Raw genomic sequence first — 49,824 nt, 5'->3', positions numbered from 1 at the left:
CGCCGCCGGCAACAACTTCGAGCTGGCCATCGCCGTTGCGATCGCGACCTATGGTGCGACCTCCGGTCAGGCTCTTGCCGGAGTCATCGGCCCACTCATCGAGGTGCCCGTCCTCGTCGCGCTCGTGTACGTCTCCCTCGCGCTGCGCAAGAGGTTCACCGGAGTCATCGATCCGACCAAGGAGCCGGTACGTGATGCCTGACCCATACGACGTGCTGTTCGTCTGCGTGAGCAACCGCGGCAAATCCGTGATGGCCGAACACCTCACGTCAACGGTCACCGGCCGGATCGCCGCCTCGTCGGCCGGCACCGTCGCGAAGATCGGCGGCCAGGTCAACGAATTGTCCGCCCAGGTGCTCGCCGAGGTCGGCGCCGACGTCACCGGACATCAACCGCGGCAACTCACCGACGAACTGATGCGCGCGGCGGATCTGGTCGTGGTGGTCGGGACCGCCGAGGTCACTCCGCCGGAGGGGGTCGACGTCGAGGTGTGGAACACCGTCGAACCCTCTGCTCGAGGCGTCGACGGCATCGAGCGGATGCGGCTGATCCGCGACGACATCACCGCACGCATCCGCGACCTCGCCGGCCGTCTGGACCGATAGACAGCTCTGGAGCGACGGCGGGGTGCAGCCCCCAAACCCATCACAGATCGACAAACCCACACCCGATCCAGGTCTTGGTCGGTCCATCTGTGGTGGGTTTGCCGCCCGGGTGGTTCAGAACGGCGGTGGGTTGGCAGCGTTCCACGCGTCGACTTCGCGACGGTGGGCGGTGGTGCGGGTGGCTCGCTGCTCGGCGAGGTGACTGCGTGCCGGATGATCAGGCGGGCGTCCGGGTACGAGGTAGCCGAACAGGTCGCGGCCGCAGTGGGTGATGACGTCGACGAGCTCCCCGGGAGACAACTCGAAGTCGGAAAGCGCTGCGGGCAGCGAGGACTCGGCTTCGGGCCTCTCGCCCGAAGTGTCTGTGCCGTCACCCCCGAACTGCATGACTCAAACATACGGGCACCCTCCGACAAGAATGTGCTGCGCTCGTTCAGCAGCAGGCCGTGCGGGCACCGGGTGAATCGGAGGCGCCACCGCAACACGCCGCGCCCTGCTGATCTCCGTCGACTTCGTTCGCTTCCAACAACTTCGGGCTGACGCCGAAGGTTTCGGAGTCGGCGAGCACGGTGTAGACCTCCCATTTCTCGTCGCTCGGGCCGGTCACCCACACCTTGTCCTGGGTCGCGAAGCAACAGGTCGAGTTGATCTCCTCCTGTGTGAACAGGCCCTCGTCGGAGAGTCGGGCGATCTCGGAGTGCACCTTCTCGCTCGACTCGACTTCGACGCCGAGGTGGTTGATGGTGCCGCCGCGGCCCGGATTCTCCAGAAGCACCAGCTTCAACGGAGGTTCGGCGATCGCGAAGTTCGCGTAACCGGGCTTCCGTTTCGCCGGGGCGGTGTCGAACAGCTTGGCGTAGAACTCGACGGCGGCACCGAGATCATCGACATTGAGTGCGAGCTGGATACGGGACATGACGAGCCACCTTTACCTGTGAGATATATGTCTAATCGGGGTCGTCCTTGCAGGATGCCACCTTTTCGACATATGTCAATAGGAGGGGTAGGGTCGGATCATGCCGAAGACCTTGCCGATGGTCGACATCAGTGCCCCCATCTGTTGTGCGCCGGTGTCGGCGGCACCACTCGACGACGCCACTGCTCTCGAGATCGCGTTGCGGCTCAAGGCTCTTGCCGACCCTGCGCGGATCAAGCTCGTCTCGATCCTCCTCGCCGACGACGGCGACGGGATCTGCACGTGCGACCTCGCGACAGCCGTCGGACTCACCGAGGCGACGACGAGCCACCATCTGGGTCAGCTGCGAAAAGCCGGGATGGTCTCGCCCGAGCGTCGCGGGATGAACGTCTATTATCGGTCGAGACCCGAATCGTTGGAAGCCCTCCGCAACGTCCTCAGCGCCACCACCGGCTGCTGCTGACCACGTGACCGGGCGTCACGGTGTCATCCCCCGTTTCGGTCACTCCCCGACGTGCGGCGGGACCGAGGCGGGATCGGCCATGACGTCGGTGCCGCCGAGATCCTTGTTCGCGCGTCGTTCGACGAGGAGTGGCACGAAGTCGCGGACCTCGGTGCCGTCGAAGTGCTGGTATGCCTTCTCGACCGCGGCGGCGACGTCGTTGGGCGAACGGTGCGAGTAGAGGCCGATGAGCCGGTCCTGGACTTCGCTGATCTGACGACGCTCGTCATGGGCATCCATGGACACAATTTAGTCCGAACGCGACAATGTGGACCGTCACGATGAAGAGATTCATCGACCGTTCATCTCGCCGCCATCGACGTTCCACCCCGGTCGGTGGACGGCGGTTCCGCGAGCGGTTAACGATCGAAGAACCTACGATGACCCCATGGTTCGCTCGCGACGATCTGTCGATCCCGTCGCACAGGCGCAGGCCCGGGTGCTGGTTGACGAGCTGGAACGCGTCGCCGACTCACTCGTGGAGAGCCTGCAGGCCGGTCGAGGCGGCGAGAAGGCTCTGCGAACCGCGCGCCGGGAACTGTACGAGGTCCGCGAGCACGTGCGCCGGCTCCAGGCGGCCTACGAACTCACCGCCTAGGCAGGTGCCGTTCCCGCGGTGCGATGAATTTCGGAGCAAGGGCGGGTCTTACCCGGTGAACTGTTCTCATCACCGAGCGAAAGGCACTGTCATGCGAGAGGCATCTTCGTGAGTACGGCACTCCCACCCGTGGCCGACCGCGAGACCTGGGCGACGGCGCTGGCCGACCTGCGCCGCCGCGAGAAGGCGGCGACCCGCGAACTCGACGCCGTCGCCGCGCAGCGTCGCCGACTCCCCATGGTCGAGATGGACGACTATGTCCTGACCGGGCCCGACGGACCGGTTCGGCTGGTCGATGTCTTCGACGGACGCTCACAGCTGATCGTCTACAACCACATGTGGACCGACGGCGCCGAGTTCCAGTGCCCGGGTTGCACCGGCTTCACCACCCAGTTCAGCCGGCTCGACTACCTCGCCGACTACGACGCGCGCTTCGTCATCATCACGCACGGGACGATCGAGGAGGCGCTTGCCTACAAGCAGCGCGTCGGCAATCGGATGGACTGGTATTCCTCGGCGGGTACGACCTTCTCGGCGGATGTCGATGCCGCGCCGGGGGAGGGGTTCGCGGTCAACGTCTTCCTCCGCGACGGCGATACGGTGTACCGCACCTGGCATTCCACCGGACGGGGCACCGAACAACTCGGCTTCACGTTCGGACTCCTCGACGTGCTGCCCTACGGGCGTCAGGAGGAGTGGCAGGACTCTCCGGACGGATGGCCACAGAGCCCGACCTACTCCCGCTGGCGCGGTTCGGAAGAGATCGCCGCGGCGTACGGTCACCCCGACGCTTGAGGCTGCGGCCTCGGTGAAACCGCTGGTCAACGCTCACAGGAATCTCCCAGCGTGCCTACAGTGAGATACCAGGGCGTCCTGGGAGTCTGATCGTGTGAGTGAAGCGGCGAATCAGAACGGCACGCGCGGGGCGAAGGTCCTCGTCCTCGACGACGAGGAGAACATCCGTCAGCTGTTGTCGGTGTCGCTGAAATTCCAGGGGTACGAGGTCGAGACCGCCGCCGACGGTCCGGCGGCTCTCGACAGGTGCCGCGCCGCCAAACCCGACGTCCTCGTCCTCGACGTGATGATGCCGGGCATGGACGGGTTCGGGCTCCTGCGCCGCCTGCGTGCCGACGGGGTGGAGGCACCCGCGCTGTTCCTGTCGGCGCGGGACACGGTGGAGGACAAGATCAACGGCCTGACCATCGGCGGCGACGACTACGTGACCAAACCGTTCAGCCTCGAAGAGGTCGTGGCCCGCCTGCAGGTGCTGTTGCGGCGCAGTGGTTTCGACGATCAGCAGCGCGCGTCGTCGAAGATCACCTTCGCCGACATCGAACTCGACGACGAGACCCACGAGGTGTTCAAGGCGGGCGAGTTGGTTCCGCTCTCGCCGACGGAGTTCACCCTGCTGCGCTACTTCATGGTCAATGCGGGCACGGTGCTGTCCAAACCGCGCATCCTCGACCATGTCTGGAACTACGACTTCGGGGGAGAGGTGAACGTCGTCGAATCCTATGTGTCGTACCTGCGACGCAAACTGGACACCGGCGACAAGCGACTCATCCACACCCTCCGCGGAGTGGGTTACGTGATGCGAGAGCCCCGTGACTGATCGGGCGGTGGCCGGCACCGGTCGCGGGACGCGCAAGCGCGGTCTTCCGCTGCGGATCTCGCTGGTGGCCCTGACCGTGTTGCTCGTCGCCGTCGGGCTGCTCGCCTCCGGGATCGCGGTGACCTCGTCGATGCGTCAGGACCTCATCGCGCGCGCCGACGAGGGACTGACGAACGCGATACGCACGTGGGCCGAACCCCGTGGATTCCTCGGCGACGGACCCGGCCCGCCCGGACCGCGCCGGCCGCCGTCGCCCTATTACGTCGAGTCCATCGTCTACGGTCCCGGTGGGGTCTCGACCGACAATGTCTACAACCAGTTCGACGACGCCCCCGACCTCGACGGACTGGCTCGCGACAACGCCGGACCCGTGACCGTCCCGTCCGTCGACGGAGACGGCCCACAATGGCGGGTTATCAAGCGTAGCAACAGCTTCGGCAGATCCATCGTGGCCACGCCGATGTCCGACATCGACGACACGGTGAGCAGGCTGATCTGGCTGCAGATCGGGATCGGTGTGCTGGTCGTCCTGCTGATCGGGGTGCTGAGCTATGTCCTGGTGCGCACCGGTCTGCGTCCGCTCCGGCGGGTCGAGGAGACCGCGCACGAGATCGCGGAGGGGAACCTGACCCGGCGCGTCCCGCCGGCGCCGGCCAACACCGAGGTCGGCAGCCTGTCGGACTCGCTGAACCGGATGCTCGGGCAGATCCAGCACGCCTTCGCCTCGACCGCCGCATCCGAACAGCAGGCGCGCGCCTCCGAGGAGCGGATGCGACGCTTCGTCGCCGACGCCAGCCACGAATTGCGGACACCGCTCACGTCCATCAAGGGCTTCGCCGAACTCTATTCACAGCACGGCGTTGCCGATGTCCCCGATCTTCCCGATGTCACCGATGCGATGCGACGCATCGACGACGAGGCCGGCCGGATGAACCTGCTGGTGGAGGACCTGCTGATGCTCGCGCGACTCGATGCCGCGCGTCCTGTCGATTCCGCGCCCGTGGACCTGCTCGGCCTGGCCGCCGACGCCGTGCAGAGCGCACGGGCCGCCGCGCCCGATCGTGAGATCCGACTCGACGTCGTCGCGGGCGATCGTCCGCCGGTGGTCCTCGGCGACGGGCCGCGTCTGGTGCAGGTGCTGCGCAACCTCATCGGCAACGCCGTGAACCACACGCCGACCGACGCCTCGATCACGGTCGGGGTGACCGTCGACGACCGTCCGGACACCGGCGAGGCGGTGCTGACCGTCACCGACACCGGCCCGGGACTCACGGCGGAGGATGCCGAGCACGTCTTCGAGCGGTTCTACCGCGGTGACTCCTCGCGGCACCGCGGCGACGGCGGTGGTAGCGGTCTGGGTCTGTCGATCGTCGCCGCCCTGGTGGCCGCGCACGGCGGGCGCGTGGGCGTCGACACGAGTCCTGGTGCGGGAGCGTCGTTCTGGGTGAGGCTGCCGCTCGCCGACGTCGACTAGATCAACCGCCGGAGCTTCGCGAAGTCGGTGACGTCGTCGCGGAACCGGTCGAGTCCGACGAGTGTGTACATCCCGTCGATCTGGCGTGTCACCCACAGCTGATGGATGCGGCGCAGGTCGGATTGCCGTGACTTCCAGCCGATCCCGTCGATCACCGCGAGAACCAGCTGGGTCGGCAACCGCACCTCGGCCATCTCCTCGATCTCGCGAACCGCGTCGGTGAGTTTGGAGCCGGTCGAGTCGAAACCCTTGGCCGCCACCACGATGTCGGCCGACGACGGGTCGCCGACGATCAGGTCGGCGGGCGCGGTCCGCCCGTTGCGTCCCGCGAACCGCGACCGGGTGACGTAGTCGAGTCCGATGTCGCGGGCGATGTCCTCGATCTCGTCCTCGATACGCCGACCCGACGCTCCCGCGCGCGTGGCGGTGGCGCGGGTGCCGGCGCGCGCCACCAGGATGTCGGCGAAGGTGAACGTGCGCGACAACTGGGTGCGCAGCATGCGGACGAGGTCGAACTCGGTGTCGAGCCAGGTCACCAACTCGACCGGCTGCGCCCGTGCCAGCGCGTGCCAGCCGCTGGTGTCGAACCGGTCGCGCAGCGCGTTCTTCAGCTTCTCCTGGGACAGCCCGACCGCGAGGCCGAGGACGGGGACGTCTGTGGGGTTGTCCCTCACCCAGGCCGCGAGACCCGCGATGTCGGTGTCGAGGAGTTCGCCGAGGCGCGCGGTGGCCTGGGTGATCCGCTCTGCCTCCGGCGTCGACGCGGTCGGGTCCACATGAGACGTCAACCGTCCCAACGATGTCAGGTAGTCGTCGAAGTCGCCCGCGGTGCTCATGTGTGTCGCCGTGTCGTCAGGGGGTATCCGCCGGTCAGTCCCGGCCGATGAAGAGGTACTCGCTGACGTCGCGGCGCGTCGCGGCCGCGTGGGTGCCGAAACTGTACTTGTGGTCGATCGCGATGACCTCCACCGACGGCTTGACCTTCCCGAGCAGGTCGACGATCCGATCCTTGCCGGGCAACGCATTCGACGAGTACGACAGCACGATCGCGCCGGCGCCCTCGAAATGCTCGAAGGTGCGCAAGAGGGCGTCCTCGATGGTCCGCTTGTAGGCGAACGGGGTGAAGCGTTTCGGCAGCTTCTTGGTCTTGGTGTTCTCCATGATGCTCATGCCGCGCCAGTAGGCCGACAATCCCTCGAGGAAGTGATAGCGCTTGATGTAGTCGTTGTCGTCGGTCGGGGGCGCGTACGGAGGGTCGAGGTAGACCAGATCCGGCGGTTCGGACCACGGCAGTTCGAGGTCGAAGATGTCGCCTTGGACGCTGCGGCTGCTGCGCGCATTGCTGAACACCGTGGCGTTGTAGTCCCCGGCGGCTCGGAGACGGAAGTGGTCGCGCAAGGACATGGTCAGATCGCGCCGGCCGTCGGCGTACCGCGTCGAGTCGGTGAAGGTGAACACGCCCCGCGGTTGCTTGCGTGCGGCCGAGAGCACCAGGGCGGCGATCGCGAGGTCGCGGCGGTACCCGCGCAGAAGGTCGACGTGCGACCACGCCGAGTCGAGGAAGGCCCGGTCCTCGGGGGTGAAGTACAGGCCGTCGAAGGTCCGTGAGATGTAGTCGCGATCGTCGGCGGCGGGACCGCAGATCGCCTCGATCAGTTCGGGCTCCAGCCGGACACTCGAATTGGCCACCGACGCGCGGGTGATGATGTGCGGGAAGTTGAGGAAGTCGTTGCTGACGACCTCGAAGCCCTGCGCCTTCAGCAGGTAGGACACGACTCCGGAACCGGAGAACGCATCGACCGCGGTGGACCCGCCGATCTCGGCGAAGGTGCGTTCGAGATGGGGCAGCAGACGGTACTTCGACCCCATGTACCGAAGACGCGGGAACCGTTGGGCGCGGGCCAGGACGTCGCTGGATCCGACGACGGATCGGGGGGTTCGTCCCGCCCCGGATGACTCTGGCCCACTCACACCGAAAGGATGTCATGGAACCCCGACACTTTCGCCGACGACACCCGCCGTGGCCGTGGGGGTCATCTGTCTCCGAGGCACACCACTAGACTCGCGCCCATGGCATCGGTCTTCAGCATGATCATCAACGGCGATCTCCCCGGCCGGTTCGTCTGGAAGGACGGCGAGGCGGTCGCGTTCCTCACCATCGAACCGGTCACGCCCGGTCACGTCCTGGTGGTTCCCCGTGCCGAGGTCGATCACTGGGAGCAGATGGACACCGCCGCGTTCGCCCATCTCAGTGCGGTCGCGCAGAACGTGGGACGCGCGGTCAAGGACGCCTTCGACGCTCCCCGGATGGGTCTGCTGATCGCCGGCCTCGAAGTGCCGCACGTGCACGTCCACGTGTTCCCCGGGGTGTCGCTCGAGACCTTCGACCTCGCCAACGCGAACAAGAACCCCCGTCCCGAGGACCTCGACGCCGCGGCCGAGAAGATCCGCGCGAGCCTGCGTTCCCTCGGCTACGGCGAGTACGTCGCCGACTGACCCCACCGTCTGCAAACCCACCACTTTTCGGCAAACCCACACCCCTGCGAGGGGGTGGGTTTGCCGAAAAAGGGTGGGTTTGCGGAGAGCTCACACCGTCCGGTGGATCAGCAGGGGTAACACCGCGGTCGCGCCCGCTTCGCGGAGGGCGGCGGCGGCCAGGGTGATCGGCCAGCCCGAGCTGTTGGCGTCGACCACGAGCATCACGTTGCGGCCCGCGACGTCGGGCGGGTCGCCGAGATGGTCCCGCCAGTAGGCGGCTTCGACGGCGCCGGTCGCGTCGGCGGGTGGGTCACCCATGCGCACGGGGAAACTGCCGCCATCGCGTTTTCCGACCTTCCGCAGGTGTTCGGCCAGGGTCTCGGCGAGTGCGGTGCCGGTCAGGCGTAGTGACACGATGACGTCGGCGCGGATGCCGGTGTCGCGCACCCACGCGGACAGTGTCGCGACCGCGGCGTCGCCCAACTCGGCCACCGCTCGCTCGTTACCGTTGCGGGCGGCGGCGAGCACCTCGACCCATTCCGGGGCGTCGGCGTGGGCCAGGACGCGCCCCGGCGCGGCGAGCAGGTCCGCGGGAATCCGTCCGCGACGGCCGAATTCGCCGCCCGGCCACATCTTGCGCGGATCCAGGGTCTGCGCCTTGCGGCGGAGCGTCGACGTGACGGTGCGGACGGTCTCGTCGTCGACGGTGTCGGTGAGTCCGTCGCTGAGCGCGCCGCGGCAGACCGAGCATCGCCCGCAGTCCGCGGCCTGGGGATCGTCGAGCGATTCGGTCAGGAGCCGCATCAAGCAGGTGCGCCCCGCGATGTAGGCGCGCATGATGTCGGCCTCCCGGCGGCGTACGGCGAGAATGCCGTCGTAGTGCGCGGCGTCGTAGGTCCAGGGCTTGCCGGTGACGACCCAGCCGTCGGGGGTCCGGTCGGTGACGCCGTCCACGGCCAGTTGCTTGAGCATCAATTCGATCCGGGTACGACGGAACCGGGTTGCGGCCTCGAGCTGCACCACCGACTGCGGCTCGTCCGCGGCGTCCAGGGCGCTGAGGAGGTCACGCATCTTGTCCGGGTCGGGGATCGTCGCGGTCGCGAAGTGATCCCAGATCCGGTCGTCGGTCTGCGACGCCAGGAGCATGACGACGGCATCGTCGAGGGCGCGCCCGGCACGACCGACCTGCTGGTAGTAGGAGACCGGCGACGGTGGTGACCCGACATGCACGACGAAACCGAGATCGGGTTTGTCATAACCCATTCCGAGTGCCGACGTCGCGACCAGCGCCTTGACCTCGTTGCGCAGCAGTGCGTCCTCTAGTTCGTGGCGACGGTCGGCGTCGAGCTGGCCGGTGTAGGCGGCCACCGCGACCGCGTCGCCGTGGACGGCTCGGATGGCCTCGACCAGACGGTCGGCGTCGGCGACGGTCAGCACGTACACGATGCCCGAGCCCGGGAGGGCGGGCAGCGACTGCGCCACCCAGCCGTACCGCTGGACCGGCGAGAGTCCGTCGATGACGTTGAGGTGCAGCGACTTCCGTGCGAGCGGCCCGCGGAGGACCAGGGTCGGCTCGCCGGCGGTGCCGGCATCGAGCTGGGCGGCGACGTCGGCGGTGACACGCGCGTTGGCGGTGGCGGTGGTGGCCAGCACCGGCGTGGTCGGGTTGACGGTGCGCAGCACGTCCGCCACGCGGCGGTAGTCCGGACGGAAATCGTGACCCCAGTCGGAGACCGCGTGCGCCTCGTCGATGACGAGCAGACCCAGGTTGCCGGCGAGGGCGTCGAGGACTCGGCGGCCGAAGCCCGGGTTGGCGAGCCGTTCGGGTGACACGAGCAGGACGTCGAGGTCGCCGGCCCGCAGCTGCGCCTCGATCGTCGACCACTCGTCGACGTTCGACGAGTTGAGCGTGGCCGCCGACAACCCGCCGCGGGCGGCTGCCGAGACCTGGTCGCGCATGAGGGACAGCAGCGGCGACACGATGAGGGTCGGTCCACCGCCACCGGCCCGGATGATCGCGGTCGCCGACCAGTAGACCGCCGACTTGCCCCATCCCGTCGCCTGGACCACCAGGACCCGCGCGCCGCGCTCGGCGGGGTCGACGGGGCGGCCGGCCAGCGCGGTCACGGCCCGGAGCTGATCCTCACGCAGCGCGGCGCCCTCACCGGCCAGGCTGGTGATGACGCGGTTGGCGGCGGTCAGCTGATCCGGGGCGAGGGTTGCGGGCATGTGCCCAATGTAGTTGCGGCCTCGGACACGCCCCCGGTGTCCGTCCACACGCCCCGGTCAGGCGTTCACAGGAACCCGGCAGCTCGCACGCAGGGTGACGCGAGGCTGGGAGCCCACTGTGGTCCGCATGATCCCAGAAGCACCGCCGGGCACCACCGCGCAGATGTACACACTCACCGACACCTCCACGCCGAATCCGGTACTCGACATCGTCGTACCCGTTCACAATGAACAGGCCGACATCGCGTCGTCGGTGCGTCGCCTCGCCGATCACCTGCGTCTGCACGTGCCCTACGCCTCGCGCATCACCATCGCCGACAACGCCAGCACCGACGACACCCTCGCCATCGCCGTCGCACTGGCGGGTGAGCTCGACGGCATGCGCGTCGTCCATCTGGAGCAGAAGGGACGCGGTCGCGCGCTGAGCGCGGTGTGGCAGCACAGCGACGCCGAGATCGTCGCCTACTGCGACGTCGACCTGTCGACCGATCTCAACGCCCTCATGCCGCTCATCGCCCCTCTCGTCTCGCGGCATTCCGACATCGCGATCGGCACGCGCCTCAGCCGTTCCGCGCGCGTCGTCCGGGGGCCCAAGCGCGAGTTCATCTCCCGCTCGTACAACCTGATGCTGCGAACAGCGATGGGGGCCAGGTTCTCCGACGCCCAGTGCGGGTTCAAGGCCATGCGGACCGACATCGCGCGCGAGCTGCTGCCGTTCGTCGCCGACACCGGCTGGTTCTTCGACACCGAACTCCTGGTCCTCGCCGAGCAGATCGGTCTGCGTATCGCGGAGGTGCCGGTGGACTGGGTCGACGACCCCGACAGCACCGTCGACATCGTGCCGACGGCGATCGCCGACCTCAAAGGTTGTGCGCGCGTGGGTCTCGCGCTGGCGATGGGTCGGTTGCCGATCGCTGAACTGCGCGAGTCCATCGGCCGGGACCGGGCCGCGGGACCGCAGCTCGACGGAGTGCCGACGGGCTTGGTCGGGCAGCTGGCGCGTTTCTGCGTGGTGGGCGTCGCCTCGACGCTGGCCTACGCGGTACTGTTCCTGGCCCTCCACTCCTTCCTCGGCGCCCAGATCTCGAATGTGGTGGCCCTCGCGATCACCGCCGTCCTCAACACCGCCGCCAACCGGCGGTTCAGCTTCGGCATCCGCGGCCGTGACAACGCATTGCGCCATCAGCTCTTCGGTCTGGGCGTCTTCCTCTTCGGCTGGCTGGTCACCTCGGGTGCACTGCTCGTGCTCCACACCGTCGCTCCCGACGCGACCAAACACATCGAACTCATGATCCTGGTGACCGCGAACCTGGTGGCCACACTCACCCGGTTCATCGGTCTCCGCTGGGTGTTCCGCAAGGCGGTCACTCACCACACGGAGGTCGTCGCATGAGCACCACCCTCGTTCCGCCGTCGAATTCCGTTGCACCCGAGAATCCCTCTGGAGTCACAGGTCCGGCCTCCGAAAACACTCGCTGGGAACGTCTCTCGCTGGCGCTGCTGCTGATCGGCACCACGGTCGGCTACCTGTGGAACCTGTCGATCAACGGGTGGGCCAACTCCTTCTACTCGGCGGCCATTCAAGCCGGCTCGAAGTCGTGGAAGGCCTGGTTGTTCGGTTCCTCGGACATGGCGAACTCCATCACGGTCGACAAACCACCTGCCTCGCTGTGGATTCCGGGTCTCAGCGCGCGGATCTTCGGGGTGAACTCGTGGTCCATCCTGGTGCCCGAGGCGCTGATGGGCGTCGCCTCGGTGGCGCTGCTCTACCTGATCACCCGGAAGTACCTCGGCCACTGGGCCGGCATCCTCGCGGGAGCGATCCTCGCGGTGACACCGGTCGCGGCGATGATGTTCCGCTTCGACAATCCCGAGGCGCTGCTCATCCTGCTGATGATCGCGGCCGTCTGGTCGATGATGAAGGGGCTCGAGGACGGTCGCTGGCGGTGGCTGATCCTGACCGGGGTGTTCGTCGGATTCGGCTTCCTCACCAAACAGCTCCAGGTCATGCTGATCGTGCCGCCGCTGGCGGTCACCTACCTCGCCTTCGGCCCACGCGGGTGGTTGCGCCGGGTCGGGCAGCTGTTCGCCGCGCTGGGCGCGATGATCGTCAGTGCGGGCTGGTGGATTCTGGCGGTAGAGCTGTGGCCCGCGTCGTCGCGCCCGTACATCGGTGGCTCGCAGAACAACTCGATCCTCGAACTGACCCTCGGCTACAACGGGCTCGGCCGGCTCAACGGCAACGAGACCGGTGCCGTCGTCCCCGGTGGTGGCGGAAACGCGATGGAGGGCATGGGCGGTGGCATGGGTGGTCCCGGCGGTGGCGGTGGCGGTGGCGCATGGGGTGAGACCGGCTGGCTGCGGATGTTCGAACCCGCGCAGGGCGGTCAGATCGCCTGGCTCATCCCGACGGGACTGCTTCTCGCCGTCGTGGCGCTCGTGCTCATCGGGAGGGCCCGACGTACCGACCCGCGGCGTGCGTATCTGGTCGTCTGGGCGCTCTGGCTGCTTGTCACGATGGGTGTTTTCAGCTTCATGGCCGGGATATTCCACCAGTACTACACCGCGGCACTGGCTCCCGCGGTCGCCGCGGTCGTCGCCGGTGGCGCCGCGGCGTGCTGGTCGCGCCGGGACCGGTTGTGGGTGCGGATCGCGCTGGGGATTTCAGTTGCGATCGCCGCGATCTGGGGCCATGTCCTGCTGGGCCGCACTCCCGACTTCGTGCCGTGGCTCCGGTTCGCCGTCCTCGTCGTCGGGCTCGCCGCGGCGGTGGCCATGGTCTTCGTCCGGCGTCGGAGCATCGCGGCCGCAGCCCTCGTCGGGGCCGTCATTGCCGGTCTGGCCGGCCCGGTGGCCTACACCGTGGACACCATCGCGACCGAGAAGAGCGGATCCATCATCACCGCCGGACCCCGGGTCGACAGCGAGTTCGGCCCCGGTGGACAGGGAGGCCCGGGTGGACCTGCAGGTCGGGGCATGCCCGCGATGCCTCCGCAGGGCATGGGTGGTCCCGGCGGCCAGGGGATGCCCGGCATGACCCAGCAGGGCGCGGACGGTCGTGGCGGTGGGGGACTGCTGCGCGGGTCGACCCCCTCGGCGGCCGTCGTCGACACACTGAGTGCCGACGCCGGCGACTACACCTGGGTCGCCGCTGCCGTCGGATCGATGTCGGCCTCCGGGTACCAGCTCGAGACCGGCCACTCGGTGATGCCGATCGGCGGGTTCAACGGAAGTGACCCGTCGCCGACGCTGGCGGAATTCCAAGAGCTCGTCGCCGCGAAGGAGATCCACTACTTCGTCGGCGGCTCGGGTCCCGGCATGGGTGGTGGCATGGGAGGGAACTCGACCCAACCGTCGTCGCAGATCAGCACCTGGGTGCAGGAGAACTTCACCGCCGTCACCGTCGACGGCGTGACCATGTACGACCTCACCATGCCCACGAGCTGACCGGCTCGCTCACCGGCGAACGGCAGCAGGCGTCGTGCCCCGACGCCTGCTGCCCGTCGGCGTCCCGCTGTTCGACGTCGACGACCGTTCGGCCGGCCCCGGGGAGCGACCGTTAGAGTCGTGGACGTGCGCGTACTCGTGATCGGCTCGGGCGGCCGCGAACATGCCCTCCTCATCGGTCTCCGGAACGATCCGGCGGTCACCGACCTGCACGTCGCCCCCGGTAACGCCGGCACCTCGTCGATCGCCACGAACCATCCCGTCGACGCCGTCTCCGGCGACGCCGTCGTCGCCCTGGCGCGTGAGATCGACGCCGACCTCGTGGTCATCGGTCCCGAGGTGCCCCTGGTCCTCGGCGTCGCCGACGCACTAAGGGCCGACGGGATCGCCACCTTCGGCCCGAGTGCGCAGGCCGCACAGATCGAGGGGTCCAAGGCGTTCGCCAAAGACGTGATGGCGGCTGCGGGGGTCAAAACCGCCCACGCGGAGATCGTCGACAACCCCGCTCGGCTCGACGCCGCTCTCGATCGTTTCGGACCCACCTGGGTCGTCAAGGACGACGGCCTCGCGGCCGGCAAGGGCGTCGTCGTCACCCAGGACCGCGTCATCGCCCGCGACCACGCCGCCGAGTGCCTCGAGAGCGGGCACCCGGTCCTCCTGGAGAGCTTCCTCGACGGGCCGGAGGTGTCGCTGTTCTGCCTCGTCGACGGCGAGACCGTGGTGCCGTTGCTCCCCGCGCAGGACCACAAGCGGGTCGGCGACAACGACGCCGGACCGAACACCGGCGGCATGGGCGCCTACACGCCGCTGCCCTGGTTGCCCGCCGAGGTGACTGCGCGCATCGTCGACGAGGTCGTGAAACCCGTTGCCGCGGAGATGGTTCGACGCGGTATCCCGTTCTCCGGTCTGCTGTACGCGGGTCTGGCGATCGGGTCGGACGGACCCGCCGTCGTCGAATTCAACTGCCGCTTCGGCGATCCGGAGACCCAGGCCGTGCTGGCTCTGCTCGAATCCCCACTCGGGCAGGCGTTGCACGCGACCGCGACCGGTACCCTCGCCGATCTGCCGCCCCTGCAGTGGCGCGACGGCGCCGCGGTCACCGTGGTGGTCGCGGCGGAGAACTACCCCGGCAAGCCGCGGACCGGGGACATCATCACCGGTGCCGACGCCGACGGGGTGCTGCACGCCGGCACCGCGCTCAACGACGATGGCGCCGTCGTCTCCTCCGGCGGACGGGTTCTCGCCGTGGTGGGCACCGGCGCCGACCTCGCCGAGGCCCGCGAGCAGGCCTACGCGCGCATCGCGAACATCAAGCTCCCCGGTTCCCACTTCCGCAGCGACATCGGCCGCAACGCCCTCGAGGGCCGGATCAGCATCTGAGCGAAACCCGGGTCAGACAGCCAGGTTGCGCCCGAGGAACTCGACCTGCTCGGGCAGGACGCTGCGCCAGTAGCGGTTGGTGTGACCCCCGGCCGCGGTCCCGAAGGCGGCGGGAGGGCGGAGACCGGCGGCCCACTGGCGCGTGTAGGTGTAGAACTGGTCGCTCGAGCCGATGTTGATCAGCAGCGGGATCTTCGCGAACTTCGGCTGGGCGCCGAACAGCGAATTGGCCTGATAGTCGGCGATGCCGTCGAAGGCGCGAGGCGGGAAGTTGCGCGGGTCGGCCCACATCGCGGGCGAGCTGACCGCCACCGCGGCGACGCGCGGCGACCCCAGCATCGCGGCCAGGCGCAGCGCGCCGTAGCCGCCCATCGACCAGCCGAAGAGCCCGATCCGCTCGGTCGACAGATCCAGGTCGGGGTTGCCGGCCAGCATCGGCAGGAATTCGTCGAGGATCATGGCGCCGCCGTCGGTGCCGTCGGTGCGCCGGTGGTAGTAATTGCGCCCGACGTCGGCGGCCGCCAGAGCGAACGGAGCGTTTCCGGCGTCGACGTACTGCTGCATCACCGTCTGCATCTCGAGCTTCGGTCCGAAGATCGATTTCTCGTTGGTGTTCAGCGCGTGCAGGACGACGACGACGGGGAGCCTGCCCGTGACCCCGTTCGGCCGGGCGACGGCCCACCGCGTGTCGCGGCCGCCCATCCGAGCGGACCGGAAGCTGCCCGTGATCAGCGGCGGACCCCCGGTGACCGGCGGCGGCGAGGCCTCGACCGGCAGTTCGTCGTCGGCCCGGCCCTCCAGGTTGCGTGGCTGCACGGACGTCGGCGGGGTCGAGCTCGAGCACGCGGCGACCCCGAGCGCGGCGGCGCCGAGTCCGGCCGCCAGGACAGCACGACGACCGACGACGGCGCGGCGGGTCTCGTCGGGACTGCTGCGGTCGTCGGGATCGCTGGTGGGTGGCGGCACTCGGGTCATCGAGTCAACAGGGTAATGGCCGACCCCCGTCTCGCGGCAACGGATCGGCGCCCGCCGCGCGCCGATGTGAGGAATCTGGCTCATCCGCGGCGCGTACGACGGTCGTTCGCAGGACAGCGATCGCCGCAGATCTCAACCGTGTTGCCAGAATCCGGCATGGACCTCGCGTGCCGCGTCGAGGGCGACCGGACCACGGACGACGATCGGTCGGCTGCCTGCGTCGAAGATCCGGCGGCACGGCATCGCCAGCGTCGGATTCGCGGGGTCGTCGCCGGCCATCTCCCGCAGGTCGTCCTCGCCGAGTGCATAGACGACGGTGCCGATCCCGGCCCAGTAGATCGCTCCCGAGCACATGGCGCACGGTTCGGTGCTGGTGTACAGCGTCAGCTCGGCCCGGGTCGCGAGGTCGAGGTGCCCCACCGCGCGCACGACGTTGGTCTCGGCGTGCCCGGTCGGGTCACCCGCGGTATCGACGGAGTTCATACCTTCGGCCACGACGCCGCCGTCCGGCGCCACCAGAAGAGAGCCGAACGGATGATCGCCACGGGCGCGGGCCTGGGCGGCGAGCTCGATCGCACGCCGGAGATGGATGTCGTCACGGTCGTCGGGGGACATGTCCCCGATGGTCGCACGGTTCGCCACCGGCGACGCGGTCGGAGGACAGGGGCGGAGAAAGCCGCGGGGGTCAGGCCTGCCCGACGAGTTCACAGCTGAAGTCGACGGGCCGCGCGCGTCGGTCGAACTCGACGTGTGCCACCGACTCGCCATCGGTGACGTCGCAGATCGGCGACCGCCCGCCGTCGGAACCGGTCCGCCAGCTGATGTGCCAGCCGCGCCGCGCGGCCATCCCGTGGATCGCCACCCGATGATCGTTGACCGCAAGAGATCTCATCACCGTCGGCATCGTCGTGGCGAAGTCGGCGAAGCTCGGTTCGGGGAGTGCGACGTCGTCGAGGAGGTACACCGCGAGTTCCCCGTCGTCGAGTCGTGCCGTCCAGTACGGACTGATCCCGGTGCTCTCGACCGCGGCCGCGGCCACGATGTCGATCGCCTGCGTCCGGTAGCCGGTGATCTGATCGCGGGACAGGTTGGGCGGCAACGGCACCCGGGGAACGGCGAAGTCGTCGACGCCGAATCGGGCACCGACGTCCCGTAGCGCGGATGCGGGACCGGACGGTTCGCCGCGGGGATGAGCCCAGCCCCACACGATCGCGTCCGTTTCGATCACCGCGATCAGGATGGCCCGCGAACGGAACGGGTCGTGCTGCCCATCCTGGCCGGGAGGGGATGTCGAGGTGAAGACGACGGCCCGCTCCGCCGGGTCGCAGCGCGCCTCGAAGTTCCCCAGCCGCTCGCGGAGGAAACCGGCGAACGCGACCTGTCGCAGACAGGTGTAGAGCGCCGCGTAATCGGCGACAGCGTGGAGGCCGTCGAACTGCATGCGCTCACGGTAACCGCGGGCATGGGCGTCGTACCCCGGTGTCCGATGTCCGACTGACGAGGCCGCCGGGCCGCAGCCGGGAGCGTAGCGAGCGGGCGACATCGGCCCGCAGCCGGGAGCACAGCGAGCGGGCGACATCCAAACGGACGTTCCTGGAGGTCAGCGGACTTATACGGGAATCCTCCTGCGCGTGCGCCGCTTTCGTGAAAGCGATACGACGGTACCGACCCTTTGGCAGCATGAACATCCATGATGACCTCGGCAGCGACACCGAAGGGTGCGCGGCGGCGGTCTCGATTGATCGAGGCTGCCGGTGAGCTGTTGCTCGAAGGCGGCTTCGACGCCGTGCGTCATCGTGCGGTGGCCGAGCGCGCGCAGCTCCCGTTGGCGTCGACGACCTACTACTTCGGCTCGCTCGACGACCTGATGGCCGAGGCCGCCGCCAACCTGTGCGCGCACGACGAGGCCGCAGTCTCCGCGCGCTGCAACGCTCTTCCGCGACGGCACCGGGGGAGCGCGGCGACGGCGGGCGTGCTCGCCGACGTCTTCGTCGGCTCCGACACCACCCTCCAGCAACTGTCCGCGCGATACGAGATGATCGCGCTCGCGGCGCGCCACCCCCTCCTGCGCGACGTCGTCGCCGCGCGGGGACAGTCGCTGGCCCTCCATCACTGCGAGGTGCTGGTCAAATCCCACCGTGTCGCCGACCCCGTGCACATCGCGCAACTGATCGGCATCGAAGACGGTGCCATCGTCGGCGCGCTCAGCCAGACCGCGGTGCGGCCCGTCGACGCCGTGCGCGACGCACTGCTCGACATCGTCGACGTCCTCGCCCCCCGGGAGTGACCCGCCAGGCGAACCTAGTGAATCGGCCGCGTGCTCCGCGTGACGATGACACGATGGAGCGTCAGGTCACCAAACGGGGAAGGGGATCGTGTGTCGGGACGACGGTGGATTCTGGGGATCGGAGCCGCGCTCGGCGCGGCGGTGATGAGCACGACCGCACTTCTGGCCCCGTCGGCGCAGGCGGCGCCGGCCGGCCGGGTCGATGCGTCGGTCCCGCTCTCCTCGGCGGTGTACGGCACCGGCTGCACGTATCCGCTGACGGTGGCGGTCAACTCGTCCGGCTGGGTCGAGTTCTTCGAGGTCAAGGCGGGCCTGCCGCCGCGCTTCGTGGGACGCGACCTGCCCCAGGGCGCGCTCGCCTCGACCACCTGGGTCCCGCACCGCATCGGCGACAAGTACCTGTATGCCGTGCAGAACGGGAAGGTCTCGCAGCCGACGTTCGTCCGCGTGCGGCAGGGCTACGGCTCCAACGGAGCGTGCTTCGCCTTCTGAGGCCGACGGTGGTCCCACCGCAGGTGGACCGCAAGTAGATGGCAGGTGGACCGAACAGGGGTTTCGGTTTGTCTCCGGCGGCAACCTACACTGGGCGGGTGTCGAAGCCCGCCATCGCCAACGTCCTGGCCAGCCGCTATGCCTCCGCCGACCTCGCCGAGCTGTGGTCGGCGACCACCAAGATCGAACTCGAACGGCGACTGTGGATCGCGGTGCTCAAGGCTCAGCGCGACCTCGGCATCGACGTACCGGCGGATGCCATCGCGGATTACGAGCGCGTCGTCGACCAGGTCGACCTCGCGTCGATCGCCGACCGTGAACGCGTCACCCGCCACGACGTGAAGGCCCGGATCGAGGAGTTCAACGCCCTGGCCGGTCACGAGCAGATCCACAAGGGCATGACCAGCCGGGATCTCACCGAGAACGTCGAGCAGCTGCAGATCCTGCGGTCACTCGAGCACGTCCACGCGCACGGGGTCGCGGTGCTGGCCCGCATCGTCGCACTGGCGGCCGACTACTCCTCGACGGTCATGGCCGGGCGCAGTCACAACGTCGCCGCCCAGGCGACCACCCTCGGCAAGCGGTTCGCCTCGGCGGCCGACGAACTCATGATCGCGCTGACCCGGCTGCGTGAGCTCATCGATCGCTATCCACTGCGCGGTATCAAGGGTCCGATGGGCACCTCGCAGGACATGCTCGACCTGCTCGGCGGCGACGCCACCAAACTCGCCGACCTCGAGGACCGCGTCGCCGCCCATCTCGGGTTCGCGCGCTCGTTCACCTCGGTCGGCCAGATCTACCCTCGTTCGCTCGACCACGATGTGGTCTCGGCTCTCGTGCAGATGGCCGCGGCGCCGTCGTCGCTGGCCCACACCATCCGACTGATGGCCGGCCACGAGCTCGTGACCGAGGGCTTCCAGCCCGGCCAGGTCGGCAGCTCGGCGATGCCGCACAAGATGAACACCCGCAGCTGTGAGCGCGTCAACGGGCTCGCCGTCGTGCTCCGGGGTTACGGCTCGATGGCCGCGGAACTGGCCGGCGCGCAATGGAACGAGGGCGACGTCTTCTGCTCGGTGGTGCGCCGCGTGGCCCTGCCCGACGCCTTCTTCGCGATCGACGGACTGATGGAGACCTTCCTGACCGTTCTCGCCGAGTTCGGCGCCTACCCGGCGGTGATCGCCAACGAACTCGACCGGTACCTGCCGTTCCTGGCGACCACGAAGGTCCTGATGGCCGCGGTCCGCGCCGGTGTCGGCCGGGAGACCGCGCACGAGGCGATCAAGGAGAACGCCGTCGCCGTCGCACTGGCCATGCGAGAGGAAGGGCGGGAACCCGACCTGCTCGACCGGCTCGCCGCCGACGATCGTCTTCCGCTCGACCGGGCCCAGCTCGACGAGCTGCTGGCCGACAAGACCGCCTTCGTGGGTGCCGCCGAGCAGCAGGTCGCCGATGTGATCGCGGCCGCGGAGAAGATCATCGGGCAGTACCCGGACGCCGCGGGTTACACGCCGGCGCCGATTCTCTAGTACGTCTGTAGACCCTTCGTGACGCCCCTCCGCAAGCTCCGGGGCTCCTCAGGGATCGGGGTCATTCCGGCGCGGTGGCGTCGCCGTGCCCGAGCTGCCAGTCCGGCAGGGCGGTGTCGCGGACCCGCCGCTTGAGTTCGGGAGCGCCGGGGAAGCCGCCGTCACTCTTGCGTTCCCAGATCTGGGTGCCGTCGACGTCGATGACGAACACGCCACCGGTGCCGGGGACGAGTGTCACCGAGCCGATCTCGGTGCCGAAGGTGTTGAGCAGTTCCGAGGCCATCCACGACGCTCGCAGCAGCCAGTTGCACTGCGTGCAGTAGGTGATGGTGATATGCGGCTCGCTCATCGGTCCAGGATCGCAGACCCCGCGGCCCGGGGCCGGACGGGAGGTCCCTGCCGCCCCGCGTGGACACCTCACCCTCTAGGGTCGAGTCCATGCGTCCTGAACTGCAGTCCTACCGGCATCTGGCGTCGGGGAAGGTCCGCGAGATCTACGAGATCGACGCCGACACCCTGCTGCTGGTGGCGTCCGACCGGATCTCGGCCTACGACCACGTCCTCAGTCCCGCGATCCCCGACAAGGGACGCATATTGACGGCGATGAGCTTCTACTGGTTCGACGAGCTCGGGGTGCCCAACCACCTGGCCGGCGGGCCGACCGACGACCGAATCCCGGCGCGAGTGCTGGGTCGGTCGATGGTGGTCCGCCGACTGCCCATGGTGCAGGTCGAATGCGTCGCCCGCGGCTACCTGACCGGCTCGGGCCTGCTCGACTACCAGGCGACCGGAGCGGTGTGCGGCGTCGAACTGCCGGCAGGTCTGGCGGAGGCGACCAAGCTCCCCGAACCGATCTTCACCCCGGCCACGAAGGCGGAGCAGGGTGAGCACGACGAGAACATCAGTTTCGAGCGGGTCGTCGAGCAGGAGGGGCAGGAGCTGGCGCAGGCGTTGCGGTCGGCCACACTCGACATCTACGCACGCGGCGCGGCGGTCGCCGCCGAGCGCGGAATCATCCTCGCCGACACCAAGTTCGAGTTCGGCCGCGGGGCCGACGGGGAACTCGTCCTGGCCGACGAGGTGCTCACCCCCGACTCGTCGCGGTACTGGGAGGCCGCCACCTACGAGCCGGGCAAGGTGCAGCCGAGCTTCGACAAGCAGATCGTGCGGAATTGGCTCACGAGTGCGGAATCCGGCTGGGACAGAGCGTCCGACGAGGCGCCGCCGGAGCTGCCCGACGACGTCGTCGACCGCACGCGCCAGCGTTACATCGATGCCTACGAGTGGATCTCGCAGAAGTCCTTTGCCGATTGGCCCGACGCGGAGGTGGTCTCGTGACCGAGGAGAAGACCGTGGCCGTCCACGACGCGACCCCGCCGGTCGCCAAGAAGGTGCCGACCGAGCGCACCCACCACGGCGACACCTTCGTCGACGATTACGAATGGTTGCGCGACAAGGACGATCCAGAGGTGATCGCCTACCTCGAGGCGCAGAACGCCTTCACCGAATCGCACACGGCCCAGCTGGCGGACCTGCGCGCGCAGATCTTCGACGAGATCAAGAGTCGTACCAAGGAAACCGACATGTCGGTGCCCAACCGGCGCGGCCGGTACTGGTACTACGGGCGCACCCATGAGGGCAAGCAGTATTCGACGTCCTGCCGCTGTCCGATCCGGTCCGACGACGACTGGACCCCGCCGGAGGTCGGCGACGACCCGCTGCCCGGCGAGGAGATCCTGCTCGACGCCAATGTCGAGGCCGAGGGCCATGACTTCTTCAGCCTCGGGGCGCTGACCGTCAGCGACGACGGGAACTGGCTGGCCTACAGCATCGACGTCGTCGGGGACGAGCGATACACCCTGCGCGTCAAGGACCTTCGCAGTGGCGAGCTGCTCCCCGACGAGGTGCGCGACACGTCGGGGGGTGCGGTCTGGTCGGCGGACGCCCGGCACGTCTTCTACTCGACGGTCGATGCCGCGTGGCGTCCGGACACGGTGTGGCGCCACGACATCGGCGCCGGCTCGGCCGATGTGAAGGTCTTCCACGAGCCCGACGAGCGGTTCTGGGTCGGGATGGGCACCACGCGAAGTGACAAGTACCTGGTCATCGGTGTCGGTTCCAAGATCACCTCGGAGAGCTATCTGCTCGCCGCCGACGACCCGACGGGTGAGTTCCGCAGTGTCGCACCGCGAGTCGACGGAGTCGAGTACAGCGTCGAACATGCGGTCATCGACGGCGAGGACTACCTCGTCATCGTGCACAACGATGTCCGGGACGGGCAGAAGGCGGAGAACTTCGCCATCGACCTCGCACCTGTCGACGATCCGTCGGCACGCCGGGAACTCATCGCGCACGACCCGCAGCGCCGTATCGAGGATCTCGACGCCTTCGCCGACTACCTGGTCCTGTCCTACCGCCGGGATGCACTGCCGCGGCTCGCGATCGCCGATCTCCGCCAGATCGACGGCATCCCGTCCGAGTCGGACTTCGCCGAGGTCACCTTCGATCAGGAGCTCAGTTCGGCGGGCCTCGGGGCCAACCCGGAATGGAGTGCCCCCAAGCTCCGCATCGGGTACGGCAGCTTCATCGAGCCGGCCGAACTGTTCGAGCTCGACGTCGCCTCCGGCGAGCGGACCCTGCTCAAGCGGCAGCCGGTCCTGGGCGGCTACGACCCGGCCGACTACGTGCAGTCCCGCGAGTGGGCCGTCGCCGAGGACGGCACCCGCATCCCGCTGTCGGTGGTGCGCCGCAAGGAGACCGACGCCGCCAAGCCCGCGCCGCTACTGCTGTACGGTTACGGCTCCTACGAGGCGAGCATCGATCCGTACTTCTCGGTGGCGCGACTGTCGATGCTCGACCGCGGCATGGTGTTCGTCCTGGCCCACATCCGCGGCGGTGGCGAGATGGGTCGCCACTGGTACGAGAACGGCAAGGAACTCAGCAAGCGCAACACCTTCACCGACTTCGTCGCGGCGGCCCGTCATCTCGTCGACACAGGTTGGACGACACCGCAGCAGATGGTCGCCGAAGGCGGGTCCGCGGGTGGACTGCTGATGGGTGCGGTCGCGAACCTGGCGCCCGAGTTGTTCAACGGGATTCTGGCGTCGGTGCCGTTCGTCGACGCCCTGAACTCGATCCTCGATCCGTCCCTGCCCCTCACGGTGATCGAGTGGGACGAGTGGGGTGACCCGTTGCACGACCCGAAGGTCTACGAGTACATGAAGACCTACACGCCCTATGAGAACGTCGAGGCGAAGCCGTACCCGCCCATTCTCGCGCAGACGTCGCTGAACGACACCCGGGTGCTGTTCACCGAGGCGGCGAAATGGGTTGCGCGGCTTCAGGAGAAGTCCACATCCGACAACCCGGTCCTGCTCAAGACCGAGATGTCGGCCGGTCACGGCGGCGTCAGTGGGCGCTACAAGCAGTGGGAAGAAGTGGCGTTCGAGCTGGCGTGGATCCTCCAGCAGTCCGGCGCACTCGACCGCGCCGCTGGTTGAGTCTCCCTCCCGCTGGTTGAGTCCCCCTCCCGCTGGTTGAGCTCGTCGAAACCACGAAGCCCCGTTCGACCGAGTCGAACGGGGCTTCGTCGTGTGGTCTCGACAAGCTCAACCAGCAAGGGAGAGCTCGACCAGCAGGGCCGTCAGTGCATCATGATCGGACCGCGGTCCATGTCCTCTTCGGTGAGCGACGAGGCGATCTTCTTGCGCGGCAGGAAGAACGCCGGGATCAGCGTGAGCACGATCAGGACCACCGAGATGGTGAACGTGTTGGAGAACACGTCCGCCGCGGTCTCGAAGAACGACTCCGGCAGCGGATCCGGCACTCCCGGGGGCAACGGCGCGTCGGAGGTGTTGGCCATGATCGCCAATCCTGCCTCCGGCTTGCTTGCGAGACTGCTCGCCAGGATCACCGAGATCACCGCGGTGCCGATCGAGGTCGCCGACTGCTGGATCACGTTGAGCAGCGTCGAGCCGTCGGGGACTTGCGGGTTGCTCAGCGTCGCGAGCGCCGCGGACATGATCGGCATCATCGTCATACCCATGCCGAGGCCCTGGACGAACAACGAGCCGCAGATCAACCAGTAGGAGGTCTCCGCGCCCAGGAACATGAACGTGCTCAGGCCGATCACGATGAGGACGATGCCGCCGAGCACGAACTTGCCCGGACCCATCTTGTCGGTGAGGCGACCGGCGATCGGCATGGTGAGCATGGCACCGATGCCCTGCGGGGCGAGCAGTAGGCCGGCGGTCAGCGTGGACTCGCCGCGCACGCCGATGAAGTACTGCGGGAACAGCAGGGCCGCACCGAAGAACGCGACCATGAACAGCACCATCGTGATGACCGAGATGCTCAGCGTGCGATTGGCGAACAGACGCAGGTCGAGCAACGGGTTCTTCTTGCGCAGGGCGTGGAAGATGAAGGCGACGATCAGGATGGCACCGATGATGGTCGGCACCAGGACCGACGCGGACACAAAGGTCCGGTGCTCGGCGCTCGAGGATATGCCGAAGAGGAAGAGCGCGAGGCCCGGCGACAGCAGGAGCAGGCCGACGACGTCGATCGAGGAGCGCTTGGTCTCGGCATCGTCACGCAGGACGATCCACGAGAAGACCAGTGCGCCGATGCCGATCGGCACGTTGATCAGGAAGATCCAGTGCCAGCTGAGCTGCTCGATGAGGACGCCGCCCAGGATCGGACCCGAGATCGGGCCGAGGAGCATCGGGATACCGAGAACGGCCATGACCGAGCCGACACGCTCGGGTCCGGCGGCCTTGGTCAGCATCATCATGCCGATGGGCATCAGCATGCCGCCGCCCAGTCCCTGGATCACGCGGAACGCGACGAGCATCCCGATGTTCGGCGCCAGCGCGCAGAGCACCGAGCCCAGCGTGAAGAGGACCAGCGAGACGAGGTAGACGCGCTTGGTGCCGAAACGTGAAGCCGCCCAACTCGACAGCGGGATCACCGCGGCCAGCGCCAGGGTGTAACCGGTCGCCGTCCAGGCGGCACCGGCCGCGTCGGTGCCGAACTCCTGCTGGAAGGTGTTCTGCGCGACGGCGACCACGGTGACGTCGAGGATCGACATGATCGCGCCGAGCACGACCACGCCGGCGACCAACAGGACGTGTCGGTCCAGCTTGGTGTCCGGTGGGCCTTCGTGCAGGTGACCACCTGTGGATGAAGTCATTCGGGTGTTCCTATCGGTCGGACGAGATCTGTGCAGGCCGCACCGACTCGCGCTCGAGGTGGCGGGCGGGAGTCTGGTGCGAACCCCGGTATCGGAGGGTGTTCGGGTTCAGAGGGTGGTGCCGAGGGCCGGCGGGTCGACTTCTGAGGTCATGAGGCCCGGTGTCGGGTCTCGGCCGGCAGCCGGAAGTGGTCGACCTCGTCGTCGACGATGGGACGTAGCGCCGTACACAGGTTGTCCCGGAGTTCGGCGGGCAGACGGGCCACGAAGTCCTGGATGGTTCCGTGCTTCATAGCCAGGTGGGTCTCCAGGAAGCGCATTCCCGCGTCGGTGAGGGAGATGCGCTTGACCCGCCGGTCGGACGGATCCTCGCGACGATCGACGAGGCCCCCGCCGACCAGTTTGTCCACTGTCCGGCCGGCGGCCGCGAGTGACAGCTGTACCTGATCGGCGATCGCGTTCACCGACATCGGACCTGCCTGGCATCCGAGTGCCGAGAGGATGCGCAGCTGGGAGAACGTGATGTCGGTGGAGGCCAGACTTTCCAGTGCTTCCGGCCGGCTCAGGCTGGTGAGTCGGTCCAGGAATGCATTGAGCGCCGACGATGCGGCAGACACCGACTCATCGGCACCGCGGAAACCCATGCATTCTTCGGCCACCGGAAGATGCTAACGCAAATGCAACTATTGCAGAAACGCAAACAACGGTGACCTTGTGCATACGCGCCACGGTGCTGTGACCTACGTCTCGAAAGCTCCGCGGCCGGCGACGTCTAACCTGGCGTCCATGGCCAACATCAAGGACATCCCGGTTTCTGCCCTCGACGGTTCCGACGTCTCGCTGAACGACTTCGGCGGACCGCTTCTCGTGGTGAACGTCGCCAGCAAGTGCGGTCTCACGCCCCAGTACGCCGGCCTGGAGGAGCTCGCCAAGACATACGGGGACAAAGGGCTCACCGTCGTCGGAGTGCCGTGCAACCAGTTCATGGGGCAGGAGCCGGGTACCGCCGAGGAGATCGCGACCTTCTGTTCGGCGACCTACGGTGTGACCTTCCCGCTGCTCGAGAAGACCGACGTCAATGGCGACTTTCGCCACCCGCTGTACGCCGAACTCACCCAACACGCCGACGCCGACGGCGAAGCGGGCGACATCCAGTGGAACTTCGAGAAGTTTCTCGTCAACGCCGACGGCGAAGTCGTCAACCGCTTCCGTCCGCGCACCGAGCCGACCGACCCGACGGTCATCGCCGCCATCGAATCCGTGCTCTGAGGCGATTTGGCGCACCCGGTAAGCTGACCGGCGTGAACTGATCGGGACACACACCGATCAGGCGACAACCGACCAGCAGACATTGAGGAGCGGTCCATGGCGCGAGTGGTGGTCGACGTGATGCCCAAAGCCGAGATTCTCGACCCCCAGGGCCAGGCCATCGTCGGCGCCCTGGGTCGGCTCGGGTTCAGCGGAATCGGCGACGTCCGGCAGGGCAAGCGTTTCGAGCTCGAGGTCGACGACACGGTCGACGACACGACCCTCGAGCGCATCGCCGAAGAACTCCTGACCAACACCGTCATCGAGAACTTCAACGTCTCGCGCGTCGCGGAGTAGAGAGCAGCACATGACAGCACGTATCGGGGTCATCACCTTCCCCGGCACCCTCGACGATGTCGACGCCGCCCGCGCGGTCCGGCTCGCGGGCGCCGAGCCGGTCGCACTGTGGCACGGCGACGCCGACCTCAAGGGTGTCGACGCCATCATCGTGCCCGGCGGGTTCTCCTATGGCGACTACCTGCGGGCCGGTGCCATCGCCCGTTTCGCGCCGGTCATGGGATCGGTCGTCGAGGCCGCGGGCAAGGGGATGCCGATCCTCGGCATCTGCAACGGTTTTCAGGTCCTCTGTGAGGCCGGACTGCTCCCGGGCGCACTGACCCGCAACGAGGGCCTGCACTTCATCTGCCGGGACGAGTGGCTGCGTGTCGAGTCGAACACCACGGCGTGGACGACCCGGTTCGAGCAGGGCGCGGAGATCCTGATCCCCCTCAAGTCCGGTGAAGGACGTTACGTGGCGTCGGAGCGCAAGCTCGAGGAACTCGAGGGTGAGGGGCTCGTGGTGTTCCGGTTCCCCGAGCGGAACCCCAACGGTTCGTCGCTCGACATCGCCGGGATCTCCAGCCCCGACGGGCGGATCGTCGGCCTGATGCCGCACCCCGAGCACGCCACGGAGCCGCTCACCGGCCCCAGTGACGACGGCCTCGGACTGTTCTACTCGGCGATCGACTCGGTTCTCGCCTCCGCGTGAGAGCAGGCACGCCGATGAGTGCGTCCGCCAGAATCCCGACCAGTGCGACCGCGCGCGGGCTCGGCGAGTTCGTCGACGCGTCGCCGTCGCCGTTCCACGTCTGTGCGACGGTGGCACGTGAACTCGAAAACGCCGGGTACACGCGACTTTTCGAGGACCAGGAGTGGCCCGGAGGTGACCTCGACGCGCCGTCGGCGCGGCACTACGTGATCCGCGGCGGCTCGATCATCGCCTGGGAGACAGGGCCCTCGGGTGCCTTCCGCATCGTCGGCGGGCACACCGACAGTGCCAACCTGCGGCTCAAGCAGCATCCGGACCGCTCGTCGGCCGGAGTCGCGATGGTCGCGCTCGAACCCTACGGCGGTGCGTGGCTCAACTCCTGGCTCGATCGCGACCTCGGCCTCTCCGGCCGTCTCGCGTACCGGTCGGGAAACTCGGTGGCGCACACGCTGGTCCATGTCACCGAGCCGGTGGTGCGGGTGCCCCAGCTCGCGATCCATCTGTCCGAGGACCGCAAGGGCGTCTCGCTCGATCCGCAACGGCATGTCAACGCCGTGTGGGGGATCGGTGACGAGGTTCCCGATGTCCTGGGCTGGGTGTCGGAGTATGCGGGGATCGATCCGGACGCGGTCCTCGGCTGGGAGCTCATGACCCACGACGTCGCACCGTCGGCGATCATCGGTGCCGACGGAAATCTGCTCAGCGCACCCCGTTTGGACAACCAGGGCACCTGTTACACGGGTTTGCGCGCATTGCTCGACGCCGGGTCGTCGAATCACACGAAGATGCTGGTCCTGTTCGACCACGAGGAGGTCGGCAGCGGTTCCGAACGCGGTGCCGCCTCGGACTTCCTGGGCTCGGTCTGCGAACGAATCGTCTTGGCGCGGGGCGGATCACGCGCGGACTTCCTGCGGGCGATGGCCGCGAGTGTGTGCCTGTCGGGCGACATGGCCCATGCGACTCACCCGAACTATCCCGAACGGCACGAACCCGGCCACCGCATCTCGATCGGCGGCGGCCCGGTGCTCAAGGTGAACCAGAACCTGCGCTACGCGTCGGATGCGGTGGGAGAGGCAGTCTTCGCGCTCGCATGCGACTCCGCGGGCGTCCCGATGCAGCGGTACGTCCATCGGGCGGATCTGCCGTGCGGGTCGACGATCGGACCGATCACGGCATCGCGCACGGGTCTCACGACGATCGACGTCGGCGCGCCACAGCTGGCAATGCACTCCGCACGCGAGCTCATGGGTGCCGACGACGTGCCGATGTATTCGGCTGCGCTGCAAGCGTTCCTGACGCAGGACTGAGGTCCGGCGCCCGCCGTCCCTGAGGAGCGAGCTTGCGAGCTGGTGCCTGCTCCCTGAGGAGCGAGCTTGCGAGCTGGTGCCTGCTCCCTGAGGAGCGAGCTTGCGAGCGCCACGAAGGGTTTCGCAGCCTCGGTCGCCGACCCTTCGTGGCTCGTCGCTTGCGCTCCTCGCACCTCAGGGGGCAGAGGTGGGAGGTTGTCGCTATCGCTTCTCGCACCGCAGATGGTGAGGCGGCACAAAGCTGCGTTTCGTAACCGACAGACTTCAACTCGACTCCCAGACTTCGATCGAAGTCCATCGGTCGAGTTGACGTCTGTCGGTCACGAGCACGAGCGCCGAGCCCTGCTCGTCGCCCCTGTGTCGTTGCTGTGCGTGACTCCGCGGGCCGCTCTGTCCCAACTCCGGAACGGCCGATCTTCCAGTTCTTCCGGACCAGGTGCGAGGAGAGCGCGATCAGTACTCGCGGGCGAAACCGAGGACTTTGTCCACGTAGTCCATCGAGTTGTTGTACCGCAGCACCGCGGTCACCAGCGAGGACGAGTCCCGCAGGTCGAGGTCTTCGTCGCACAGGTAGTTCGCGGTGGTCAGCGCGGCGTCGAAGATGTTCTGCGGGTCGGACTTTCCGTCGCGATTGCCGTCGGCGGCGTACATCTTCCACGTCGACGGCAGGAACTGCATCGGGCCGACCGCGCGGTCGTAGACCGGGTCGCCGTCGAGTTGGCCGCCGTCGGTGTCACCGATGACCTGGTTGCCGGCGAGGGACCCGTCGAGGCGCGGACCGAAGATCGCACTGCGCAGCACGCCGTCGGGGTTCACGTTGCCCTGATCGGCGTGATGGGACTCGACGCGACCGATTCCGGCGATGACCTTCCAGTCGATGCCGCAGCGCGGGTGGGTGCTCGTGACGGCCTTGGCGGCCGAGGAGTACGCGTCGTAGTTGGTCACCGGGACCGCGCCGGTCGTGACGCTCGCCGGGCGGACCGGGGGCGGTGGGGGCGTCGGCGCGATCGGGTGGGCCCGGACGGCAGGCGTCACGGCGGGTGGTGTGGTGGTGGCCTCGGTCGCGGACTGGGACGACTGGGGCGCCGACACAGGCGTCGGGGCCAGTGTCTGACCGGAGAGCTCGGCTCCGGCGGTGGCCGCGCCGGCCAGTACGCCGACCGGCAGGAGGGCGGTGGCCCACAGCGGTGTGCGTGACCTCTTCCGTGGCTTGGAGTGCTTACCCAAAACTGATCGACCTCGCGTGTACATCTCGTGGTTCGTGCTTGCGGAACCGAGCCGACCGTACACGCGGCCGTGAGCAAAGCGTTATCTTGTCGTAACCGAATCAGGTCTGTACGGGACGACGTTTTCGTGTTTTTGCAGGTGAGGCCCGAAGCTCGAGCGCGCCTGTGAAACGGCCCACACGATGGTTGATGGCGGGACGATCGGGGCAGCGGCCGGGGTCAGTTCGGGCGCAGCATCGACAGGGTGCTGCCCTCGCTGACGACGATGTATCCGTCGACCACCCGGACGAGACCGGGGGAGGACAAGCCGCGTTCCCACGCCGCGGTGTTGCCCGGGGTGAGTCCGGTCAGCAGCCCCTGATTGACAAGGATCATGGTGGTGCCGCTGGACCCGACGCACCGCGGATTGGCGAGGATCGGTTGCTGCGGACCGGGCGGGGGCCCGCTGCCGACGTGTGCGCCGTCGGCGAGCGCGTACGTCGTCCGTGAACCGTCGAGGCGGCCGAAGTTGACGAGGGAGCCACAGGCGACGGCATTGGCCTTGGACAGTTCGCCGTCGCGGATCTGCCACAGCGCCCCCGCTTGCGCGGGATCGCGGACCTCGTACTGTCCCTCGGCGGCGAACACCCGGTTCGCGGCGTTCAGGACGGGCAGGGTCGACGGTCCCGGCAGCACGCGCAGGCCGTCGGCCTCCGCGACCGGATCGGCGTCGACCCGCCCGTTGACGGTGGCGTAGGTGACCACCTTCTCCTCGCCGTAGGCCTGGTGGTCGACGGTCACGCCGGTCGGGTAGAGCTTGATCGCGCACTGGTCGCAACCGATGCGGTCCTCCCCGGTCGCCGGGTTGACCAGATGCTGGCTGGCATCGGCGGTCTTGATGACGACGATGTCGCCGGAGACGTCGATGCCGACGACCGGTGCCGCGAAGGTCCGTGCCCAGATGTTGTTGCCGGCCGGGGTGTTCAGCGTGACCTGGTGCCCGACCCGGTTGACGCGCAGGAAGTCGGTGCCGAGACCCTCGACCGCCTTGGTGTCCAGATACTCCGCGGTGCGGGTCGGGACCCCGTCGTCGTCGACGAGGTAGAAACCGTCGTCGAGCGGGGTGCCCAGCTGTACCGCGCAACCGACCTGGCCCGCCTCGTTGACCGCGCAGTCGCCCTGCCCCGCGTTGATGGGGCTGTCCCACAGCAGTTTTCCGGTACGCCGGTCCACCATCACGAACGAGCGTCCCAATCCGGACGGATACGTGATGAGCCAACCCTCGTCGGAGGTGTCGGCGACTTCGATGGTGACCTCACCGACGTAGTCGGGCAGGTCCTCCTGGCCGACGATCGTCCAGGCGGTCCCCGGCTCACGTTCGTATCCGCGCAGCTCGCCGTAGGCGTACTCACCGTCGTCGGTCCGGGCGTCACCGCTCGCGAGCACCACGCCACCGGTCACGACCAGCGCGGCGCACAGGACGAAGACGATGGTCCCGATGCCGAACGGCAGACGCGCGGACAGGGCCCGGACGCGAGGGCGAGAGGACATGGGTAAGAGTCAACCATGACGGCGGTGGCCGCTCCGGAGTCGGGATCCGGACGGCGGAGCAGGAAATCCGCCGGTCGGGTCACGGTTTTCGCCTCGCGAGATGCTGAACTGTTCCCATGGATCTGCTGCGCGAGGTGTTGGTGACCCTGACGATCGTGACCACCGGGCTCAGCGCCGGTGTGCTGGCGGGATTCGGCTACGCCGTGATCCCGGGTCTGACCCGGGCAGGTGCCGACGTCGCGGTCGCGGCCATGCAACGGATGAACAGCGCCATCCTCAACCCGCTCTTCGCGGTGATCTTCGGCGGCGGTCTGCTGTTCGGCGCGCTGACCGTCTGGCTCGGTTGGGGTTCGGGTCTCCGCTGGTGGGCCTTCGCCGCGACGGTCCTCACCGCGCTCGGCATCGTGATCACGATGGTCGTCAACGTCCCCGCCAACGACCGCCTCGACGCCGCGGGCGATGTCCGCGGAGACGAGGCGGAGAGCGTCTGGTCGCGGTTCACCGCCGTCTGGGTGCCGTGGAACGTCGTGCGTTCGCTGCTGACCGCCGCAGCGATGGTGGTGCTGATCGTCGGGTTGTTGGTGGGCTGATGCCGTGTTGCTTCCTGCGCGTGCGGGTGGGTGCTCAGAACAACTGACCGAGGTAGAACTGCCCGCCCTGGTCGTCGGCGCATCGCGCGGAAACGCCGTACGGGGCGGTGCTCGGTTCCTCCAGTATCGTCCCGCCCGCGGCGCGGACGCGCTCGACTGCGGCGACGACGTCGTCGGTCGTCCACATCGGCACGGCGACCGGGCGGTCCGCGCCGCCCGCGAGACCGATCTGCGGTCGGGAGTCGTCGACCTCCCAGCCGTCGTCGACGCGCCCGCCGTGGAACGTCCAGCCGAGCACCGAACCGTAGAACTCGCGGAACCGTCCGCTGTCGGGCGTCAGCACCGTCAGGTAGGTCATGGCTCCGGGTGCGCGCGGGTGCGCCTCCGGCCGGGTGTCCTCCGGGTCGGAGGCGAAGACCGCGAATCGGACGCCCTGATCATCGACGGCGTCGACGACGCGGTGTCCGTCGGGACTGGAACCGAACGTCCCCTGTCCGCCGGCCGCGACGATGCGCTCGTGGGCGGCCTCGAGGTCGTCGACGGCGTACGCGCAGAACATCGTCGGGGCGCCCGGGGTCTCGAAGATGCCGAGGCGATGACCAACGTTGATGACACGCCGTCCCTGTGAGTCGAACTCCCAGCCGAGGACGTCGCCGTAGAAGCGTCGGGCACGGGCGGCGTCGGGCGTGTTCAGGGACATGAAGCCCACGTCGCCCTGGCGGATCACCGCGGGGGTCGTGGTCTTCGACGGCCCGCTCAGCATCCAGCGGTGCCCGAACGGGTCGACGACGACCGCAGTGCGGGTGCCGTGGGCTTCGTACGGCTCGCGGGTCACCGCGGCTCCGGCGCGGGCGGCGCTCGAGACCGCATCGTCGGTGTCGTCGACGGCGACCATCAGGCTGACCGAGACCTGCCCGGGGGCGGGCGCGCGGAGTCCGAGATCGGGGAACTCGGCGGCGAGATAGACCGCGCCGCCGCCCAATTCGAGTTCGGCGTGGCCGATCACGCCGTCGGCCATGACGATCGGTTCGCCGCGCAACCGTGCGCCGAACGCGTCGACGTACCAGTCGATCGCGGCCTGCGGTTCGGCCACGACGAGATACGGGAGGGCGCCGGGGCGTTCCACCACCGGTTCTCCTCGGGAGGGCGCAGCGGACGGGGCGGTCTCCGATGCATCGAGTTGTGTTGCGGTGGCCATGACGACTCCTTCGGGTAGGTTCGCGCCGCGCTCGAGGCGATCACGCAGCGCGGCGGCGAAATCGCGGTCGGGACGAACGGGATCGTCGAAGCCCGGCGTGTGCGCCGCGTTCAGGACGTGCAGCGGATCTCGCGTCGCGTCGAAGCGCGAGCTGTTCCGGGTACTCATGCGTGACCTCCTCTCCCGCTGGGCTGGGGTTGTGTTTCGGGGTAGGCGGCACGGAACGCGCGCTTGGCCCTGGTGAGAAGTGCCTCGGTCGCGCCGACCGTGCGGCCCAGGATCTCCGCGCACTCGCCGACGGGGAGATCGTCGACGTAGCGCAGCGTCAGCACCGAACGGTGGACCGGCGACAGCTGGCCCAGGGTGTGATGGGCGACCATCCGGTCGAGTTCGGTGTCCCACGGATCGTTGCCGCGGTCGGGTGGATTCTCGACGGGCTCCGGGGTGCGCTGGGCGCGTCGCCAGTGATCGGTGAGCTTGTGCCGGGCGATCCCGATCAGCCACCCGGTGGTCGGTTCGGTGTCGCGTCGTCGTCGGACGGAGTCCATCGCGGCCAGGAAGGTCTCCGAGGTGACGTCCTCGGCGGTGCGACGATCCGGGCAGCGGCGCACGACGAAGCCGTACACCTCTGGCAGTGCCTGGTCATAGACTGCCAGCAATCCCTCTGGTCCCCGGGTCGAAGAAACCGGTTGGTCGCTGCTCACACCTTCATCGTCGTGGCTGGACGCGACAATCCGACGGGTGTGGCGGAAATTTCCTCCGCGGGACGGACAGTCAGGGCGACGTGAGGTCCCCGACGGTGAGCTCGACGATCTGGTCGGCCACGGCCCGCGGCTGGTCGAGCGACACGAAGGTCCGTGCGTCGGGAACCTCGACGAACGGCGCGCCGCCTGGGAAGGCAGCGGCCAGCCGGCGTCCGTGCGCCGGGGTGAAGCATCGGTCGTCGCGTCCCCAGACCAGGCGGACCGGAAGGTCGACACCGGACATCCGTGGGGTGATCGTCGCCAGTTCGGCCGGGCTGATGCCTCGGAGGAACGCGATGAAGTCGTCGCGGATGCGCGCATCGGTCTGCAGTGGCTCGAAGACCGAGCCGGTGAGTTCGGGGTCCGGGTCGTTGAGCAGCAGGCCGACCCCGAGTGCGGAATGGCGCAGTGCGCGCAGTCGCATCGCCTCGGCCAGGGGCTTCAGCAGCCAACGGTGCTTCATCAGTGTGAAGTACAGCCGGAACGGCTGGGGTGGGAACAGATCGAACGCATCGCAGTTGGTGAACACCAACCGGCTGACGAATCGCGGGTCGTCGTCGAGCGCGAACTGGGTGATGGCGCCGCCGGAGTCGTTGGCCACGAGTGTCGCGGCGGACAGGCCGAACCGGTCGACGAACTCACGCAGGAGCCGGCCCATCCCGCGCGGCGAGCGGTCCGCCCCGGGCCCGAGCGGAATGCGATGGGAGCCCAGGGGCATGAGGGGGACCAGGCACCTGAACCCGCGTTCGGCGAGCAGGAGCGCGGTCGGTTCCCACAGGCGATGGTCGACGACGGCGCCGTGGACGAAGACGATCGGCGGATGCGCGGACTCCGTGGGCCCGTATGTGGCGTACTCGAGGACGCCGGAGGGCAGTTCGACGCTCGGAAGTGTGGTGGGTGGGGGTGTGGCCGCCTGCGGTGCAGTTGCCATGGTGAGACCCGCTTCTCGTAGACTTGGATGACTTACGAACACTGAGTATGAAAGTTACGTGCAAACTGTATGAAAGTCAATCGTCGTACCCAGGCGGAGCGGACCGCGGCCACCCGCGCGGCGCTGATCGCCGCCGGCCGCAAGCTCTTCGGTGAGCGCGGTTTCGCCGACGTGGGCACGCAGGAGATCGTCGCCGAGGCCGGCGTCACGCGCGGTGCGCTCTATCACCAGTTCGACGACAAGAAGGGGCTCTTCGTCGCCGTCTACGACGATGTGGAGCAGTCGATCGTCGCGCAGATCGCCGCGGACGTCGGCGAACGGGCCGGTGACGATCCGCTCGCCGCGCTCAAGTCGGGCATGCGCCTCTTCCTGCGGCTGTGTACCGAGCCGGAAGTGCACCGCATCACTCTGGTCGAGGCGCCGTCGGTGCTGGGCTGGAGCGAATGGCGTGCTCGCGGTGAAGAATTCGGCTTCGCACTCGTCGAGGGTCTGATCGCGGCGGCGATCGAGACGGGGCAGGCGGTCGAGCAGCCCACCCGCCCGCTCGCCCATGTCGCGATCGGCGCCCTCGACGAGGCGGCGCTCTACGTCGCCGCCGCCGACGATCGCGAGGCCGCCACCGAGCAGGTGGCCGCCGTCCTCGAGCGGATCGTCGACTCCTTCGCGACCTAGTTCTGCGTCAGTTGTCCGCGCGCACCAGCTCGGCGCAGCGCTCGCCGACGAGCATGACGGTGAGGTTCGGGTTCACCGTGGTGTGCTCGGGAAACACCGACGCGTCGGCCACGCGCAGGCCCGCAACGCCTTTCACGCGCAGCTCGGGGTCCAGCGGCGACAGCTCGTCGTCGGGCGGGCCCATCCGCACGGTGCCCACCGGGTGGTAGACGGTGTTGTGCGTCCGGGTGATGTAGTCGGCCAGTTCGGCGTCGCTCGTCGTGCCGGGACCGGGATACAGTTCGCGCGCGATCCACGGCGCCAACGGTTCGGCCGCAGCGATCTCGCGGGCCTTCCGCAGGCCGGCGATCATGATCCGCATGTCGTAGCCCTCGACGTCGGTGAAGTACCGCGGGTCCACGCGCGGCTTGTCACGAAAGTCGCGGGAGCGCAACGCAACCGTGCCCCGTGACCGCGCGTGCGTCACGTTCGGCGTCAGGCAGAAGGTGTTGTCACTGGTCGGGTAGCCCTGACGAAGGGTGTGCATGTCGAAGGGCACACTGCCGTAGTGCATCATCAGGTCCGGCCGGGTCAGACCCTCGTCTATGGTGGTGAAGACGCCCGCCTCCCACCACTGGGTCGACTCGCGTGTCATGGGCTTCGTGGTCTCGAACCCGATGACCCCCTCGGGATGGTCCTGGAGGTGTTCACCGACCCCCGGTGCGTCGACGAGCGCCTCGATCTCGTGCTCGCGCAGGTCGTCGGCGGGCCCGATTCCGGAGAGCATCAGCAACTTCGGAGAATCGATCGCGCCCGTCGAGACGATGACCTCACCCCGGGCCTCGATCCGTGTGGTGCGACCGAAGGCGTTGTCGGTGATGTCCACGCCCACGGCGCGCAGCTCGCCGTCGACCCTCTCGATGACCACGCGCTTGGCCCATGATCCGGTACGGACGGTGAGATTCGGGCGGTCGAGGTGCGGATGCAGGTAGCTCACCGACGACGAGGCGCGCACTCCGTCGGGCCGTCGGTTGATCTGGAAGAAGTTGGCGCCGTTGACGAGCGTGGTGTCGCTGTTGAACTCGACACGGGGGATGCCGACCGACTCGCACGCATCGAGCAGGGCGAGGGCGCACGGGTCCTTCGGCGGCACGCTCATGACGTGGACGGGTCCGCTGCGACCGTGGTGTGCGCCCGGCGCGTCGTTGGTCTCGATCTGCGGATAGAGCCGGTACAGCTCCGCCGAACCCCACCCGGCGCAACCGAAGTCGCGTTCCCAGGAGTCGAGGTCTTCCCGCGGGGCCCAGAAGGCGATGCAGCTGTTGTGCGAACTGCACCCGCCGAGGACCTTGGCACGGGCGTGCCGCATGAAGTCGTTGCCGTTCTCCTGCGGCTCGATGGGATAGTCCCAGTCGTAACCGGATTCGAGGAGATCCATCCATCGGTCGAGTCGCAGGATCGCGTCGTCGCCGACATCGGAGGGGCCCGCCTCCAGCAGGCACACCGAGATCGATGGGTCCTCCGACAGCCGCGACGCGATCACGGCACCCGCCGAGCCGCCGCCGACGACCACGTGGTCGTAGGTCTCGCTCATCGCCGATCCCCTCGGTCGCCCGACCGGTCCGCGAACCAGCCGGTGACACCCGGTCTGAGGTTCTCGTAGACATGTTTGGCCTCGCGGTACTCCGCCAGCCCCGACGGCCCGAGTTCCCGACCGAAACCGGACTGGCCGTACCCGCCCCACTCGGCTTCGGGCAGATACGGTCCGAAGTCGTTGACCCACACCGTTCCGGCGCGGATCCGTCCGGCGATGCGACGGGCGCGCGCCGCATCGGCCGACCAGACCGCCCCGGCCAATCCGTAGACGGTGTCGTTGGCCAGGGTCACCGCCTCGTCCTCGGTGGTGAAGGTCTCCACGGTGACGGTGGGCCCGAACGCCTCGTCGTGCACGCAGGCCATCGACCGGTCGGCGTGATCGATCACGGTGGGCAGATAGAACCACCCGTCGTCGAGGCTGCCCGATCCCGCATCGCCCGTCGCGAATGCGCCGCCGGTACGGATGACGGCACCGTCCGCCCGGGCCTGTTCGACGTAGGCGTGCACCTTGTCGCGGTGTGCCGCCGAGATGAGCGGACCGGTCTCGGTGCCCTCGGAGTAGGGGAGGCCGAGACGGATTCGATCCGCACGGTGGACGAGTTCGTCGACGAAGCGGTCGTGTGCGGATTCCTCGATGATGAGCCGTGCGCCCGCCGAACACACCTGGCCGGAGTGCAGGAATGCGGCGTTGAGCGCGTTGTCGACCGCGGCGGCGAGCAACTCGTCGGTGGCGCAGGCGTCGGCGAACACCACGTTGGGGTTCTTGCCCCCGAGTTCGAGTGCGACCTTCTTCACCGTCGCCGACGCCTCGCGGGCGATGATCCGGCCGGTCACGAGTCCGCCGGTGAACGAGACCAGGTCGACGTCGGGATGCGAGGACAGGGGCGCCCCGGCCACGGCCCCCGCGCCCAGGACGAGGTTGCCCACGCCTGCCGGGAGGCCGACCTGCTCGAGGACCTGCATCAGCAGGATCGAGGTGTGTGGGGTCAGTTCGGCGGGCTTGAGGACGAAGGTGTTTCCCGCCGCGAGTGCCGGCGCGACCTTCCAGGCCGCCTGCAGCAGGGGGTAGTTCCACGGTGTGATCAGCCCGCAGACGCCGACCGGTTCGTAGACGATGCGGGAATCGGAGTCGGGGGAGCCGGTGTCGACCACGCGGCCGGCATCGGTCGCCGCGAGTTTGCCGAAATACCGGAAGCAGTGGGCGATGTCGGCCATGTCGAGGTCGGACTCGTACGGCCGCTTACCCGTGTCGAGGGTCTCGGCCCGGACGAATTCGTCTCTGCGCTCGTCGATCTGATCCGCGACGCGGAGGAGGAGGTCCCCACGCTCGGCGGCGGGTGTTGCGCTCCACTCGCCGGCGTCGAACGCGCGTCGTGCCGCCGCGATCGCGGCCTCGGTGTCGGCCACGCCCGCCTCGGACACCGTGCCGACGACCGAGTTGTCTGCGGGACAGCGGATCTCACGGGTCTCGCCGGAGACGGCCGGTTGCCACCGGCCGTCGATGTAGAGGGTCTCGCTCATCGAGCCGGTGCTCCTTCGGAACTGCTGTCGGGGATGTCCGTGTCGCTGTCGGGCACGGTACCCTCGCCGGCGCCCGGATCGGGCTCGGGGTCGTGGTGATCACCGGCGGCATCCCGCAGGTGCAGGTATCCGAGATGGCGTTCGTACTGGTCGAGTATGTCGCCGATGATCTGGTCGCGGGTGTACCCGGTGAGCGAGTAACCCTGCGACCCCTCGGTGAGGTACACCTCGCAACGGAAGTAGCGATCGTCGGAACGCTGCGACCGGACCGCGTAGGTGGGGGTCGGGGCCGAGACCGGCCACACGCAGTACTCGAAGCGGGGGACCTCGGCGAGCTCGACGACGAGGCGCGGAGACGGCAGACCCTCGTTCTCGGCCGACTCGTCGACGGTCGCGGTGACCCCCTCGCGACCGAACTGTTCGGCGACCTCGGTCATCGCCGGTACGACGTTGGCGCCGATGAACTTTCGGGTGGCGACCGGGCCGGGGAAGCGAAGGGTCCCGATGAGTCGTTGCCGCCAGCTGCCGTGTTCGGTGGGGCCGCGCCCGACGGCGATCACCTTCGGCAAGGTCGTCCGGAAGCTGTCGAGTTTGACCGATTCGCTGCGGACGGCACGCAGCAGGGAGATGCCGATCAGCCCGAGTACGAAGGAGAACGGCAGGCCCATGATCACGGTCGCGGCCTGCAGGGTCAGGATGGACCCGTCACCGCCGCCGGCGAACAGCATCGACAGCGTCAGCAGGCCGATCGCCACCGACCAGAAGACGCGCAACGGGCGCGCGCAGTCGGCCATCGGGTCGTCGAGACGACTGGTGAAATTGCCCATGACGAGCGAGCCGGAGTCGGCGCTGGTCACGTAGAAGAGCAGGCCGGTGATCGTCGCGATGCCGATGAGCAGCGTCGAACCGGGGTATTGCTCGAGCAGCGAATAGAACCCGGCTTCGGGTGTGGAGGCGGTCGTCTCGGCGAAGTCCGCATCGCCGCGCGCCACCTGCAGGGCGCTGTTGCCGAAGATCGAGATCCACACCAGGATGAAGCTGAACGGGACCACCAGGACCCCGAAGATGAACTGGCGCAACGTGCGTCCGCGTGAGATGCGGGCCAGGAAGAGTCCGACGAACGGGGCCCAGGCCACCCACCAGGCCCAGAAGAAGAGGGTCCAGCCGTCGACGAAGGCGCGGGCGTCGTTGCCGGGCGGCGGATTCACCTGATCCCAGGCGAAGGTGTCGAGGGTCCGGTCGGCGAAGGTGGACACGTAGTCGCCTGCGTTCTGGACGAGCCCGTTGAGCAAGAAGTCCGCATCCTTGGCCACCGTGATGTAGACGAGCATGCAGATCGCCAGGATCACGTTGATCTCGGAGAGGCGGCGGATGCCCTTGTCCACGCCGGAGGTCGCCGACGCCGTCGCGATGACCACAGCCAGCACGATGAGGCCGATCTGGGCCGCCTTGCCCTGCTCGATCCCGAAGATCTCGTTGAGCCCGAAGTTGAGCTGGACGACCCCGATTCCCAACGACGTCGCGATGCCGAAGATGGTGCCGAGCACGGCCGCGACGTCGATCGCGTCGCCCCAGCGGCCTTCGACACGTCTGCCGAAGACCGGGTACAGGGCCGCCCGGATCGTCAGCGGGAGGTTGTGCCGGAAGGCGAAGTAGGCGAGCGCGCCACCCATGAGCGCGTACATCGCCCAACCGGTGACCCCGTAGTGGAACACCGTCCACGTGACGGCCTCCCGCGCCGCCGAGTTGGTCTCGGCGAGTCCGGTCGGCGGGTTGAGGTAGTGGGTCACGGGTTCGGCGACGGAGAAGAACATCAGATCGATGCCGATCCCCGCGGCGAACAGCATCGAGGTCCAGGTGAACAGGCTGTACTCCGGGCGCGACTCCTCCGGCCCCAGCCGGTAGCGCCCGTACTTGCTGAGGCCGAGGAACACCACGAGTCCGACGATGGCGGTGGCGAGGACGAAATACCACCAACCGAACCACCGGGTGATGAAGTCGCGCACGTCGTTGATCGTCGACTCGGCCGCCGCCGGTGCCGCCAGCGCCCAGACGGCGAAGGCCACCACGATGACGCCCGAGGCGATGAAGACCGTCAGATTGACCCGGTGTGACCGGGGCCGGGCGTCGTGGGTCATGGGCTACGACGCTAATCCGATCACCGGTGAAGCGCGCGGTGTGCGCGAAACGCCCGGCGGGCACACCGATGAGTTCGGGTCCGGCGAGCGGTCTGTATCACCATGGCCACCGCAACCAGCAGTTCGGTACTCCTCTCCAGCGACGACCCGGGACGCCTTGCCCGGTGGTATTCGACCGCCTTCCAGGCGCAGATCGAATCGACCGGGGCCGGGGGACCCGGATACGACTATGTGGAACTCGACGGCTTCTTCCTCCTGTTCGACAAACGCGCCGACGTGTCGGGGCCGGCCACCGACGGCCCTCGCCGGATCCTCAATGTCGACGTCGACGACCCCCAGGCGACGGCGGCGCGTCTGGACGACCTGGGTGCCGAATGGATCAGTCCTCTCGAGAACCGGGGCGGCAGCTTCCTGGGGACCGTCGCCGACCCCGACGGCAACTGGGTCCAGATCATCCGGCTGTCCGACGAGGAAGAGATCGGGATGGGTCCACCGGCGTCGACGTGCAGCGGCTTCGCGGTCCGCGACCTCGGCTCCACCGAGCGGTTCTACCGCGACGTCCTCGGGATGCGGGTGCTGCGGTACCCGATGGGCATCCTGGGAATCCGGATCCGGCGGCAGGTGACCGTCCTGGCGTATCCGAAGGACGATCACGTCCCCGCGGATTTCACCGTCCTCAACATCGCCGTGTCCGATCTCGAGGCCACGGTGGACCAACTGGTCGGCAAGGGCGTCGAGATGCTGCGGTACGAGGGTTTCGCCCACGATGAGCGGGGGATCGTCCGCGGCGGGGACAACGGGCCCGACATCGCGTGGTTCGCCGATCCGTCGGGCAACATCCTGTCCGTGCTGCAGGTGTGAGCTCGAGGTGGGCGGCATCGGGGGCACTCGGCGGCGCCGTTCGCTCTCGGCGTAGCGGCGGGGGAACACAGCCCCGGCCAGCGCAGTTGTACTGTGCACATCCCCGCCGCATCGGTGGATCCACGCACTCTGCGCAGGCGTTAACTGCAGGTGCACCCGAGACGACCTCTAGAGTGGAAGCAGGCTGGTCGTCGTCTATCCGTACCGGTTGTCCTCAGGGGCCTCCGAAGCGGTCTCCGCGGCGGCCGGGGCGCTAGCAATGTGAGGGAGAACAATGTTCGAACGGTTCACCGACCGCGCGCGTCGGGTTGTGGTTCTGGCCCAAGAAGAAGCGCGCATGCTCAACCACAACTACATCGGTACCGAGCACATCCTCCTCGGCCTCATCCACGAGGGCGAGGGCGTGGCCGCCAAGGCGCTCGAGTCGCTCGGGATCTCCCTGGAAGGGGTCCGCAGCCAGGTCGAGGAGATCATCGGCCAGGGGCAGCAGGCGCCGTCGGGGCACATCCCGTTCACCCCGCGTGCCAAGAAGGTGCTGGAGCTCTCGCTGCGCGAGGCCCTGCAGCTCGGCCACAACTACATCGGTACCGAGCACATCCTGCTCGGCCTGATCCGCGAGGGCGAGGGCGTCGCCGCCCAGGTGCTGGTGAAGCTCGGCGCCGACCTCAACCGGGTCCGGCAGCAGGTCATCCAGCTCCTCAGCGGATACCAGGGCAAGGAGCCACAGGAGGCCGGCACCGGCGGACGCAGCAGCGAGTCCGGCACGCCGTCCACCTCGCTGGTCCTCGACCAGTTCGGTCGCAACCTGACCGCCGCCGCCTCGGAGGGCAAGCTCGACCCGGTCATCGGCCGGGAGAAGGAAATCGAGCGTGTCATGCAGGTGCTCAGCCGCCGCACCAAGAACAACCCGGTGCTGATCGGTGAGCCGGGCGTCGGCAAGACCGCCGTCGTCGAGGGTCTGGCGCAGGCGATCGTCAACGGCAAGGTCCCCGAGACCCTCAAGGACAAGCAGCTCTACACCCTCGACCTCGGTTCGCTGGTCGCGGGCAGCCGCTACCGCGGTGACTTCGAGGAACGCCTCAAGAAGGTGCTCAAGGAGATCAACACCCGCGGCGACATCATCCTGTTCATCGACGAGCTGCACACGCTCGTCGGCGCGGGTGCCGCCGAGGGCGCGATCGACGCCGCCAGCATCCTCAAGCCGAAGCTGGCGCGTGGCGAGCTGCAGACCATCGGTGCGACGACCCTCGACGAGTACCGCAAGTACATCGAGAAGGACGCCGCCCTCGAGCGCCGGTTCCAGCCCGTCCAGGTGGGCGAGCCGTCCGTCGAGCACACCATCGAGATCCTCAAGGGTCTGCGCGACCGGTACGAGTCGCACCACCGCGTCTCCATCACCGACGGTGCGCTGGTCGCCGCCGCGACGCTGGCCGACCGCTACATCAACGACCGGTTCCTGCCGGACAAGGCGATCGACCTCATCGACGAGGCCGGTGCGCGCATGCGCATCCGCCGGATGACCGCGCCGCCAGACCTGCGCGAGTTCGACGACCGCATCGCCGACGCGCGCAAGGAGAAGGAAAGCGCGATCGACGCGCAGGACTTCGAGAAGGCCGCCAGCCTCCGCGACAAGGAGAAGCAGCTGGTCGCCGAACGCGCCGAGCGCGAGAAGCAGTGGCGCAGCGGTGACATGGACGTGGTGGCCGAGGTCGACGACGAGCAGATCGCCGAGGTCCTCGGAAACTGGACCGGTATCCCGGTGTTCAAGCTCACCGAGGAGGAGACCACCCGTCTGCTCCGCATGGAGGACGAGCTGCACAAGCGGATCATCGGCCAGGAGGACGCCGTCAGGGCGGTGTCCAAGGCCATCCGTCGCACGCGCGCCGGTCTGAAGGATCCGAAGCGTCCGTCGGGCTCGTTCATCTTCGCCGGCCCGTCCGGTGTCGGTAAGACCGAGCTCTCCAAGGCGCTCGCGAACTTCCTGTTCGGCGAGGACGACGCGCTCATCCAGATCGACATGGGCGAGTTCCACGACCGCTTCACCGCTTCGCGGCTGTTCGGTGCCCCTCCCGGGTACGTCGGCTACGAAGAGGGCGGTCAGCTCACCGAGAAGGTGCGCCGCAAGCCGTTCTCGGTGGTGCTCTTCGACGAGATCGAAAAGGCCCACTCGGAGATCTACAACACGCTGTTGCAGGTCCTCGAGGACGGTCGCCTGACCGACGGTCAGGGTCGCACGGTCGACTTCAAGAACACCGTGCTGATCTTCACGTCCAACCTCGGTACCTCGGACATCTCCAAGGCCGTTGGCATGGGCTTCTCGTCGAGCGACGGCACCAAGTCGAACTACGACCGGATGAAGCAGAAGGTCAACGACGAGCTCAAGAAGCACTTCCGCCCCGAGTTCCTCAACCGTATCGACGACATCGTCGTGTTCCACCAGCTCACGCGTGAGGAGATCATCCAGATGGTCGATCTCATGCTGACGCGCGTGGAAGGTGCGCTGAAGAACAAGGACATGGCCCTCGAGGTCACCGACCGCGCGAAGTCGCTGCTGGCCAAGCGCGGGTTCGATCCGGTGCTGGGTGCGCGCCCGCTGCGTCGCACCATCCAGCGCGAGATCGAGGACCAGCTGTCGGAGAAGATCCTGTTCGGCGACATCGCTCCCGGACAGATCGTCCTCGTCGACGTGGAGAACTGGGACGGTGAAGGCGAAGGCGACGACGCCCGATTCGTCTTCACCGGTTCGGAGAAGCCGCGCATGGTTCCCGACGCACCGGTCGAGCTCACCAAGGCCGGCGAGTCCGACGCGAGCTGACATCGTGCCCGTCTGAGCAGATCTGACACAACGGCGGCGTCACCCGAGGAGGGTGGCGCCGCCGTTGTGTTGTGTCTGAAACGGATACCTTTGACACAGCCGACGCGGAGTGTCCCAGCGCCCGATAGCATCACCTCTGTGACGAGCGATACATCAGACGTCGGGCGCAAGTCCCGACAAGACCAGCCCACCATCACCGTCGAGCGCGACGGGGAGATCGCGATCTTCCGGCTCAACCGGCCCGACCGGCTCAACGCGTTCACCGTGCAGATGAGGGAGGAGCTCTGCGCCGCGTTCGACGAGACCGATGCCGACGACACTGTGCGTGCGGTGGTGCTGACGGGTAACGGCCGCGCGTTCTGTGCCGGCGCCGATCTCGAGGCGGGTGGTGCGACGTTCGATGCCTCGTCGGTGGTGGAGTCCGATGCGGGCCGGGAGCCCGAGATTCCCGCGGACGAGGGCGGCAAACTCACCCTGCGCATGTTCGCCTCGCTCAAACCGATCGTCGTGGCCGTCAACGGCCCGTCGGCCGGCGTCGGGGTGACGATGACCCTGCCCGCCGACGTCCGGATCGCCTCGGAGGACGCGAAGTTCGGGTTCGTCTTCGCCGCTCGCGGTCTCGTTCCCGAAGCCGCGTCGAGTTGGTTCCTGCCCCGGCTGGTCGGGTTGCCGACGGCGTTGCAGTGGACGATCGGTGCCAAGATGGTGCAGGCCGACGAGGCTCTCGACCGCGGGCTGATCCAGCAGATCGTCCCCAAGGACCAGGTGCTCGAGACCGCCATCGCCGTCGCGCGCGAGATGACCGCGAACAGTGCGCCCGTCTCGGCGGCACTGACCCGGCAACTGCTCTGGCGGATGGCCGGCGCACCCAGCCCGCTCGACGCTCATCGTGCCGACTCGAAGGCGATCTTCTACCGGGGGCAGTCCGGGGACGTCTATGAAGGCGTCATGTCCTTCCTGGAGAAGCGGCCGGCGACCTACCCCAACACGGTCTCGGCGGATCTGCCCGAGATCTTCTGATCCGCGCGCCTGCTCCCTGCTCAGTCGAGGGTCCCGGCCTGGCGTCCGATCTCGAGCACCACGAAGATCATGACCAGCTGGATGGCGCAGCACCACGCGCCGGCAGGCCAGGCGGGGATTCGCCGTCGGATTCGGCGAACGACGAGCGTCACCGACACCACGAGCAAACCCACCGCCGACACGATGGCCGTGCCGACGGCCACCTCGGTCCAGACCGGATTTCCGCACGCTTCGTGGGCGCAGGCGTCGGTGACGAAGGCGGTCAGGGTCGCGGTCAGGAACGTGATCAGGGCCAGGATTCCCTGGATCAGCCACAGCAGGATCGACACCGACAGGTCACCCGACCGCAGGGGCGGCTGCGGTACGTGGGCGTCGGGCGTCTCGTCGAGGGGCACTCGAAGACGATAGCTCCGGAGACTCTTCGCTCAACGTGCCCTACGGTGAAAAATGCCTGCAAACAGCCCGTGTGAACTGGGTGAACATCCGAACACGCCGGACATAAACGGTGGCAGTGCACCCGGAGCGCGGTTATCGTGGCGACAGAGCATGCCAGACCAACGAGAGGAGGTGACGCAGATGTCGATGGGTGACAAGGCTTTCGCCGGCGAGTGGCGGACCGCCCCATCCGACCGTCCGTGCGGACTGGAATCCGACGGCAGGCCGGGACCGATCACATCACGCGTCACCAGTTCCTGAGGTCATGAACCTCGGTGGTCGGCGCACTCACTCGCCCACGCATCGAGGAGCTGTCATGACCATCTTCGTCACCAATGCCGGACTACAGATCCTGGCGCGCGTCACCTGGCGCCGCGCCGCGGTCCTGTTGACCACCGAGGTCGCGCGGAACGTCGAGGGCACCCCGCTGGTTCGCGTCGTCCATTCCCCGACGCTGTCCCTGCCCATCCACAAGGTGGTGGCGATCAGACGAGACGCCTACCGCCCGTTTGCGGGTAAGACGATGGACTCCTACGCGTCGAATGCGACCATCCTGCGTCGCGATCAATGGATCTGCGCCTACTGCGACGGCCCGGCCGACACCGTCGACCACATCGTCCCGGTGTCCCAGGGTGGCCCGAGCACGTTCGGCAATCAGGTCGCGGCGTGCAAGTCCTGCAACGGGTTCAAGGCCAACCGGACGCCGCGCAAGGCGGGGATGGCCCTGCGGCACGCGCCGTTCGTCTACGACCCCTGGGCGGCGGACCAGAAAGAGGTGTGGGAGATGTTCATCCTGCATCCGAAGACCGATTGAGGCTCGACTCCGATCCGTTGCCGACCGTGTGATCACGTCGGCAACGGATCGGCGCCGCGCTCCTTGAGCAGCATGGTCATCAGGCCGATCTCGTCGCCCTGATCGCCGATCATCATGAGTGCCAGATCCTTCGTGGCGGAACCGGTTCGCGCGTCGTTGTACGCCGTCTGGGCCATCGACATCCCGCCACGATGGTGCCGGATCATCAACTGCAGGAACAAGATCTCGGCATCGGTGGGTGGCAGGGCGCTCAGGCGGCCGACCTCGTCGATGCTCGCCATCCCCGGCATCGGCGGGTGGGAGCCGAGTCCGTCGCCGTGCTGGGTGTCCCCGTGACGGGCGTCCCCACCGGCCATCCAGGACATCGGCTCCGCCGCGGTGATCGGGTGGTCGAACCACTGCAGCCAGCCTCGCATCGTCGCGCTCTCGGCGGTCTGCGTGTGGACGATCCGGTCGGCGACACCGCGGATCTGCGGCGCGACCCCGGGTACCGCGCCGATCGTCCTCGACATGAGGATGGCCTGGTCGTGGTGCGCCGACATGTCCTGTGCGAATCCGATGTCGGACACACTCATCGCGGACGAGTCGTGGTCGCGGCCCGCCCACACGGCCCCCACGACGACGCCCATCGTGAGCAGGAGTGCCGCGGTCGCGGCGACCACGACGGCGCGCACCAGCGGAACGTCGGGGCGAGAGAAGCTCATCCGATCGTGCTGTTCTGGTCCGGGGGTGGGGTGTACACGGCGGGACTCAGCCGCAACACCTGGAAACCGCCGTCGGAACAGGTGACGCGCAGCTCGTTTCCCCGGAACTCGGGCGGGGACATGCACCAGTCGGTCGACATGTCGCCGCCGACGACCATTCCGCTACGGGGACCGACCATCTCGTTCAGCCTGACCTTGCCGTTCGCGATCGACATTCCGAGACTGAGGAATTCGACGGCGGGCACGCCGAGTAGCGAGCCGACGACATGTGGTGAGTTGGGTGTCTGCAGCAGGGTGGTGCCCGTGCGGGCCGGCGGGTTGTAGTAGCCGATCTCGCGGATACGGTCGAGGTCGCGGATGTCGAAGACCCGGATGCCCGACGACTCCCATCCGCAGGCCAGCGCGGTGGGATCGTTCGGCCGGTCGACCGCGCAGTAGTGCGGGTTGCTGCTGAACAGCGAACCGCCGGTCGACGACCGCAGATTGGTGTCGAGGTGCTCGGGGAGGTTGATCTCGAGCTTGATCTGCGCGGTGTACCGGGGTGCGTTCACCTTCGTCACGTCGAAGATCTTGACCCCGCCGGAACCGGCCTCGTCCGCGGTGACGATGTGGGGCCGACCGCGGTAGGTGATCGGGATCGAGTGCTGGTTGAGCTGGCCGTCGGGCCACAGGTACGCGGCGAGGTGGGGGACCTGGGGATGCGGGCGTCTGCGCTGGACGTCGCTGATGTCGAGCACGGTCACCCCCGCCATGTTCGACAGGAACATCCGATTCCCGTCCGGGGAGATGCCGAAGCCGTGTCCGAGGAACGAGTGGAGACCCTGCCAGATCACGCGGGGCGACCGGGGATCGGAGATGTCGATGGCGCTGAGGTGCCCGGGGAACACCCCGGAGGCCCAGTAGGTGCGGCCGTCGGGCGAGAAACCGCCCTCGTGGGAGGTGAACGGCAGCGGCGTCGACGTGCCCGGGCCCCTGTTGAGGAGTCTGGGCCGGGTGCAGTCGGAGATGTCGTAGACGGCGAAGAACCCGCCGCCCCACAGCAGCGGCACCGATGTCGCGGCGAGGAGCTTGCGCTCCTTGTTGACCTTCAGGGTCTCCCAGGTGCCACCGCGCATGGCCGGATCCGTCAGCGACCCGACGACACGCGGCGAGCTCGGGTCCGAGGCGTCGATGACCTGAACGCCCGGCGGGTTCACCCAATTGTTCCCGGGAAACAGGCTGCCGGTGTAGCTGCAGTGCTCGAAGTTCGCCGAGACGATGCCGCCGCCGGCGCCGCGGACACCGCCGAGCCGCGTGACGTTGCAGCGGTAGCCGCGCATGCTGCGGCCGGAGAGGCGATCCTCCGCGCTGACGTCACCCTGCAGACCTGGCTCGGGGAGTGAGCCGGGGCCGCATGCGGCCTGGGGAACCGAGACCTCGGAGATGTCGGGAAAGAGGTGGTTGGCCGCGTCCGCGGGCGCGGCCACGAGCAGAGTGGAGACGAGCGTGGCGCCGGCGGCGAGGCAGGTGACGGCGCGGACTCGTCGCCGCCACCGTCGTCCCGCATGGTCCGCACGTCGCACGTCGATTCGAGCTGGCATCATCGCATCCCCCGATCGTGATCTGAGTCACGCTAGCGGGCGGGATTCGAGGGCACGGCGAAATCGTCGAATCCACCCCACGGCAGTGGCCGGCCCGGGGTCGCCGGGCCGGCCGCTGCAAGAGGGGAGTCGCGATCAGACGGCGTCGCCGCCGTC

49 protein-coding genes are annotated in these 49,824 nt (G+C 68.1%); 26 read left to right on the top strand and 23 right to left on the bottom strand.

Translation table 11 applies throughout. From position 1 onward, the window contains the following. Together AMD30_RS19740 and AMD30_RS19735 are read left to right on the top strand one after the other, a co-directional pair. Positions 1–202 (top strand): arsenic resistance protein (locus AMD30_RS19740; protein WP_442902729.1); only part of this gene is annotated, 202 nt, incomplete at its 5' end. Beyond that, a complete protein-coding gene (locus AMD30_RS19735) occupies positions 195–605 on the top strand; it encodes an arsenate-mycothiol transferase ArsC (RefSeq protein WP_055476802.1) in 411 nt (136 codons plus the stop codon). The genes AMD30_RS19740 and AMD30_RS19735, both read left to right, overlap by 8 nt. Positions 606–719: 114 nt before the next feature. Here the strand turns inward: AMD30_RS19735 and AMD30_RS19730 are convergent, their stop codons facing one another. Together AMD30_RS19730 and AMD30_RS19725 are read right to left on the bottom strand one after the other, a co-directional pair. Beyond that, positions 720–992, bottom strand: coding sequence for a hypothetical protein (locus AMD30_RS19730; RefSeq protein WP_055476801.1), 273 nt, complete (start codon positions 990–992; stop codon positions 720–722). A gap of 46 nt (positions 993–1,038) precedes the next feature. Next, positions 1,039–1,521, bottom strand: a complete 483-nt coding sequence (locus AMD30_RS19725; protein WP_055476800.1) for an ArsI/CadI family heavy metal resistance metalloenzyme — start codon at positions 1,519–1,521, stop codon at positions 1,039–1,041. A gap of 100 nt (positions 1,522–1,621) precedes the next feature. Between AMD30_RS19725 and AMD30_RS19720 the strand changes: the two genes are divergently transcribed. Beyond that, on the top strand, positions 1,622–1,984 hold the full coding sequence (locus tag AMD30_RS19720) for an Rv2640c family ArsR-like transcriptional regulator (protein ID WP_010844176.1): 363 nt from the start codon (positions 1,622–1,624) through the stop codon (positions 1,982–1,984). A gap of 39 nt (positions 1,985–2,023) precedes the next feature. Here the strand turns inward: AMD30_RS19720 and AMD30_RS19715 are convergent, their stop codons facing one another. Then, positions 2,024–2,263 (bottom strand): three-helix bundle dimerization domain-containing protein, encoded by a 240-nt coding sequence (locus AMD30_RS19715; RefSeq protein WP_010844177.1) that lies wholly within the window; start codon positions 2,261–2,263, stop codon positions 2,024–2,026. 148 nt (positions 2,264–2,411) lie between these two features. Between AMD30_RS19715 and AMD30_RS19710 the strand changes: the two genes are divergently transcribed. The 4 genes from AMD30_RS19710 (at position 2,412) to AMD30_RS19695 (ending at position 5,707) form a co-directional block, all read left to right on the top strand. Then, positions 2,412–2,621, top strand: a complete 210-nt coding sequence (locus tag AMD30_RS19710; RefSeq protein WP_010844178.1) for a hypothetical protein — start codon at positions 2,412–2,414, stop codon at positions 2,619–2,621. Between the two features lie 108 nt (positions 2,622–2,729). Then, complete coding sequence (locus tag AMD30_RS19705; RefSeq protein WP_055476799.1) at positions 2,730–3,416, top strand: DUF899 domain-containing protein; 687 nt, start codon at positions 2,730–2,732, stop codon at positions 3,414–3,416. A gap of 94 nt (positions 3,417–3,510) precedes the next feature. Then, positions 3,511–4,233 carry a response regulator transcription factor gene (locus tag AMD30_RS19700; protein WP_055476798.1) on the top strand — a complete coding sequence of 241 codons (723 nt, stop codon included), beginning with the start codon at positions 3,511–3,513 and terminating at the stop codon, positions 4,231–4,233. Further along, the gene (locus AMD30_RS19695) at positions 4,226–5,707 is read left to right on the top strand and encodes a sensor histidine kinase (protein ID WP_055476797.1); all 1,482 of its coding nucleotides are present in this window, start codon (positions 4,226–4,228) and stop codon (positions 5,705–5,707) included. Before AMD30_RS19700 ends, AMD30_RS19695 begins: the two co-directional genes overlap by 8 nt. On the opposite strand, the gene AMD30_RS19690 is transcribed toward AMD30_RS19695, so the two are convergent. Next, a complete protein-coding gene (locus AMD30_RS19690) occupies positions 5,704–6,543 on the bottom strand; it encodes a hypothetical protein (protein WP_010844182.1) in 840 nt (279 codons plus the stop codon). The two genes, AMD30_RS19695 and AMD30_RS19690, sit on opposite strands and share 4 nt — an antisense overlap. Before the next feature lie 34 nt (positions 6,544–6,577). Then, complete coding sequence (locus tag AMD30_RS19685; RefSeq protein ID WP_442902728.1) at positions 6,578–7,678, bottom strand: DNA adenine methylase; 1,101 nt, start codon at positions 7,676–7,678, stop codon at positions 6,578–6,580. A gap of 99 nt (positions 7,679–7,777) precedes the next feature. Between AMD30_RS19685 and AMD30_RS19680 the strand changes: the two genes are divergently transcribed. Further along, positions 7,778–8,203 (top strand): HIT family protein, encoded by a 426-nt coding sequence (locus tag AMD30_RS19680; protein WP_055476795.1) that lies wholly within the window; start codon positions 7,778–7,780, stop codon positions 8,201–8,203. 90 nt (positions 8,204–8,293) lie between these two features. On the opposite strand, the gene AMD30_RS19675 is transcribed toward AMD30_RS19680, so the two are convergent. Continuing rightward, entirely contained in the window at positions 8,294–10,414 is a 2,121-nt protein-coding gene (locus AMD30_RS19675; protein ID WP_055476794.1) for a RecQ family ATP-dependent DNA helicase, read from the bottom strand. Positions 10,415–10,541: 127 nt separating this feature from the next. Between AMD30_RS19675 and AMD30_RS19670 the strand changes: the two genes are divergently transcribed. The 3 genes from AMD30_RS19670 to purD all read left to right on the top strand — a co-directional run bounded on the left by AMD30_RS19670 (position 10,542) and on the right by purD (position 15,241). Then, on the top strand, positions 10,542–11,807 hold the full coding sequence (locus AMD30_RS19670; RefSeq protein WP_055476793.1) for a bifunctional glycosyltransferase family 2/GtrA family protein: 1,266 nt from the start codon (positions 10,542–10,544) through the stop codon (positions 11,805–11,807). Beyond that, positions 11,804–13,861, top strand: a complete 2,058-nt coding sequence (locus AMD30_RS19665) for a glycosyltransferase family 39 protein (RefSeq protein ID WP_055476792.1) — start codon at positions 11,804–11,806, stop codon at positions 13,859–13,861. Before AMD30_RS19670 ends, AMD30_RS19665 begins: the two co-directional genes overlap by 4 nt. A 126-nt stretch (positions 13,862–13,987) precedes the next feature. Further along, positions 13,988–15,241, top strand: a complete 1,254-nt coding sequence (purD, locus tag AMD30_RS19660; RefSeq protein WP_197282812.1) for a phosphoribosylamine--glycine ligase — start codon at positions 13,988–13,990, stop codon at positions 15,239–15,241. A 12-nt stretch (positions 15,242–15,253) separates the two neighbouring features. Here the strand turns inward: purD and AMD30_RS19655 are convergent, their stop codons facing one another. The 3 genes from AMD30_RS19655 to AMD30_RS19645 form a co-directional block, all read right to left on the bottom strand. Next, a complete protein-coding gene (locus AMD30_RS19655) occupies positions 15,254–16,216 on the bottom strand; it encodes an alpha/beta hydrolase (RefSeq protein ID WP_014925421.1) in 963 nt (320 codons plus the stop codon). A 132-nt stretch (positions 16,217–16,348) separates the two neighbouring features. Next, entirely contained in the window at positions 16,349–16,831 is a 483-nt protein-coding gene (locus AMD30_RS19650; RefSeq protein WP_055476803.1) for a nucleoside deaminase, read from the bottom strand. A 70-nt stretch (positions 16,832–16,901) separates the two neighbouring features. After that, positions 16,902–17,657, bottom strand: coding sequence for a DUF6882 domain-containing protein (locus AMD30_RS19645; protein ID WP_055476790.1), 756 nt, complete (start codon positions 17,655–17,657; stop codon positions 16,902–16,904). Positions 17,658–17,909: 252 nt separating this feature from the next. On the opposite strand from AMD30_RS19645, the gene AMD30_RS19640 reads away from it, so the two are divergent. The 3 genes from AMD30_RS19640 (at position 17,910) to purB (ending at position 20,521) form a co-directional block, all read left to right on the top strand. Next, a complete protein-coding gene (locus tag AMD30_RS19640) occupies positions 17,910–18,503 on the top strand; it encodes a TetR/AcrR family transcriptional regulator (protein ID WP_193363251.1) in 594 nt (197 codons plus the stop codon). Positions 18,504–18,593: 90 nt separating this feature from the next. Continuing rightward, on the top strand, positions 18,594–18,995 hold the full coding sequence (locus AMD30_RS19635) for a hypothetical protein (RefSeq protein WP_014925426.1): 402 nt from the start codon (positions 18,594–18,596) through the stop codon (positions 18,993–18,995). Between the two features lie 98 nt (positions 18,996–19,093). After that, positions 19,094–20,521, top strand: coding sequence for an adenylosuccinate lyase (gene purB / locus AMD30_RS19630; RefSeq protein ID WP_055476789.1), 1,428 nt, complete (start codon positions 19,094–19,096; stop codon positions 20,519–20,521). Positions 20,522–20,582: 61 nt separating this feature from the next. Here the strand turns inward: purB and AMD30_RS19625 are convergent, their stop codons facing one another. After that, positions 20,583–20,870 (bottom strand): SelT/SelW/SelH family protein, encoded by a 288-nt coding sequence (locus AMD30_RS19625; RefSeq protein WP_055476788.1) that lies wholly within the window; start codon positions 20,868–20,870, stop codon positions 20,583–20,585. An 89-nt stretch (positions 20,871–20,959) separates the two neighbouring features. Between AMD30_RS19625 and AMD30_RS19620 the strand changes: the two genes are divergently transcribed. After that, positions 20,960–21,859 carry a phosphoribosylaminoimidazolesuccinocarboxamide synthase gene (locus AMD30_RS19620; protein WP_055476787.1) on the top strand — a complete coding sequence of 300 codons (900 nt, stop codon included), beginning with the start codon at positions 20,960–20,962 and terminating at the stop codon, positions 21,857–21,859. Next, positions 21,856–24,021 (top strand): S9 family peptidase, encoded by a 2,166-nt coding sequence (locus AMD30_RS19615; protein ID WP_055476786.1) that lies wholly within the window; start codon positions 21,856–21,858, stop codon positions 24,019–24,021. The genes AMD30_RS19620 and AMD30_RS19615 overlap by 4 nt, the downstream gene beginning before the upstream one ends. 143 nt (positions 24,022–24,164) lie before the next feature. On the opposite strand, the gene AMD30_RS19610 is transcribed toward AMD30_RS19615, so the two are convergent. Together AMD30_RS19610 and AMD30_RS19605 are read right to left on the bottom strand one after the other, a co-directional pair. Beyond that, positions 24,165–25,712 (bottom strand): DHA2 family efflux MFS transporter permease subunit, encoded by a 1,548-nt coding sequence (locus tag AMD30_RS19610; RefSeq protein WP_055476785.1) that lies wholly within the window; start codon positions 25,710–25,712, stop codon positions 24,165–24,167. Between the two features lie 149 nt (positions 25,713–25,861). Then, a complete protein-coding gene (locus AMD30_RS19605) occupies positions 25,862–26,356 on the bottom strand; it encodes a MarR family winged helix-turn-helix transcriptional regulator (protein ID WP_055476784.1) in 495 nt (164 codons plus the stop codon). 142 nt (positions 26,357–26,498) lie between these two features. Between AMD30_RS19605 and AMD30_RS19600 the strand changes: the two genes are divergently transcribed. The 4 genes from AMD30_RS19600 to AMD30_RS19585 all read left to right on the top strand — a co-directional run bounded on the left by AMD30_RS19600 (position 26,499) and on the right by AMD30_RS19585 (position 29,315). Further along, positions 26,499–26,981: a glutathione peroxidase gene (locus AMD30_RS19600; protein WP_055476783.1), complete on the top strand. Its 483-nt coding sequence runs from the start codon at positions 26,499–26,501 to the stop codon at positions 26,979–26,981. A gap of 96 nt (positions 26,982–27,077) precedes the next feature. Next, the gene (gene purS / locus AMD30_RS19595) at positions 27,078–27,317 is read left to right on the top strand and encodes a phosphoribosylformylglycinamidine synthase subunit PurS (RefSeq protein WP_010844201.1); all 240 of its coding nucleotides are present in this window, start codon (positions 27,078–27,080) and stop codon (positions 27,315–27,317) included. A gap of 10 nt (positions 27,318–27,327) precedes the next feature. After that, positions 27,328–28,008 (top strand): phosphoribosylformylglycinamidine synthase subunit PurQ, encoded by a 681-nt coding sequence (gene purQ, locus AMD30_RS19590; RefSeq protein WP_010844202.1) that lies wholly within the window; start codon positions 27,328–27,330, stop codon positions 28,006–28,008. Positions 28,009–28,022: 14 nt separating this feature from the next. Further along, positions 28,023–29,315, top strand: a complete 1,293-nt coding sequence (locus tag AMD30_RS19585; RefSeq protein WP_055476782.1) for a M18 family aminopeptidase — start codon at positions 28,023–28,025, stop codon at positions 29,313–29,315. A gap of 453 nt (positions 29,316–29,768) precedes the next feature. Here the strand turns inward: AMD30_RS19585 and AMD30_RS19580 are convergent, their stop codons facing one another. Beyond that, positions 29,769–30,542, bottom strand: a complete 774-nt coding sequence (locus AMD30_RS19580; RefSeq protein ID WP_055476781.1) for a lytic transglycosylase domain-containing protein — start codon at positions 30,540–30,542, stop codon at positions 29,769–29,771. Between the two features lie 218 nt (positions 30,543–30,760). Then, positions 30,761–32,071: a hypothetical protein gene (locus AMD30_RS19575; RefSeq protein WP_055476780.1), complete on the bottom strand. Its 1,311-nt coding sequence runs from the start codon at positions 32,069–32,071 to the stop codon at positions 30,761–30,763. Positions 32,072–32,187: 116 nt separating this feature from the next. Here AMD30_RS19575 and AMD30_RS19570 point away from each other — a divergent pair, with 116 nt between their 5' ends. Beyond that, positions 32,188–32,661, top strand: coding sequence for an anthrone oxygenase family protein (locus AMD30_RS19570; protein ID WP_055476779.1), 474 nt, complete (start codon positions 32,188–32,190; stop codon positions 32,659–32,661). Positions 32,662–32,695: 34 nt separating this feature from the next. On the opposite strand, the gene AMD30_RS19565 is transcribed toward AMD30_RS19570, so the two are convergent. From AMD30_RS19565 to AMD30_RS19555, 3 genes are all read right to left on the bottom strand, one after another. Beyond that, the gene (locus AMD30_RS19565; protein WP_055476778.1) at positions 32,696–34,027 is read right to left on the bottom strand and encodes a VOC family protein; all 1,332 of its coding nucleotides are present in this window, start codon (positions 34,025–34,027) and stop codon (positions 32,696–32,698) included. Continuing rightward, positions 34,024–34,518 (bottom strand): RNA polymerase sigma factor, encoded by a 495-nt coding sequence (locus AMD30_RS19560; RefSeq protein WP_055476777.1) that lies wholly within the window; start codon positions 34,516–34,518, stop codon positions 34,024–34,026. The genes AMD30_RS19565 and AMD30_RS19560 overlap by 4 nt, the downstream gene beginning before the upstream one ends. Positions 34,519–34,633: 115 nt before the next feature. Further along, positions 34,634–35,533: an alpha/beta fold hydrolase gene (locus tag AMD30_RS19555; RefSeq protein WP_055476776.1), complete on the bottom strand. Its 900-nt coding sequence runs from the start codon at positions 35,531–35,533 to the stop codon at positions 34,634–34,636. A gap of 69 nt (positions 35,534–35,602) precedes the next feature. On the opposite strand from AMD30_RS19555, the gene AMD30_RS19550 reads away from it, so the two are divergent. Beyond that, positions 35,603–36,205, top strand: coding sequence for a TetR/AcrR family transcriptional regulator (locus AMD30_RS19550; RefSeq protein WP_055476775.1), 603 nt, complete (start codon positions 35,603–35,605; stop codon positions 36,203–36,205). Positions 36,206–36,212: 7 nt separating this feature from the next. On the opposite strand, the gene AMD30_RS19545 is transcribed toward AMD30_RS19550, so the two are convergent. Genes AMD30_RS19545 through betT form a run of 3 tightly spaced genes read right to left on the bottom strand, consistent with a single transcriptional unit; the run spans position 36,213 to position 41,439 of the window. Then, positions 36,213–37,778 (bottom strand): GMC family oxidoreductase, encoded by a 1,566-nt coding sequence (locus AMD30_RS19545; RefSeq protein WP_055476774.1) that lies wholly within the window; start codon positions 37,776–37,778, stop codon positions 36,213–36,215. Continuing rightward, positions 37,775–39,301 (bottom strand): aldehyde dehydrogenase family protein, encoded by a 1,527-nt coding sequence (locus AMD30_RS19540; RefSeq protein ID WP_055476773.1) that lies wholly within the window; start codon positions 39,299–39,301, stop codon positions 37,775–37,777. The genes AMD30_RS19545 and AMD30_RS19540 overlap by 4 nt, the downstream gene beginning before the upstream one ends. Further along, the gene (betT, locus tag AMD30_RS19535; protein WP_055476772.1) at positions 39,298–41,439 is read right to left on the bottom strand and encodes a choline BCCT transporter BetT; all 2,142 of its coding nucleotides are present in this window, start codon (positions 41,437–41,439) and stop codon (positions 39,298–39,300) included. The genes AMD30_RS19540 and betT overlap by 4 nt, the downstream gene beginning before the upstream one ends. 102 nt (positions 41,440–41,541) lie before the next feature. On the opposite strand from betT, the gene AMD30_RS19530 reads away from it, so the two are divergent. The 3 genes from AMD30_RS19530 (at position 41,542) to AMD30_RS19520 (ending at position 46,135) form a co-directional block, all read left to right on the top strand. Further along, the gene (locus AMD30_RS19530) at positions 41,542–42,300 is read left to right on the top strand and encodes a VOC family protein (protein ID WP_055476771.1); all 759 of its coding nucleotides are present in this window, start codon (positions 41,542–41,544) and stop codon (positions 42,298–42,300) included. 274 nt (positions 42,301–42,574) lie between these two features. Continuing rightward, positions 42,575–45,115 carry an ATP-dependent Clp protease ATP-binding subunit gene (locus AMD30_RS19525; RefSeq protein ID WP_055476770.1) on the top strand — a complete coding sequence of 847 codons (2,541 nt, stop codon included), beginning with the start codon at positions 42,575–42,577 and terminating at the stop codon, positions 45,113–45,115. Between the two features lie 138 nt (positions 45,116–45,253). Next, positions 45,254–46,135 (top strand): enoyl-CoA hydratase-related protein, encoded by an 882-nt coding sequence (locus AMD30_RS19520; protein ID WP_055476769.1) that lies wholly within the window; start codon positions 45,254–45,256, stop codon positions 46,133–46,135. A gap of 20 nt (positions 46,136–46,155) precedes the next feature. On the opposite strand, the gene AMD30_RS19515 is transcribed toward AMD30_RS19520, so the two are convergent. Continuing rightward, complete coding sequence (locus AMD30_RS19515) at positions 46,156–46,530, bottom strand: hypothetical protein (protein WP_055476768.1); 375 nt, start codon at positions 46,528–46,530, stop codon at positions 46,156–46,158. Between the two features lie 356 nt (positions 46,531–46,886). On the opposite strand from AMD30_RS19515, the gene AMD30_RS19510 reads away from it, so the two are divergent. Next, on the top strand, positions 46,887–47,384 hold the full coding sequence (locus AMD30_RS19510; RefSeq protein ID WP_055476767.1) for an HNH endonuclease: 498 nt from the start codon (positions 46,887–46,889) through the stop codon (positions 47,382–47,384). A gap of 32 nt (positions 47,385–47,416) precedes the next feature. On the opposite strand, the gene AMD30_RS19505 is transcribed toward AMD30_RS19510, so the two are convergent. Together AMD30_RS19505 and AMD30_RS19500 are read right to left on the bottom strand one after the other, a co-directional pair. Then, a complete protein-coding gene (locus AMD30_RS19505; RefSeq protein ID WP_055476766.1) occupies positions 47,417–48,088 on the bottom strand; it encodes a DUF305 domain-containing protein in 672 nt (223 codons plus the stop codon). Then, positions 48,085–49,671 (bottom strand): LVIVD repeat-containing protein, encoded by a 1,587-nt coding sequence (locus tag AMD30_RS19500; RefSeq protein WP_055476765.1) that lies wholly within the window; start codon positions 49,669–49,671, stop codon positions 48,085–48,087. The genes AMD30_RS19505 and AMD30_RS19500 overlap by 4 nt, the downstream gene beginning before the upstream one ends. Positions 49,672–49,824: the final 153 nt, after the last annotated feature.

The sequence above is a fragment of the Gordonia sp. HS-NH1 genome, assembly GCF_001418765.1.
Lineage (GTDB): Bacteria > Actinomycetota > Actinomycetes > Mycobacteriales > Mycobacteriaceae > Gordonia.
The sequence above is the reverse complement of the archived record's forward strand: the minus strand, read 5'-3'. Positions and strand labels throughout refer to the sequence as shown.

What these genes read in the sequence shown, in the direction of transcription:
- AMD30_RS19670 (WP_055476793.1), top strand. Translation starts at nt 10,542, where the DNA reads ATGATCCCAGAAGCACCGCCGGGCACCACCGCGCAGATGTACACACTC.
- AMD30_RS19545 (WP_055476774.1), bottom strand. Translation starts at nt 37,778, where the DNA reads ATGAGCGAGACCTACGACCACGTGGTCGTCGGCGGCGGCTCGGCGGGT.
- AMD30_RS19680 (WP_055476795.1), top strand. Translation starts at nt 7,778, where the DNA reads ATGGCATCGGTCTTCAGCATGATCATCAACGGCGATCTCCCCGGCCGG.
- AMD30_RS19570 (WP_055476779.1), top strand. Translation starts at nt 32,188, where the DNA reads ATGGATCTGCTGCGCGAGGTGTTGGTGACCCTGACGATCGTGACCACC.
- AMD30_RS19665 (WP_055476792.1), top strand. Translation starts at nt 11,804, where the DNA reads ATGAGCACCACCCTCGTTCCGCCGTCGAATTCCGTTGCACCCGAGAAT.
- AMD30_RS19710 (WP_010844178.1), top strand. Translation starts at nt 2,412, where the DNA reads ATGGTTCGCTCGCGACGATCTGTCGATCCCGTCGCACAGGCGCAGGCC.
- AMD30_RS19565 (WP_055476778.1), bottom strand. Translation starts at nt 34,027, where the DNA reads ATGAGTACCCGGAACAGCTCGCGCTTCGACGCGACGCGAGATCCGCTG.
- AMD30_RS19575 (WP_055476780.1), bottom strand. Translation starts at nt 32,071, where the DNA reads ATGTCCTCTCGCCCTCGCGTCCGGGCCCTGTCCGCGCGTCTGCCGTTC.
- AMD30_RS19675 (WP_055476794.1), bottom strand. Translation starts at nt 10,414, where the DNA reads ATGCCCGCAACCCTCGCCCCGGATCAGCTGACCGCCGCCAACCGCGTC.
- AMD30_RS19585 (WP_055476782.1), top strand. Translation starts at nt 28,023, where the DNA reads ATGAGTGCGTCCGCCAGAATCCCGACCAGTGCGACCGCGCGCGGGCTC.
- betT (WP_055476772.1), bottom strand. Translation starts at nt 41,439, where the DNA reads ATGACCCACGACGCCCGGCCCCGGTCACACCGGGTCAATCTGACGGTC.
- AMD30_RS19620 (WP_055476787.1), top strand. Translation starts at nt 20,960, where the DNA reads ATGCGTCCTGAACTGCAGTCCTACCGGCATCTGGCGTCGGGGAAGGTC.
- AMD30_RS19650 (WP_055476803.1), bottom strand. Translation starts at nt 16,831, where the DNA reads ATGTCCCCCGACGACCGTGACGACATCCATCTCCGGCGTGCGATCGAG.
- AMD30_RS19550 (WP_055476775.1), top strand. Translation starts at nt 35,603, where the DNA reads ATGAAAGTCAATCGTCGTACCCAGGCGGAGCGGACCGCGGCCACCCGC.
- AMD30_RS19730 (WP_055476801.1), bottom strand. Translation starts at nt 992, where the DNA reads ATGCAGTTCGGGGGTGACGGCACAGACACTTCGGGCGAGAGGCCCGAA.
- AMD30_RS19610 (WP_055476785.1), bottom strand. Translation starts at nt 25,712, where the DNA reads ATGACTTCATCCACAGGTGGTCACCTGCACGAAGGCCCACCGGACACC.
- AMD30_RS19525 (WP_055476770.1), top strand. Translation starts at nt 42,575, where the DNA reads ATGTTCGAACGGTTCACCGACCGCGCGCGTCGGGTTGTGGTTCTGGCC.
- AMD30_RS19505 (WP_055476766.1), bottom strand. Translation starts at nt 48,088, where the DNA reads ATGAGCTTCTCTCGCCCCGACGTTCCGCTGGTGCGCGCCGTCGTGGTC.
- purS (WP_010844201.1), top strand. Translation starts at nt 27,078, where the DNA reads ATGGCGCGAGTGGTGGTCGACGTGATGCCCAAAGCCGAGATTCTCGAC.
- AMD30_RS19720 (WP_010844176.1), top strand. Translation starts at nt 1,622, where the DNA reads ATGCCGAAGACCTTGCCGATGGTCGACATCAGTGCCCCCATCTGTTGT.
- AMD30_RS19540 (WP_055476773.1), bottom strand. Translation starts at nt 39,301, where the DNA reads ATGAGCGAGACCCTCTACATCGACGGCCGGTGGCAACCGGCCGTCTCC.
- AMD30_RS19510 (WP_055476767.1), top strand. Translation starts at nt 46,887, where the DNA reads ATGACCATCTTCGTCACCAATGCCGGACTACAGATCCTGGCGCGCGTC.
- AMD30_RS19690 (WP_010844182.1), bottom strand. Translation starts at nt 6,543, where the DNA reads ATGAGCACCGCGGGCGACTTCGACGACTACCTGACATCGTTGGGACGG.
- AMD30_RS19655 (WP_014925421.1), bottom strand. Translation starts at nt 16,216, where the DNA reads ATGACCCGAGTGCCGCCACCCACCAGCGATCCCGACGACCGCAGCAGT.
- AMD30_RS19625 (WP_055476788.1), bottom strand. Translation starts at nt 20,870, where the DNA reads ATGAGCGAGCCGCATATCACCATCACCTACTGCACGCAGTGCAACTGG.
- AMD30_RS19640 (WP_193363251.1), top strand. Translation starts at nt 17,910, where the DNA reads ATGACCTCGGCAGCGACACCGAAGGGTGCGCGGCGGCGGTCTCGATTG.
- AMD30_RS19555 (WP_055476776.1), bottom strand. Translation starts at nt 35,533, where the DNA reads ATGGCAACTGCACCGCAGGCGGCCACACCCCCACCCACCACACTTCCG.
- AMD30_RS19500 (WP_055476765.1), bottom strand. Translation starts at nt 49,671, where the DNA reads ATGATGCCAGCTCGAATCGACGTGCGACGTGCGGACCATGCGGGACGA.
- AMD30_RS19530 (WP_055476771.1), top strand. Translation starts at nt 41,542, where the DNA reads ATGGCCACCGCAACCAGCAGTTCGGTACTCCTCTCCAGCGACGACCCG.
- AMD30_RS19725 (WP_055476800.1), bottom strand. Translation starts at nt 1,521, where the DNA reads ATGTCCCGTATCCAGCTCGCACTCAATGTCGATGATCTCGGTGCCGCC.
- AMD30_RS19715 (WP_010844177.1), bottom strand. Translation starts at nt 2,263, where the DNA reads ATGGATGCCCATGACGAGCGTCGTCAGATCAGCGAAGTCCAGGACCGG.
- purQ (WP_010844202.1), top strand. Translation starts at nt 27,328, where the DNA reads ATGACAGCACGTATCGGGGTCATCACCTTCCCCGGCACCCTCGACGAT.
- AMD30_RS19600 (WP_055476783.1), top strand. Translation starts at nt 26,499, where the DNA reads ATGGCCAACATCAAGGACATCCCGGTTTCTGCCCTCGACGGTTCCGAC.
- AMD30_RS19735 (WP_055476802.1), top strand. Translation starts at nt 195, where the DNA reads ATGCCTGACCCATACGACGTGCTGTTCGTCTGCGTGAGCAACCGCGGC.
- AMD30_RS19605 (WP_055476784.1), bottom strand. Translation starts at nt 26,356, where the DNA reads ATGGGTTTCCGCGGTGCCGATGAGTCGGTGTCTGCCGCATCGTCGGCG.
- AMD30_RS19645 (WP_055476790.1), bottom strand. Translation starts at nt 17,657, where the DNA reads ATGCAGTTCGACGGCCTCCACGCTGTCGCCGATTACGCGGCGCTCTAC.